Source organism: Mycobacterium sp. NPDC050041, assembly GCF_049541695.1.
Taxonomy (GTDB): Bacteria; Actinomycetota; Actinomycetes; order Mycobacteriales; family Mycobacteriaceae; genus Mycobacterium.
The window spans coordinates 220,194-275,213 of record NZ_JBMVDG010000001.1; the positions used below are offsets into that span (position 1 = coordinate 220,194).

At 70.2% G+C, this 55,020-nt stretch carries 57 protein-coding genes and 1 riboswitch (2 of these 58 running past the window's edge); of the genes, 22 read left to right on the top strand and 35 right to left on the bottom strand.

Features of this window, described 5'->3' with window-relative positions:
* The 3 genes in view from sodC to ACPCHZ_RS01235 are tightly spaced (at most 40 nt apart) and all read right to left on the bottom strand, a layout consistent with a single transcriptional unit that may run on beyond the window.
* Positions 1–5, bottom strand: the start of a protein-coding gene (gene sodC, locus ACPCHZ_RS01225) for a superoxide dismutase[Cu-Zn] (RefSeq protein ID WP_423483068.1). It extends 718 nt beyond the left edge of the window; 5 of the gene's 723 nt are visible here — the first part of the coding sequence; it begins with the start codon at positions 3–5; the stop codon falls past the left edge of the window.
* Positions 6–15: 10 nt separating this feature from the next.
* Positions 16–480, bottom strand: a complete 465-nt coding sequence (locus ACPCHZ_RS01230; RefSeq protein WP_423483069.1) for a LytR C-terminal domain-containing protein — start codon at positions 478–480, stop codon at positions 16–18.
* A gap of 40 nt (positions 481–520) precedes the next feature.
* Entirely contained in the window at positions 521–829 is a 309-nt protein-coding gene (locus ACPCHZ_RS01235; protein WP_364976888.1) for a DUF3263 domain-containing protein, read from the bottom strand.
* A 151-nt stretch (positions 830–980) separates the two neighbouring features.
* Here ACPCHZ_RS01235 and ACPCHZ_RS01240 point away from each other — a divergent pair, with 151 nt between their 5' ends.
* Genes ACPCHZ_RS01240 through ACPCHZ_RS01250 form a run of 3 tightly spaced genes read left to right on the top strand, consistent with a single transcriptional unit; the run spans position 981 to position 3,309 of the window.
* On the top strand, positions 981–1,574 hold the full coding sequence (locus ACPCHZ_RS01240) for a peptide deformylase (protein WP_364976890.1): 594 nt from the start codon (positions 981–983) through the stop codon (positions 1,572–1,574).
* A gap of 7 nt (positions 1,575–1,581) precedes the next feature.
* A complete protein-coding gene (locus ACPCHZ_RS01245) occupies positions 1,582–2,478 on the top strand; it encodes an N-acetylglutamate synthase, CG3035 family (protein ID WP_423483070.1) in 897 nt (298 codons plus the stop codon).
* A 27-nt stretch (positions 2,479–2,505) separates the two neighbouring features.
* Complete coding sequence (locus ACPCHZ_RS01250; RefSeq protein WP_423483071.1) at positions 2,506–3,309, top strand: exodeoxyribonuclease III; 804 nt, start codon at positions 2,506–2,508, stop codon at positions 3,307–3,309.
* Here ACPCHZ_RS01250 and ACPCHZ_RS01255 read toward each other — a convergent pair.
* Positions 3,306–6,047, bottom strand: coding sequence for a helix-turn-helix transcriptional regulator (locus ACPCHZ_RS01255; RefSeq protein ID WP_423483072.1), 2,742 nt, complete (start codon positions 6,045–6,047; stop codon positions 3,306–3,308). The genes ACPCHZ_RS01250 and ACPCHZ_RS01255 overlap by 4 nt on opposite strands.
* 216 nt (positions 6,048–6,263) lie before the next feature.
* Between ACPCHZ_RS01255 and thiC the strand changes: the two genes are divergently transcribed.
* The 6 genes from thiC to ACPCHZ_RS01285 all read left to right on the top strand — a co-directional run bounded on the left by thiC (position 6,264) and on the right by ACPCHZ_RS01285 (position 11,863).
* Positions 6,264–7,889 carry a phosphomethylpyrimidine synthase ThiC gene (gene thiC, locus ACPCHZ_RS01260; RefSeq protein WP_423483073.1) on the top strand — a complete coding sequence of 542 codons (1,626 nt, stop codon included), beginning with the start codon at positions 6,264–6,266 and terminating at the stop codon, positions 7,887–7,889.
* Positions 7,886–8,737: a bifunctional hydroxymethylpyrimidine kinase/phosphomethylpyrimidine kinase gene (gene thiD, locus ACPCHZ_RS01265; RefSeq protein ID WP_423483074.1), complete on the top strand. Its 852-nt coding sequence runs from the start codon at positions 7,886–7,888 to the stop codon at positions 8,735–8,737. The genes thiC and thiD overlap by 4 nt, the downstream gene beginning before the upstream one ends.
* On the top strand, positions 8,724–9,338 hold the full coding sequence (locus ACPCHZ_RS01270) for an alpha/beta family hydrolase (protein ID WP_423483075.1): 615 nt from the start codon (positions 8,724–8,726) through the stop codon (positions 9,336–9,338). Before thiD ends, ACPCHZ_RS01270 begins: the two co-directional genes overlap by 14 nt.
* Positions 9,339–9,376: 38 nt before the next feature.
* Positions 9,377–10,000 carry a septum formation family protein gene (locus ACPCHZ_RS01275; protein WP_423483076.1) on the top strand — a complete coding sequence of 208 codons (624 nt, stop codon included), beginning with the start codon at positions 9,377–9,379 and terminating at the stop codon, positions 9,998–10,000.
* A gap of 62 nt (positions 10,001–10,062) precedes the next feature.
* Positions 10,063–11,553, top strand: coding sequence for a flavin-containing monooxygenase (locus tag ACPCHZ_RS01280; RefSeq protein ID WP_423483077.1), 1,491 nt, complete (start codon positions 10,063–10,065; stop codon positions 11,551–11,553).
* A gap of 28 nt (positions 11,554–11,581) precedes the next feature.
* On the top strand, positions 11,582–11,863 hold the full coding sequence (locus ACPCHZ_RS01285; RefSeq protein WP_423483078.1) for a hypothetical protein: 282 nt from the start codon (positions 11,582–11,584) through the stop codon (positions 11,861–11,863).
* Here ACPCHZ_RS01285 and ACPCHZ_RS01290 read toward each other — a convergent pair.
* Positions 11,830–13,065 carry a TetR/AcrR family transcriptional regulator gene (locus tag ACPCHZ_RS01290; RefSeq protein ID WP_423483079.1) on the bottom strand — a complete coding sequence of 412 codons (1,236 nt, stop codon included), beginning with the start codon at positions 13,063–13,065 and terminating at the stop codon, positions 11,830–11,832. The two genes, ACPCHZ_RS01285 and ACPCHZ_RS01290, sit on opposite strands and share 34 nt — an antisense overlap.
* A 213-nt stretch (positions 13,066–13,278) precedes the next feature.
* On the opposite strand from ACPCHZ_RS01290, the gene ACPCHZ_RS01295 reads away from it, so the two are divergent.
* Together ACPCHZ_RS01295 and ACPCHZ_RS01300 are read left to right on the top strand one after the other, a co-directional pair.
* Entirely contained in the window at positions 13,279–13,617 is a 339-nt protein-coding gene (locus ACPCHZ_RS01295; RefSeq protein WP_423483080.1) for a hypothetical protein, read from the top strand.
* Positions 13,618–13,632: 15 nt separating this feature from the next.
* Positions 13,633–14,862, top strand: a complete 1,230-nt coding sequence (locus ACPCHZ_RS01300; protein ID WP_423483081.1) for an APC family permease — start codon at positions 13,633–13,635, stop codon at positions 14,860–14,862.
* Here ACPCHZ_RS01300 and ACPCHZ_RS01305 read toward each other — a convergent pair.
* Genes ACPCHZ_RS01305 through ACPCHZ_RS01320 form a run of 4 tightly spaced genes read right to left on the bottom strand, consistent with a single transcriptional unit; the run spans position 14,859 to position 18,756 of the window.
* A complete protein-coding gene (locus ACPCHZ_RS01305) occupies positions 14,859–15,527 on the bottom strand; it encodes a GntR family transcriptional regulator (protein WP_423483082.1) in 669 nt (222 codons plus the stop codon). The genes ACPCHZ_RS01300 and ACPCHZ_RS01305 overlap by 4 nt on opposite strands.
* A gap of 54 nt (positions 15,528–15,581) precedes the next feature.
* Entirely contained in the window at positions 15,582–16,565 is a 984-nt protein-coding gene (locus ACPCHZ_RS01310; protein ID WP_423483083.1) for a transketolase family protein, read from the bottom strand.
* Entirely contained in the window at positions 16,562–17,413 is an 852-nt protein-coding gene (locus ACPCHZ_RS01315) for a transketolase (protein ID WP_423483084.1), read from the bottom strand. Before ACPCHZ_RS01315 ends, ACPCHZ_RS01310 begins: the two co-directional genes overlap by 4 nt.
* Positions 17,413–18,756 carry an MFS transporter gene (locus ACPCHZ_RS01320; protein ID WP_423483085.1) on the bottom strand — a complete coding sequence of 448 codons (1,344 nt, stop codon included), beginning with the start codon at positions 18,754–18,756 and terminating at the stop codon, positions 17,413–17,415. The genes ACPCHZ_RS01315 and ACPCHZ_RS01320 overlap by 1 nt, the downstream gene beginning before the upstream one ends.
* 207 nt (positions 18,757–18,963) lie before the next feature.
* Here ACPCHZ_RS01320 and ACPCHZ_RS01325 point away from each other — a divergent pair, with 207 nt between their 5' ends.
* From ACPCHZ_RS01325 to ACPCHZ_RS01335, 3 genes are read left to right on the top strand one after another with little or no spacing between them, the layout of a single operon-like run.
* Positions 18,964–19,803: a sugar phosphate isomerase/epimerase family protein gene (locus tag ACPCHZ_RS01325; protein ID WP_423483086.1), complete on the top strand. Its 840-nt coding sequence runs from the start codon at positions 18,964–18,966 to the stop codon at positions 19,801–19,803.
* 8 nt (positions 19,804–19,811) lie between these two features.
* Positions 19,812–20,597, top strand: coding sequence for an SDR family NAD(P)-dependent oxidoreductase (locus ACPCHZ_RS01330; RefSeq protein ID WP_423483087.1), 786 nt, complete (start codon positions 19,812–19,814; stop codon positions 20,595–20,597).
* 43 nt (positions 20,598–20,640) lie between these two features.
* On the top strand, positions 20,641–21,954 hold the full coding sequence (locus tag ACPCHZ_RS01335) for a uracil-xanthine permease family protein (RefSeq protein WP_423483088.1): 1,314 nt from the start codon (positions 20,641–20,643) through the stop codon (positions 21,952–21,954).
* Position 21,955: 1 nt separating this feature from the next.
* Here ACPCHZ_RS01335 and ACPCHZ_RS01340 read toward each other — a convergent pair whose 3' ends face one another.
* The 9 genes from ACPCHZ_RS01340 to ACPCHZ_RS01380 all read right to left on the bottom strand — a co-directional run bounded on the left by ACPCHZ_RS01340 (position 21,956) and on the right by ACPCHZ_RS01380 (position 29,937).
* Positions 21,956–23,401 carry a M20/M25/M40 family metallo-hydrolase gene (locus ACPCHZ_RS01340; RefSeq protein ID WP_423483089.1) on the bottom strand — a complete coding sequence of 482 codons (1,446 nt, stop codon included), beginning with the start codon at positions 23,399–23,401 and terminating at the stop codon, positions 21,956–21,958.
* Complete coding sequence (locus ACPCHZ_RS01345) at positions 23,398–24,900, bottom strand: M28 family metallopeptidase (protein WP_423483090.1); 1,503 nt, start codon at positions 24,898–24,900, stop codon at positions 23,398–23,400. Before ACPCHZ_RS01345 ends, ACPCHZ_RS01340 begins: the two co-directional genes overlap by 4 nt.
* An 88-nt stretch (positions 24,901–24,988) precedes the next feature.
* Positions 24,989–25,279 (bottom strand): hypothetical protein, encoded by a 291-nt coding sequence (locus tag ACPCHZ_RS01350; RefSeq protein WP_364976934.1) that lies wholly within the window; start codon positions 25,277–25,279, stop codon positions 24,989–24,991.
* 10 nt (positions 25,280–25,289) lie between these two features.
* Positions 25,290–25,667, bottom strand: a complete 378-nt coding sequence (locus tag ACPCHZ_RS01355; protein ID WP_423483091.1) for a type VII secretion target — start codon at positions 25,665–25,667, stop codon at positions 25,290–25,292.
* 33 nt (positions 25,668–25,700) lie between these two features.
* Positions 25,701–26,465 carry an SGNH/GDSL hydrolase family protein gene (locus ACPCHZ_RS01360; protein WP_423483092.1) on the bottom strand — a complete coding sequence of 255 codons (765 nt, stop codon included), beginning with the start codon at positions 26,463–26,465 and terminating at the stop codon, positions 25,701–25,703.
* Positions 26,462–27,241 (bottom strand): thiazole synthase, encoded by a 780-nt coding sequence (locus ACPCHZ_RS01365; protein ID WP_423483776.1) that lies wholly within the window; start codon positions 27,239–27,241, stop codon positions 26,462–26,464. The genes ACPCHZ_RS01360 and ACPCHZ_RS01365 overlap by 4 nt, the downstream gene beginning before the upstream one ends.
* A gap of 4 nt (positions 27,242–27,245) precedes the next feature.
* Entirely contained in the window at positions 27,246–27,443 is a 198-nt protein-coding gene (gene thiS, locus ACPCHZ_RS01370; protein WP_264013607.1) for a sulfur carrier protein ThiS, read from the bottom strand.
* On the bottom strand, positions 27,440–28,450 hold the full coding sequence (gene thiO / locus ACPCHZ_RS01375; RefSeq protein ID WP_423483093.1) for a glycine oxidase ThiO: 1,011 nt from the start codon (positions 28,448–28,450) through the stop codon (positions 27,440–27,442). The genes thiS and thiO overlap by 4 nt, the downstream gene beginning before the upstream one ends.
* A riboswitch (TPP riboswitch) is annotated at positions 28,440–28,550 on the bottom strand. Its footprint overlaps the gene before it by 11 nt.
* Positions 28,551–28,554: 4 nt before the next feature.
* Positions 28,555–29,937, bottom strand: coding sequence for an FAD-dependent oxidoreductase (locus ACPCHZ_RS01380; protein WP_423483094.1), 1,383 nt, complete (start codon positions 29,935–29,937; stop codon positions 28,555–28,557).
* Positions 29,938–30,040: 103 nt separating this feature from the next.
* Between ACPCHZ_RS01380 and thiE the strand changes: the two genes are divergently transcribed.
* On the top strand, positions 30,041–30,712 hold the full coding sequence (gene thiE / locus ACPCHZ_RS01385; protein ID WP_423483095.1) for a thiamine phosphate synthase: 672 nt from the start codon (positions 30,041–30,043) through the stop codon (positions 30,710–30,712).
* Here the strand turns inward: thiE and ACPCHZ_RS01390 are convergent.
* Entirely contained in the window at positions 30,696–31,673 is a 978-nt protein-coding gene (locus tag ACPCHZ_RS01390; protein WP_423483096.1) for a hypothetical protein, read from the bottom strand. The two genes, thiE and ACPCHZ_RS01390, sit on opposite strands and share 17 nt — an antisense overlap.
* 534 nt (positions 31,674–32,207) lie before the next feature.
* On the bottom strand, positions 32,208–32,711 hold the full coding sequence (locus tag ACPCHZ_RS01395; RefSeq protein WP_423483097.1) for an NUDIX hydrolase: 504 nt from the start codon (positions 32,709–32,711) through the stop codon (positions 32,208–32,210).
* 134 nt (positions 32,712–32,845) lie between these two features.
* Here ACPCHZ_RS01395 and glnX point away from each other — a divergent pair, with 134 nt between their 5' ends.
* The 4 genes from glnX (at position 32,846) to ACPCHZ_RS01415 (ending at position 37,793) form a co-directional block, all read left to right on the top strand.
* Complete coding sequence (gene glnX, locus ACPCHZ_RS01400; protein WP_364976952.1) at positions 32,846–34,165, top strand: protein kinase G-activating protein GlnX; 1,320 nt, start codon at positions 32,846–32,848, stop codon at positions 34,163–34,165.
* A 65-nt stretch (positions 34,166–34,230) separates the two neighbouring features.
* Positions 34,231–35,190 (top strand): glutamate ABC transporter substrate-binding protein, encoded by a 960-nt coding sequence (locus tag ACPCHZ_RS01405; protein WP_423483098.1) that lies wholly within the window; start codon positions 34,231–34,233, stop codon positions 35,188–35,190.
* A complete protein-coding gene (locus ACPCHZ_RS01410) occupies positions 35,190–37,439 on the top strand; it encodes a serine/threonine-protein kinase PknG (protein ID WP_423483099.1) in 2,250 nt (749 codons plus the stop codon). The genes ACPCHZ_RS01405 and ACPCHZ_RS01410 overlap by 1 nt, the downstream gene beginning before the upstream one ends.
* Before the next feature lie 120 nt (positions 37,440–37,559).
* Positions 37,560–37,793 (top strand): hypothetical protein, encoded by a 234-nt coding sequence (locus ACPCHZ_RS01415; protein WP_423483100.1) that lies wholly within the window; start codon positions 37,560–37,562, stop codon positions 37,791–37,793.
* Between the two features lie 29 nt (positions 37,794–37,822).
* On the opposite strand, the gene ACPCHZ_RS01420 is transcribed toward ACPCHZ_RS01415, so the two are convergent.
* The 4 genes from ACPCHZ_RS01420 to fgd are packed head-to-tail and all read right to left on the bottom strand — an operon-like array spanning position 37,823 to position 43,093.
* Positions 37,823–39,022 (bottom strand): acetate kinase, encoded by a 1,200-nt coding sequence (locus tag ACPCHZ_RS01420; protein ID WP_423483101.1) that lies wholly within the window; start codon positions 39,020–39,022, stop codon positions 37,823–37,825.
* Positions 39,019–41,082 (bottom strand): phosphate acetyltransferase, encoded by a 2,064-nt coding sequence (gene pta, locus ACPCHZ_RS01425; RefSeq protein WP_423483777.1) that lies wholly within the window; start codon positions 41,080–41,082, stop codon positions 39,019–39,021. Before pta ends, ACPCHZ_RS01420 begins: the two co-directional genes overlap by 4 nt.
* Before the next feature lie 34 nt (positions 41,083–41,116).
* The gene (locus ACPCHZ_RS01430; protein WP_423483102.1) at positions 41,117–42,070 is read right to left on the bottom strand and encodes an endonuclease/exonuclease/phosphatase family protein; all 954 of its coding nucleotides are present in this window, start codon (positions 42,068–42,070) and stop codon (positions 41,117–41,119) included.
* A gap of 21 nt (positions 42,071–42,091) precedes the next feature.
* The gene (gene fgd, locus ACPCHZ_RS01435) at positions 42,092–43,093 is read right to left on the bottom strand and encodes a glucose-6-phosphate dehydrogenase (coenzyme-F420) (RefSeq protein ID WP_364978397.1); all 1,002 of its coding nucleotides are present in this window, start codon (positions 43,091–43,093) and stop codon (positions 42,092–42,094) included.
* A 56-nt stretch (positions 43,094–43,149) separates the two neighbouring features.
* Here fgd and ACPCHZ_RS01440 point away from each other — a divergent pair, with 56 nt between their 5' ends.
* The gene (locus ACPCHZ_RS01440) at positions 43,150–43,887 is read left to right on the top strand and encodes an MBL fold metallo-hydrolase (protein ID WP_423483103.1); all 738 of its coding nucleotides are present in this window, start codon (positions 43,150–43,152) and stop codon (positions 43,885–43,887) included.
* Positions 43,888–43,895: 8 nt separating this feature from the next.
* Here ACPCHZ_RS01440 and ACPCHZ_RS01445 read toward each other — a convergent pair whose 3' ends face one another.
* From ACPCHZ_RS01445 to ACPCHZ_RS01465, 5 genes are read right to left on the bottom strand one after another with little or no spacing between them, the layout of a single operon-like run.
* Positions 43,896–44,189, bottom strand: a complete 294-nt coding sequence (locus tag ACPCHZ_RS01445; RefSeq protein ID WP_423483104.1) for a hypothetical protein — start codon at positions 44,187–44,189, stop codon at positions 43,896–43,898.
* 37 nt (positions 44,190–44,226) lie between these two features.
* A complete protein-coding gene (locus ACPCHZ_RS01450; protein ID WP_423483105.1) occupies positions 44,227–45,573 on the bottom strand; it encodes an NtaA/DmoA family FMN-dependent monooxygenase in 1,347 nt (448 codons plus the stop codon).
* Entirely contained in the window at positions 45,570–46,688 is a 1,119-nt protein-coding gene (locus ACPCHZ_RS01455; RefSeq protein ID WP_423483106.1) for an LLM class flavin-dependent oxidoreductase, read from the bottom strand. Before ACPCHZ_RS01455 ends, ACPCHZ_RS01450 begins: the two co-directional genes overlap by 4 nt.
* A complete protein-coding gene (locus ACPCHZ_RS01460) occupies positions 46,685–47,791 on the bottom strand; it encodes an LLM class flavin-dependent oxidoreductase (RefSeq protein WP_423483107.1) in 1,107 nt (368 codons plus the stop codon). Before ACPCHZ_RS01460 ends, ACPCHZ_RS01455 begins: the two co-directional genes overlap by 4 nt.
* Positions 47,788–48,294 carry a GNAT family N-acetyltransferase gene (locus tag ACPCHZ_RS01465; RefSeq protein ID WP_423483108.1) on the bottom strand — a complete coding sequence of 169 codons (507 nt, stop codon included), beginning with the start codon at positions 48,292–48,294 and terminating at the stop codon, positions 47,788–47,790. Before ACPCHZ_RS01465 ends, ACPCHZ_RS01460 begins: the two co-directional genes overlap by 4 nt.
* A 145-nt stretch (positions 48,295–48,439) precedes the next feature.
* On the opposite strand from ACPCHZ_RS01465, the gene ACPCHZ_RS01470 reads away from it, so the two are divergent.
* The gene (locus tag ACPCHZ_RS01470) at positions 48,440–49,303 is read left to right on the top strand and encodes an SDR family oxidoreductase (RefSeq protein WP_364976976.1); all 864 of its coding nucleotides are present in this window, start codon (positions 48,440–48,442) and stop codon (positions 49,301–49,303) included.
* Here ACPCHZ_RS01470 and ACPCHZ_RS01475 read toward each other — a convergent pair.
* The 6 genes from ACPCHZ_RS01475 to ACPCHZ_RS01500 are packed head-to-tail and all read right to left on the bottom strand — an operon-like array spanning position 49,300 to position 53,480.
* Positions 49,300–49,686 carry a hypothetical protein gene (locus tag ACPCHZ_RS01475; protein WP_423483109.1) on the bottom strand — a complete coding sequence of 129 codons (387 nt, stop codon included), beginning with the start codon at positions 49,684–49,686 and terminating at the stop codon, positions 49,300–49,302. The two genes, ACPCHZ_RS01470 and ACPCHZ_RS01475, sit on opposite strands and share 4 nt — an antisense overlap.
* A 1-nt stretch (position 49,687) precedes the next feature.
* A complete protein-coding gene (locus tag ACPCHZ_RS01480) occupies positions 49,688–50,926 on the bottom strand; it encodes an O-succinylhomoserine sulfhydrylase (protein ID WP_423483110.1) in 1,239 nt (412 codons plus the stop codon).
* Positions 50,923–51,333 carry a rhodanese-like domain-containing protein gene (locus ACPCHZ_RS01485; protein WP_364976982.1) on the bottom strand — a complete coding sequence of 137 codons (411 nt, stop codon included), beginning with the start codon at positions 51,331–51,333 and terminating at the stop codon, positions 50,923–50,925. Before ACPCHZ_RS01485 ends, ACPCHZ_RS01480 begins: the two co-directional genes overlap by 4 nt.
* A gap of 19 nt (positions 51,334–51,352) precedes the next feature.
* Complete coding sequence (locus tag ACPCHZ_RS01490; RefSeq protein ID WP_423483111.1) at positions 51,353–51,823, bottom strand: lumazine-binding protein; 471 nt, start codon at positions 51,821–51,823, stop codon at positions 51,353–51,355.
* Entirely contained in the window at positions 51,823–53,115 is a 1,293-nt protein-coding gene (gene purT / locus ACPCHZ_RS01495) for a formate-dependent phosphoribosylglycinamide formyltransferase (RefSeq protein WP_423483112.1), read from the bottom strand. Before purT ends, ACPCHZ_RS01490 begins: the two co-directional genes overlap by 1 nt.
* 41 nt (positions 53,116–53,156) lie before the next feature.
* Positions 53,157–53,480: a UBP-type zinc finger domain-containing protein gene (locus tag ACPCHZ_RS01500; RefSeq protein WP_423483113.1), complete on the bottom strand. Its 324-nt coding sequence runs from the start codon at positions 53,478–53,480 to the stop codon at positions 53,157–53,159.
* Between the two features lie 54 nt (positions 53,481–53,534).
* Between ACPCHZ_RS01500 and ACPCHZ_RS01505 the strand changes: the two genes are divergently transcribed.
* On the top strand, positions 53,535–55,020 hold the 5' portion of the coding sequence (locus ACPCHZ_RS01505) for a Na+/H+ antiporter (RefSeq protein WP_423483114.1). Its footprint extends 107 nt past the window's final position; the window shows 1,486 of its 1,593 coding nt (coding positions 1–1,486); its start codon is at positions 53,535–53,537; its stop codon lies beyond the right edge, outside the window.

The following is a 55,020-nucleotide window of genomic DNA, read 5'->3' on the forward strand; positions in this document are numbered from 1 at the left end:
CGCATGGCCACGAGCCTAACCGGTGACCGCCACGATCACGCCTGGTGGTTGGTCGGCGAGGGCGGGCGAGCGCGGCTCGACCGGGGCCTCGAGGAGCTTCCCGACTTCGTCGGCGGCCTCGCGTTCGCCGGGTGCCTCGCCGAAGTACACCGTGGTGGCGGTGACGCCCTCCAGGGTGAGGTTGTCGGTGTCGGCGACATTCCAGTCGGCATCGCGAAGGCGAGTGGCCACGCCTTCGGCGGCGCCTGCCACGTCGGAGATGTTGTATACCCGGACCTCGGGGCGTGCGGCAGGCGCTTGAGACGACGCCGGGGCGGCGGAGGTGGTGGAGACGGCGGACGCCACGGGCGCGTCGTCGTCGCCGGAGTCGTCGCTCGAGCCCATCGCCTGGAAACCGACCAGCAGGAAGACCACACCGAGGAACAGCAGCACCATGACCATGGCCCGCAGCGGCAGCCCGGAACTCTCTCGCTGGTTCATCGCGCCCACTCTAACGAGTTGGGTTCAGCCGACCGACCGCTCAGGTGACTTCGAAGCCGAGTCTGCGCGCCGCGCGGGCCTTCTGCCTGCTGGCGCGCAGCCGGCGCAGGCGCTTGACCAGCATCGGGTCCGCCGCGAGCGCTTCGGGCCGGTCGACCAGCGCGTTGAGCACCTGGTAGTAGCGGGTCGCCGACATGGAGAACAGCTCCCGGATGGCGTCTTCCTTGCTGCCGGCGTACTTCCACCACTGACGCTCGAAGGCCAGGATGTCGTGCTCACGCCGGGAGAGTCCTTCGGGGAGATCAGAGTCATCGCCGGAAGGCTCAGTACGCGCCATAGCGCCGTCCATATTGCTCCTCGGACCTTTCCGACCTGAAAAGAATGACATCCCTGTAGTTCGCGCTCATTCAATCACGGGTTGCAGGGTTGCGACGTCATCAATGCGGGCGAGTCGGCTGGTGCGTCGTGCGGACATAGGCCGCCGACTTAAGCTCTCCCGCATGGCCGTCGTACCCATCCGCATAGTAGGAGACCCCGTCCTGCGCACCGCGACCACTCCCGTGCCCGTCGGCGCCGACGGTTCGTTGCCCGCGGACCTGGCGGATCTGATCACCGACCTCTACGACACGATGGACGCGGCGTACGGAGTCGGCCTGGCCGCCAACCAGATCGGCGTCTCCAAGCGGGTGTTCGTCTACGACTGCGCCGACTCGCGCGGCCGCACCACCCGTCGCCGCGGGGTAGTCGTCAACCCCGTGCTCGAGACCTCCGAGGTTCCCGAGACCATGCCCGACCCCGACGACGACGAAGAGGGCTGCCTCTCGGTGCCCGGCGAGCAGTTCCCCACCGGCCGGGCGGACTGGGCCCGCGTCACCGGACTCGACGCCGACGGAAACCCGATCACCCTCGAGGGCACCGACCTGTTCGCCCGGATGCTGCAGCACGAGACCGGACACCTCGACGGGTTCCTCTACCTCGACCGGCTCGTCGGTCGGCACGCGCGTGCGGCCAAACGCGCCGTCAAGTCCAACGGTTGGGGTGTCGAGGGCCTGAGCTGGCTGCCCGGCAAGGACCCCGACCCGTTCGGCCACTGAGCCGTCCGTGCCGGAACTCCCGCCCGTCGGCACCCGCGTCAGCCTGCGCCACCGGCTGCCGCCGGGCTCGTCGCCGCCGCTGACCGACGTGGTCGGCCACCTGGTCGCGGTCGGTTCGACGCTGCGGGTGCGCACCAAACGGGGTGACGAGGTGAGCGTCGCCGCCGCCGACGTGGTGGCGGTCAAGGCGCTCGCCGACGCACCCGTGCGCACCGCCGACATCCGCAATCTCGAACACGCCGCCGCCGCGGCGTGGCCGGGGCGGCGTCAGGTGTGGCTCGACGGGTGGTTGCTGCGCGAGGCGGGCGGCCACACCCACCGCGGCAACTCCGCAGTGCCGTTGCGGTCCGGCGCTGATCTGCGTGCACTGCCCGGCATCGTCGAGTGGTACGCCGGCCGCGGCTTGACGCCCTGGCTCTCGGTGCCCGACCGGTTGGTGCGGCTGCCTGCGGCGGCGCCCACCCACATCGAGTCGCTCGTGATGACGCGCGCGCTCCCGGCCGGCGGGCACCGCGCGGCGGTGAACCTGGCCGTGCGCCCTGATGACCGGTGGCTGCACACCTATCAGCGCGACGTGCCGGTGGATGTGTTGACCGCGGTGATCGAGGGTGAGCTGACGTTCGGGCGTCTCGACGACGCCGCCGTCGGGCGCGCCGCCGTCACCACTGCGCCGGACGGCACCCGCTGGGTCGGCATGTCGGCGGTGCGAGTGGCTGAGCACCGACGCCGCCGCGGCCACGCCCGGACGCTGTGCGAGGCGCTGCTCGACTGGGGAGCAGCCCGCGGTGCGACGCGCGCCTACGTCCAGGTCGTCGCCGACAACGCCGGCGCCGCTGCGCTCTACGAGTCGATGGGCTTCGTCACCCAGCACCGGCAGCGCTACGTCGACGCACGCGCGCTGTGACGGTGGAGCGCTCGTAGGCTGTCACCCATGCGGCTGGCCACCTGGAACGTCAACTCCATCCGCGCGCGCGTGGACCGCGTGACCGACTGGTTGTCGCGCGCCGACGTCGACGTGCTGGCGATGCAGGAGACCAAGTGCAACGACGAGCAGTTCCCGACGATGCCGTTCGCCGCCCTCGGCTACGAGGTGGTGCACTGCGGCTTCAGCCAGTGGAACGGGGTGGCGATCGCGTCGCGGGTCGGCATCGAGGACGTGGCCGTCGGGTTCGACGACCAGCCGACGTGGAGTGACAAACCCGACATAGCGGCTGCAGCGGAGGCGCGTGCGCTCGGCGCGACGTGCGGCGGTGTCCGGGTGTGGAGCCTCTACATCCCGAATGGCCGCTTCGTCGATTCACCGCACTACCGCTACAAGCTGGAATGGCTTGCAGCACTGCGCAAGACGTCGAACTCCTGGCTCACCGAGGATCCCCGCGCGCAGATCGCGCTGGTCGGCGACTGGAACATCGCGCCCACCGACGACGACGTGTGGAGTGTCGAGGCGTATCGCGACAGCACACACGTCACCCCGCCGGAGCGGGCGGCATTCGACGCGATCGTCGACACCGGGTTCACCGACGTGGTGCGGCCGTTCACGCCGGGCCCCGGCGTCTACACCTACTGGGACTACACCCGGTTGGCGTTCCAGAAGCGGCGCGGCATGCGCATCGACTTCGTCCTCGGCTCCCCGGCGTTCGCCGAACGGGTGAGCCATGCCGAGATAGTCCGCGAGGAGCGAAAAGGCAAGGGCGCCAGCGACCACGCTCCGGTGCTGGTGGAGCTCAGCGGCTAATCCGCCGCGTCGTGCAATGCCCGCCAGAGTCCCGCTCTGGACCGGATGCCCAGCTTGCGGTACACCCGGGACAGATGCAGCTCGATGGTCTTCGTACTGACGAAGAGCTCGGCGGCGATCTCCTTGTTGGTGCGGCCCGCGGCGGCGAGTTCGGCCGCGCGCAGCTCCGGCGCGGTCAGACCCGGACGCTGCCGGGGAGCGAGCTGAGCCACCTCCCACCGTGCCCGTTCGGCCCAGAACCGCAGACCCATCCGCTCGAAGGTGCGCAGCGCGCTCTGCAGGAGATCACCGGCTGCGGCGCGGTCGCGCAGCCGGTGCCGCAGGTGGCCGGCGAGCAACTGTGTACGGGCGAGTTCGAAGGGCATCGCCGCGCGCTCGTGCTCGCGCAGCGCGCGGTCTGCCACGACGGCGGCCGCCTCGATGTCGCCGCGTGCGGCGATCAGCATGCTGCGACACCGGCCGGCGACCGCACGCGTCCACGGCCGGCCGAGCCGGTCGCCGTTGCGCTCGAGCACGCCGATGATGCGGTCGGCCTCGTCGTACCGGCCGACGGCGATCATGGCCTCCACGGCATCGGGGAGGAACGGCGCGGTGACGATCTCCGTCGCCGCGGGCAGCACCCGCCACTGCGCCACCAGCGGATCCAGATGCCTAAGCGCCGCTTCATGATTGCCCAGAGACAACTCCAGTGATCCCAGCGCGGTGACCGCCCAGGTACTCAGCCGCCCGGAGTCGCATCGTCGGCCGACCGCCAACGCCTCCGCACCGTTGCGGCGGCAGACCTCGACCCGTCCCAGGTAGGCGTCCACCACCGTCCGCACCGTCAGCGCGATGAACATGGGCAGGTCCCCGCCGAGCGCGAGCGCACGCTCCATCGTCGCCTTGGCCGCCCGCTCGGCTGCCTCCATGTCCCCCCGCCAGGCGTGCGCCAGCACGAGGTTGAAGCCGATCAGGATGAGTTCGCTCTCCTCACCGCGATCGGTGCACCGCCGTGCGATCGCGGTCAGCATCGCCGCTGCCTCGTCCACCTGGTGCGACCACAGTTTCAGCAGCGCGTGCAGCGTCCGTGGCCGCACCGCCAGTGGCACATCGGCGGGATCGTCGACCTGCAGGGCGCGACTCATCGCCTCCTCGTCGAGGCCGTCGCCGGCCAGGAACCGCATCATCGCCCGCATCGTCGTGGCCTGGACGAGAAGATCCTCGCGCGGCAGCTGCTCGGCCAGTTCCACCGCCTGCTCCGCCCGGCGCAGTGCAGCGTCGGCCACTCCGGCGTTGTACTCGACGAAGGCCAGCATCACCAGCATCGGCACCTGGCGGTCCGGGACTGCGCCGGGTTGCTCGACGGCGTCGCGCAACAGTGCGGCGGCGTCGGCGGAACTGTTGTCGTACAACCGGACCAGCCCGAGCAGGTGTAACGCCTCGGCACGCAGCGGCCCGGGCGTCAGCCGATCGACGGTGTGCTGCAGCAGCGTTCGTGCCCGCGCTGCGCTGCCCGCCTCGAAGTGGTTCGCGGCCGCCGCGATGGTGCGTTCGGGGGTGTCGCCGCCGCGCCCGCGGGCCAGCTCGAGGAGTTCCGCCGCGGTGGCCGGTGCACCCCGCAGGCGCGCGGACTCGGCGGCGGTGTCCAGCCCGTGCAGGACGCGCTCGTCGGCAACCTCCACGGAAAGTGCGAGGTGCCGGGCGCCGAGCTCGGCGTCGTCGAGCGCGTCGGCGAGCCGACGGTGCATCATCCGGCGCATGACCGGAGCGGCCTCGGCGTACGCACCACGGGCCAGCAGTGGATGGGTGAAACGCAGGTGCTGGCCCGAGATCTCGATGACCCCGGCGCGCTCGGCGTCCTCCAGCAGCGCAACCACCTCGTGCAGCTCCGACCCGGTCACCGACGCCAGCGCCGCCATGGTGGGTGCGGGCAGACAGGACGCTGCCAGCAGCACCCACTTCGTCGAGTCGGCGAATCCGGCGATGCGGGACCTGACGAGGTCGGCGAGTGTGGCGGGCAGCTCACCCGCCGGACCACCGGTGCCACGGGCGAGTTCCATTGCGTAGAAGGGATTGCCGCCGGACTCCCGATGGATGCGCACCATCTCGCCGCGCGCCAGCGGGCGGGTGAGCCGGCCGGCGAGCGCCTCACGCAACGCCCCGAGGCTGAGCGGCCGGACGTCGAGCCGGTGCATCCGAGCGGGGTCGTGCAGCTCGAGTTCGGCCATCGCGCGCTCGCCTCTCACGTCGGCGCGCCCGGTGGCCACGAAGCCGATCCGCCCGGTGCACCGCCGCGCCACCGACGAGATGACCAGCCGGGACGGCGGGTCGAGCCACTGCAAGTCGTCGATGGCCACGAGCACGGGCGACATCTGCGCGAGCCGGTCGAGCGCCGAGCGGACCGCCGCGACCACTGCACGCTGACCGGTGACCGGATCACCCTCGGCAGACGGCGCGAGCACCCGGTCGATCGCGAGTCTCTGTGGGCGCGGCAGCTCGTCGAACACCGAATCGTCCAGCACGCGGAGCAGATCGGCCAGCGCCGCAAACGTCGCTGCGGATCCCGTCGAGTGCGCGCGGGTGCTCAGCACGCGGAACCCGACCTCGGTGGCGCGGACGACGCAGGCCTGCCAGAGCGTCGTCTTCCCGATGCCCGGTTCACCGATGAGGGCCAGCAGCGACGGCCCGTCGGCGGCCTCGGTCAGGAAGGTGCGGACGACGCCGAGCTCCGCCTCCCGACCGACCACTCGTCCCCCCACCCCGGAATCCTCTCAGCTCACGGCGACTCTCCGCTCGGCAAACGCCCGCCGGGCGCCGGATCGGCGGCACGACGTGCCCCCTTCCCCACGCTGGGGCCTTGCGCTACGTTGGGGACGCCATCAACACGGGAGCGCGCACCGAGCGTGCTGAGAGGACAGCTGGGGCTGTCGACCGTACGAACCTGACCGGGTAATGCCGGCGTAGGGAGACATGTCATGACCGACCGTTCTGTCGTTGCCGACGCTGCGATCACCACCGGCCCGATCACGGGCAGCAGCAAGGTCTACCGCGAGATCCCCGGCGTACCGGATTCGCGGGTGCCGTTCCGGCGGGTGCATCTGACCGCTGAGGGTGAAGGACACCTCGACCTGTACGACACCTCCGGCCCGTACACCGACCCTGCCGCCACGATCGACCTGCAGGCGGGCCTGCCTGCGCGACCCGGCGTGGTCGCCGACCGCGGCACCCAGCTGCAACGCGCGCGCGCCGGTGAGATCACCGCCGAGATGGCGTTCGTCGCCACGCGCGAAGGGATGCCCGCAGACCTGGTGCGCGACGAGGTGGCCCGCGGGCGCGCGGTGATCCCGGCGAACCACCGGCACCCCGAGTCGGAGCCGATGATCATCGGAAAAGCGTTCGCGGTGAAGGTGAATGCCAACATCGGCAACTCCGCTGTCACGTCGTCGATCGCCGAGGAGGTGGACAAGATGGTGTGGGCCACCCGCTGGGGCGCCGACACCATCATGGACCTCTCGACGGGCCGCGACATTCACCTCACCCGCGAGTGGATCCTGCGCAATTCGCCGGTCCCGGTCGGCACGGTGCCCATCTACCAGGCGCTGGAGAAGGTGAACGGGGATCCGACCGCGTTGACCTGGGAGTGCTACCGCGACACTGTGATCGAGCAGTGCGAACAGGGCGTCGACTACATGACGGTGCACGCGGGCGTGCTGCTGCGGCACGTTCCGCTGACCGTCGGGCGGGTGACCGGCATCGTCAGCCGCGGCGGGTCCATCATGGCGGCGTGGTGCCTGGCGCACCACCGGGAGTCGTTCCTGTACACCCACTTCGACGAACTCTGCGAGATTCTCGCGCGCTACGACGTCACCTTCTCACTGGGCGACGGACTGCGGCCGGGCTCGATCGCCGACGCCAACGACGCGGCCCAGTTCGCCGAACTCCGCACCCTCGGCGAACTGACGAAGATCGCGAAAGGCCATGGCGTGCAGGTGATGGTCGAAGGCCCGGGACATGTCCCGATGCACAAGATCGTGGAGAACGTGCGCCTCGAGGAGGAACTGTGCGACGAGGCGCCGTTCTACACACTGGGGCCGCTCACCACCGACATCGCCCCGGCCTACGACCACATCACCTCGGCGATCGGGGCGGCGATGATCGCGCAGGTCGGCACCGCGATGCTGTGCTACGTCACCCCCAAGGAACACCTCGGGCTGCCCGACCGCAAGGACGTCAAGGACGGCGTGATCGCCTACAAGATCGCCGCCCACGCCGCCGACCTGGCCAAGGGGCACCCCGGTGCGCAGGCCCGTGACGATGCGTTGAGCCGGGCACGCTTCGAGTTCCGGTGGCACGACCAGTTCGCGCTGTCCCTCGATCCGGACACCGCACGGGAGTTCCACGACGAGACGCTGCCCGCCGAGCCCGCCAAGACCGCACACTTCTGTTCGATGTGCGGCCCGAAGTTCTGCTCGATGCGCATCAGCGCCGACCTGTCGGAGGCCATCCGCGACGCCCACGAGCAGGGCATGGCCGACAAGTCCCGGGAGTTCGCCGACCGCGGCAACAGGGTGTACCTGCCTCTGGAAAACTCCGTGCCATGACGTTCCTGCCGCTCACCCCGCCCGGCGAGACACCGCTGAGGGTGATGACCATCGCCGGGTCGGACTCCGGCGGCGGCGCGGGCATCCAGGCCGACCTGCGCACGTTCGCCCTGCTCGGCGTGCACGGGCTGGTCGCCGTCACCGCCGTGACGGTGCAGAATTCATTGGGCGTCAAGGGCTTTCACGAGATCCCGCTGGACGTGGTGGCCGGTCAGATCGACGCGGTGGCGTCCGACATCGGCGTGCAGGCCGCGAAGACCGGCATGCTGGCGTCGTCGGCCATCATCGAGACGGTCGCGGACGCCTGGCGGGGGGTGACACCGGACGGCGCGGTGCCCCTGGTGGTCGACCCGGTGTGCGCGTCGATGCACGGTGACCCGCTGCTGCATCCCAGCGCTCTCGACGCGCTGCGCACCCAGCTGTTCCCGCTGGCGACGGTGGTCACGCCGAACCTGGACGAGGTACGCCTGCTCGTCGGTGTCGACGTGGGCGACGAGGAGAGCCAGCGCGAGGCCGCCCGCGCGCTGCACGCGCTGGGACCGCGGTGGGCGCTGGTCAAGGGCGGGCACCTGAGATCGTCGGCACACAGCCCCGATCTGCTCTACGACGGTGCCGACTTCTACGAATTCGACACCACCCGGATCGACACCGGACACGACCACGGCGCAGGCGACACCCTGGCGGCGGCGACCGCGGCTGCACTCGCGCACGGTCACGCGGTCCCGGACGCGGTGGCCTTCGGAAAGCGCTGGGTCACCGAATGTCTCCGCGCGGCATACCCGTTGGGCCACGGCCACGGACCGGTTTCGGCGCTCTTCCGGCTGCACGAGCCCGATGACGCTCGATGACATCGCCGGGGTGGCGCACCACCCCGACGTCGAGCCGGCCGGCGCGGTGGTGCTCACCCACGGCGCCGGCGGCAGCCGGGACGCGCCGTTGCTCACCCGGATCTGTGACGAGTGGGCCGCCCGGGGGTGGCTGGCCGTCCGCTACAACCTGCCCTACCGGCGGCGCAGGCCGAAGGGCCCGCCGTCGGGGTCCGCGGCCACCGACCAGGCGGGCGTCGCGGAGGCCGTCGAGACGGTCCGCGCGCTGACCGACGGCCCCGTCCTGGCGGGCGGGCACTCCTACGGCGGCCGCATGACGTCGATGGCGGTGGCCGACGGGCTCGCGGTCGCCGTCCTCACGCTGTTCTCCTATCCCCTGCACCCGCCCGGCAGGCCGGACCGCGCACGCACCGAGCACCTGCCGCGGATCACCGTGCCGACGGTGTTCACCCACGGAACGGCCGACCCGTTCGGCACTATCGACGAACTGCGACCCGCCGCGGCGCTCGTCGGCGCGGACACCGAAGTCGTCGAGATCACCGGCGCCCGCCACGACCTGGGTTCGAAGAAGCTCGACGTGCCCGCGCTCGCGGTGGACGCGGCACTTCGCCTACTGCGGTGACCTGGGCATCGGCTCGGGACTGACGATATCGTCGCCGGATGACCTCACCGCCGGGGCCGCCGCCACCGCCGTACGGACAGGGCCCCTACGGACAGGGCCCGTACGGCCCGCCGCCGGGTCAGCTCTATCCGCAGCAGGGCCAGCCCTATCCGCCGCCACCGCCGCAGCCGTACTCCACTCCCGCGGGCTATCCCCTGCCGCCTGCGCCTCCGAAACGGAAGAACCGAATGTGGCTCATCCTGGGTGTGGTGGGACTGGTGCTGCTGCTGCTCATCGCCGCGGCCATCGTCGTCGCCTATTTCCTCGTCGGCCGTGGCACCGTGACGGCGAACAACGTCGAGATCGGCGACTGCCTGGCCGACATGCCCGACGGCACCCGGGTGCTCACCGTGCGCACCGTCGACTGCGCAGAGTCGCACGAGGGTGAGGTGTTCGCGATGCTGACCATGCCCGACGGCGACTTCCCGGGACAGTCCTCCCTCGAGGAGTTCTCCGACAGCTGCGGCCCCGCGCTGGCCGCCTACGCGCCCACGGCGATCGAGGACCCCTCCGTCGGCGTGTACGTGCTCTACCCGACCGAGGAGACCTGGACCCAGGGCGACCGCGTGGTGACCTGCATCGCCACCGTCGACCCGCCGCGCGCCGGGTCGCTGAAGGGCTAGTCCGGTCCGGCGGCCCCGGTACCTCACGGCCACCTACCCGATACCTGGGGTACCGTTCACCCATGACTTCGGAGCACTTCGACGCGGTCATCGTGGGGGCCGGCTTCGGTGGAATCGGCGCCGCCATCCAGCTCAAGCGGATGGGCATCCACGATTTCGTCATCCTCGACCGGGAGGACGACCTGGGCGGCACGTGGTACGTCAACCACTACCCCGGCCTGGCCGTCGACGTCCCCACCACCACGTACAGCTACTACTTCGAGCCGAACCCGAACTGGTCGAGGCTGTTCTCCACGGGGCGGGAGATCAAGCAGTACGCCGACGACGTCGCCGACAAGTACGACGTGCGCCGACACATCCGGTTCAGCACGACCGTCGAGGGCGCCCGCTGGGACGAGGACGCCAAGGTCTGGCGCGTGACGATCGCCGGCGGGGACACCATGGCCGCCCGCTACCTGGTGACCGCCACGGGATTCCTGTCACAGCCGAAGCTGCCCGACATCCCGGGTATCAGCGACTTCGAGGGTCGCATCGTGCACACCGCCGACTGGGACGACGACTACGACGCCACCGGCGAGCGGGTCGCGATCATCGGCACCGGCGCCACCGCGGTGCAGCTCATTCCCGAACTGGCCGAGAAGGCCGCCGACCTGACCGTCTACCAGCGCACCCCGATCTGGGTGGCACCGAAGATCGACCTGCACTTCCCCGAACGGGCCAAACGGCTGTTCGCCAGGTTCCCGCTGTCGCAGCGGATCATCCGCGCGGTGACCGACAACATCTACGAGGCGATGATCACCATCGGCGTCGTGAACTACCGGGTGCCGCTGTTCCGCAGGCTCAACATCTCCGCGATGGACCTGTGCAAAATGAACCAGTTCTTCTGGATTCGGGACAAGGAACTGCGCCGCAGACTCACACCGGACTACGACATCGGATGCAAACGGCCGACGTTCTCCAACCGCTACCTGCGCACGTTCACCAAACCGCACGTGCACCTGCAGAGCGACGGCATCGAGCGGGTCGAGGCCGACGGCATCGTCAACGCCGACGGCACCCGCACCGCCGTCGACACCCTGGTGCTCGCGACGGGATTCGACCTGTGGGAGGCCAACTTCCCGGCCATCGAGGTGATCGGCCGTGACGGCCGCAACCTCGGGAAGTGGTGGCGCGAGACACGGTTCCAGGCCTACCAGGGCGTGTCGATGCCCTACTTCCCGAACTACCTCAGCCTCGCCAGCCCGTATGCCTTCCTCGGCCTGAACTTCTTCAACACGATGGAGTACCAGATGCGGCTGATGGAGCGGCTCTTCGGCGAGGTCCGGCGGCGCGGGGCCACCACGTTCGAGGTCACCGAGGCAGCCAACGACCACTACCTCGAGCGGATGACCGAGATGCTGGCCGGGTCGCTGTGGACCATCGGCAACTGCGCCTCCGCGCGGTCCTACTACTTCAATCCCAGCGGCGAGCCCTCGCTGCTGCGGCCGATGTCCACTCGCGAGGCGATCAGGGAAGCCTCGGAGTTCCCGCTCACCGACTACCAGATCGCCTGAGCCGTCCATCTTCTGAGAGGAATCGTCTGTGCCCAGAGGAACTGCGAACAAGCCGGATTCGCGTGCCGCCAGGCTGGCCGGCCTGGCCCTGGCCGGTACCGGGCTGGCGCACTTCGCCAGTCCGAAGATGTTCGAGCCGATCACCGTGGCGTCGTTCCCGAACAACACCCGCCGCCACGTCTACACCAACGGCGGTCTGGAGACTGCGATCGGCCTCGCGCTCGCCGCACGCCGCACCCGCAGGCTGGGCCTCGCGGGCCTGCTCGGCTACGCCGCCTACTTGGCCGGCAGCACCGTTCGCAGCCGGTAGCGACCGAGCAGCGTCAGGTCCATCAGCGTCGCCACCGTCGCCCGGGACTGCTCGGAGTCGCGGTAACCCATCAGCCGGCCCAGGTCGACCATCAGGGCCATCGCGGCGTAGACCGCGAAACGGGCCTGCCCCGTTGTCCATTCGGGCCGCAACGCGACCACGATGCCGACCCAGCCGTCGATGGTGGAGCGCTGCAGGTTGCGCAGGATCTCCTGATCGGCGGGCGCCATGTTGAGCCGTTCGGTGTAGTACACGTAGTCCAGTTCCGGGTGGGCGAACGACCGCTCGACATAGGCGTCGACGAGCCGGGCGAGCGCCACCTCCCGGTCCGGCACGGTGCCCAGCACCGTCGACACCTCGGCCGACAGCCGGTCGGCCGACCGCCGGAAGCCGGCCGCCAGGATGTCGCTCTTGCCGGAGAAGTAGCGGTAGATGCCCGACGCGGGCATGCCGACGGCCGAGGCGATGTCCTCCACGCTGGTGTCGCGGTAACCCTTCTCGTTGAACAGCCGCATCGACTCACTCAGCAGCGCCTCGTATTTCGAGGCCGGAGGCGCCACGGCGGCCGGTGAGTCATCGACGTCGTCGGCCACGTCGGGCAACTCCACCCCGGCCAGCGCCACGACGATGTCGGACATCAGCATCCGGACCTGGATACCGGGCAGCTTCGCGCCGTGGTCGACGATGCTGCCGATCACGCTGAGTACAGCGGTCGAGAGCGTCCACTTCTGCCGGGAGGTGAGGGCGGGCCGGATCGCGGTCAGCGGCTCCTGGATCCGCCGGTGCACCTCGCGCAGCTGGGTGTTGAGGGTCGCCTGGTCGTCGCCGCGGAGGTAGCGGGCCTCCCAGCGGTACAGCCCGCCGGATTCCCGGCTCGCGAGGGCGGTCTCGGAGAGGGCGACCGCCAGCGCGCGCAGCGTCTGAGTCGGGTCGTCGTCGCCGGCCGGGTCCACCGACATCACGCTGTCGACCAGCTGCTGGCCGAGGTTGAACACCGCGTCGCGAAACAACTCGTATTTGCTCGAATAATGCCGGTACAGCGCGGCCGCCGAGATGCCGACCCGCGAGGCGATCGCCTCCATGCTCACGCCGTGGTATCCCAGCTCGCTGAAGGCCTCGGCCGAGGCGCGGGCGATCTGGGCTTTCCGGTCCTTCGGCCGACGCCGGACACCGTCGACACGGCGGGACGGGGTGCGCGCCATGGCGAACACGATATCCGACGCCCACCACACATAGCCGCCGAGTTCAGGGCGTCTTTCTTACGGAACTGGACGGCGCAGTAAGAATGGTGGTTAACATAGTGGACGGCACAGGCCCGGTCGGGGGGCCGATGCGCGACGTGTTCGATCCCTTCCTGTCGTGGGAGTCGTCCGGTCCCCCCGGGCGACCGTCCACTGCATGAGAAGGGGAGACAGTTGACTCATCGGGCCTGGTACATCGGTATCGCCGGCGCCGTCCTGCTGGCGATCGGACTGTTTGCGCTGCGGTTTCCGGTCCTGCTCGACGGCTACGACCAGTGGGGCTGGCAGGTCGAGTGCGGAAACGGGTTCACTGCCGACCTGACGCAGGCCGGCGCCGCGGGGCAGGACTTCGTCGACCAGTGCGACTCGGCGCTGCTGGCGCGCCGGTCGTGGACGATCACGCTGGTCCTGATCGGGTTGACCGCGCTGCTCGCCGTCCTCGTCGCCGCGATCCGGACGCCGGAGCACGAGTCACTGGTTCCCGGGCGCGAGGTGCCTGACCGTACGGCCTGACCTACGATCGCTGCCGTGAGCGCACCGGACGACGCGGCGCTGCGACGTCGGCTCGGCACGGGTGATGCCGTCGTCATCGGCCTCGGTTCGATGGTGGGGGCGGGCATCTTCGCGGCGCTCGGGCCCGCTGCCGCGGCGGCAGGGGCCGGACTGCTGATCGGCCTCGCGATCGCCGCCGTCGTCGCCTATTGCAATGCGACGTCGTCGGCGCGGCTGGCGGCCCGCCATCCGCAATCCGGGGGCACCTACGTCTACGGCCGTGAGCGGCTCGGCCCGTTCTGGGGCCATCTCGCCGGCTGGAGTTTCGTGGTCGGAAAGACCGCGTCGTGCGCGGCGATGGCGCTGACCGTCGGCTATTACGTGTGGCCCGGCGCCGCGCACGCGGTCGCGGTGGCCGCGGTCGTGATGCTCACCGTGGTGAACTACGCCGGCGTCCAGAAATCGGCGCTGCTCACCCGCATCATCGTCGCCGTCGTGCTGGCGGTGCTTGCCGCGGTGGTCGTCGCGGTGCTCAGCGGAGCCGACGGTGCGCCGCGGGCGCCCGGGGTCGACGTCACCGTCGGTGGCGTCCTGCAGGCGGCGGGGCTGCTGTTCTTCGCGTTCGCCGGATATGCGCGGATCGCCACGCTCGGCGAGGAGGTGCGCGATCCGGCCCGCACCATCCCGCGCGCGATCCCCATCGCACTCGGCATCGCGCTGGCCGTCTACGCGGCGGTCGCCGCGGCGGTGCTCACCGGTGTCGGTCCGGCGGCGCTGGCCGCTGCGAGTGCGCCGCTGGCCGAGGCGGTGCGCGACGCGGGTGCGCCGTGGCTGGAGCCCGTCGTGCGGGTGGGCGCGGCGCTCGCCGCGCTGGGCTCGCTACTGGCGCTGATCCTGGGGGTGTCGCGGACCACGCTGGCGATGGCGCGCGACCGGCATCTACCGCACGCCCTGGCCGCGGTGCATCCGACGTTCGGCGGTCCGCATCGTGCCGAGGTCGCGGTCGGCACGGTGGTGGCGGTGCTGGCCGGGGTGGTGGACCTGCGCGGCGCGATCGGCTTCTCGTCCTTCGCGGTGCTGGTGTACTACGCGATCGCCAACGCCGCGGCGCTGACACTCGGGCACCGCGTGATCCCGATCCTGGGCCTGGCCGGGTGCATCGTGCTGGCGTTCGCGCTGCCGTTGCCCTCGGTCATCACCGGTGTGGCGGTGGTCGGGCTGGGGGCGACGGTCTACGGGGTGCGCACGCTCATCCGCAGGAGCTAGACCGCACCGTCGACGAGAACCGTTGCCGCGCCGTCCATGTGGTCGCGCACCGTGGCGGCCGCGCGCTGCCCGTCGCCTGACTCGATGGCGTCGACGATCTCGAAGTGCCGCTTGGTGTCCATGTTCTTCAGCGCCCGGTCCACACCGGCGAACATGATCGACATGCGGATGCTGCCCTCCAACGACTGCCACTGGTGCAGCAGCGTCTCGTTACCCGCGAGGTGACACATCGTGCGGTGGAACCGAAGATCGGCCTCGATGCGGTCCTCGAGATTCGATGCGGCCCAACGGTCCATGTCGTCGACGGCCTTGCGCAGTTCGGCGACCGCAGTGGTGCGGTCCGGCAGTTCGGCGAGGCACCGTGCCGCCAGCGACTCCAGCGCCGCCCGGACGGCGAAGATGTCGCGGATCTCCTTGGTGTCGAGGTGACGCACCGACAGCCGGCCCCTGGCGCCCGCGGAGATCAGCCCCTCCTGCTGCAGCTGCCGCATCGCCTCGCGCAGGGTGCCGCGGCTGATCTGCAGCGCCTCGGAGAGTTCGGTCTCCACCAGGTGGGTGCCGGGCGTCAGCTGGCCGGTGGTGATCGCACGGCGCAACGCCGTCAGTGCCTGCTGACGCAGGCTGGTCTTCTCCAGCCGCAGAAACGACGGGGCGTCCACCGACACGGGAGCTCCCTTCCGGTCGACACAATTGTCGACATTTGGTTGTCGACAGTGATCCTACAGCCGGTCGAGCACCGAGGCGACGATGCGGCGGGTGGACAGGCCGTAGCGGTCGTGCAGCGTCGGCAGCGCCCCGGCGGCGAGGAATTCGTCGGGCAGCGCGATCGGCATGACAGTGCGGTGCACGCCGCGGCGCACCGCCTCGGCCGCCACCGTCTCGAACAGCCCACCGATCACCGTGTGGTTCTCCAGCGTCACCGCCAGCCGGTCCGAATCGATCTCGCGCAGCACGGTTTCGGCGTCGAACGGCTTGATGGTCGGCGTGTGCACCACCGCCACGTCGACGTTGTGGCCGGCGAGTTCCTCGGCGGCGAGCAGCGCCCGCATGGTCATCAGCCCGCTGGACACGAACACGACGTCGGCGCCAGGGCGCACCACCTTGGCCCGGCCGAGTTCGAAGGTGTAGTCGTACTCGTCGAGCACCGTCGGCACCTGACCGCGCAGCAGGCGCAGGTAGGTCGGGCCGTCGTGCTCGGCCAACTGGGGCACCGCCTGGGCGATGTCGACCGAGTCGCAGGGGTCCACGATGGTCAGCCCCGGCACGCCACGGAAGATCGCCATGTCCTCGGTGGCCTGGTGCGACGGGCCGTAACCCGTTGTCAGACCGGGAAGCCCGCCGATGATGTTGACGTTGAGCCCGGGTTCGGCGATGTCGAGGCAGATGAAGTCGTAGGCCCGCCGCGCCGCGAACACCGAATACGTGGACGCGAACGGGATCAGGCCCGTCTCGGCCATCCCCGCGGCGGCGCCGAACAGGAGTTGCTCGGCCATCCCCATCTGGAAGTACCGGTCGGGGAAGGCCTTGGCGAAGATGTGCATGTCGGTGTACTTGCCGAGGTCGGCGGTCAGTCCGACGATGCGCTCGTCGGCCCTCGCCGCCTCGACCAGCGCATGGCCGAACGGCGCAGGCGTCGTACGTTGTCCGGGATCGGCGAACGAGGCGATCATCGCCGACGTCCGCAGGGGGGCGACCGATGTCATGCGTCTACTCCAGCCTTCTCCTGATGGCCGGCGGTGAGCTGCTCACGGCAGACCTGCCACTCGTCGGCGTCGATGCGCATGAAGTGCGCCTTCTCCCGGTTCTCCAGCAGCGGGACGCCGCTGCCCACCCGGGTGTCACAGAGCAGGACAGCCGGGGTGCCGACGGGGGTTGCCCGCGCGGCGATCTCGTCGAACGCGGCCAGCAGCGCGTCGACGTCGTTGCCGTCGACCCGCTGGGCGAACCAGCCGCAGGCCGCCCACTTGTCGGCGACGGGCTCGGTGCGCAGCACGCCCGCGGTGGGTCCATCGGCCTGCAGTGCGTTGATGTCGACCATTGCGATGAGATTGCCCAGCTGGTGGTGCGCGGCGCCCATGGCCGCCTCCCACGTCGAGCCCTCGTCGAGTTCGCCGTCGGACAGGAAGTTGAACACCCGCGCCGGCGAGCCCTGGTGCCGCAGCCCGAGCGCCATCCCGACGGCCACGGTGAGGCCGTGTCCGAGCGATCCGCCGGAGATCTCCATTCCCGGGGTGTAGCTGGCCATCCCGGACATCGGTAGCCGGGAGTCGTCGCACCCGTAGGAGTCGAGCTCGGCGGCGTCGATGATCCCGGCCTCGGCGAGTGCGGCATACAGGCCGATGGCGTAGTGCCCGGTGGACAGCAGAAACCTGTCGCGGCCTTCCCATCTCGGGTCGTCGGGGCGGTAGGACAGCTGATCGGCGTACACACAGGCGAGCATGTCGGCGGCACCGAGCGCCTGCCCGACGTAGCCCTGGCCCTGTGCCTCACCCATGTCCAGCACGTGGTGGCGCATCCGGTAGGCGGCGTCGCGCACTTCGTCGTTGCGCATCAGGCGGCCACCACATGCGGGTCGGCGGTCTCGGCCGCGGCCTTGTCGGCCAGCATCCGTTCACGGGGACCCCACGTCTCCCGGGTGAGGATCGCAGCGACGAGGCCGATCGCCATGTAGCCGCTGAACAGCAGCGCCGGGCCCCACCACCCGTAGGCCTCGAAAAGCAGCGTGGTGATGAAGGGCGTGAAGCCCGAGGCGATCGCCGAGATCTGGTACGCCAGTGACGCACCCGAGGAGCGGGTGTTCGCATTGAACAGTTCCGGGAACCATCCGCCCTGGGCGCCTGCGAGCGCGTTCTGGAACACGCCGTAGGCGATGACGAACGTCGCGATGATGAGGATGAACACGCCGGTGTTGACGGTGACGAACATCAGCACTCCGAACGGGATGCCCAGTGCGCACACCCAGAGGTAGAGCGGACGCCGTCCGATCCTGTCGGTGAGCTTGGCCCAGGCGAAGGTGGCGAAGATGCCGATCGCCGCCGCGATGCACAACGCGCCGATGGTCTGGGAGCGCGTCGCCAGCTCTGCGCCCTTGAGGTAGGACAGCATGTAGGTGATGGACACGGCGTAGCCTGCGGTCTCGGCGATGCGAAGGCCGATGCCGCGCAGGATGTTTCGCCAGTCCTTCTTGACGACCTCGACGACCGGCGACTTGACGATGTCGCCGTGGGCCTTGACGTCCTCGAATACCGGGGACTCCGGCACCTTGGCCCGGATGATCAGGCCGACGATGACGAGGATGATGCTCGCGAGGAAGGGCACCCGCCACGCCCAGTCACCGCCGAGGTGAATGCTGACGAAGAACACCAGGTTCGCGATGAGCAGACCGACCGGGAAGCCGGCCTGCACGATGCCGGTGTAGCGGCCCTTCTTCCTCCACGGGGCGTGCTCGTAGCTCATCAGGATGGCGCCGCCCCACTCGGCGCCGAACGCCAGGCCCTGGATGATGCGCACGCTCACCAGCAGGATGGGTGCGAGCACACCGACGGCGGCGTAGGTCGGCAGCAGGCCGATCGCGAAGGTGGCAAGGCCCATCAGGATCAGCGACGCGACCAGGACCGGCTTGCGGCCGACCTTGTCGCCGAGGTGGCCGCCGATGATGCCGCCGAGTGGCCGGGCGACGAAGCCGACGCCGAGGGTCGCGAACGACAGCAGGGTGCCCGCCAGCGGGCTGGAGTTCGGGAAGAACGCCGTGCCGAAGTACAGCGCGGCGGCCGTGCCGAAACCGATGAAGTCGTAGGTCTCGATCACGGCGCCGACACCGGAGCCGATCGCGACCCGTTTGGCGTCGCGAGTGCCGTGCACCGGCCCCCGCATCGAGAGAGCGTCGTCGCTCATGAGCAGATCCTTTCCCAGCACCTATACCCGTTCCCGGGTGATCTCCACGTCACTGTCGACGGTCAACAGTGCGCTACGTCACTCAGTGTGAGGGTGCACACATCGCATTGTCAACAGTCAACACCAGTCTGCCGTCAGTAGTTGACTGTTAACAGTCGACGCCATAGTGTGGCTGCCATCACGTTCGCTCGACGCTGGGAAACCGCCATGCACGCCGCCTTCAAGCCGGACCGCCGGCTGGGTTGCTCCACGATCAGCTTTCGGCATCTCGACCTTGAGATGGCGCTGACCTGGATCCACCGGCTCGGCTTCCGGGGCATCGACCTGGGCGCCCTCCCCGGGGTCTGCGACCACGTGCCCTACCGGCTGGACGCCACGGCGGTCGCCTCGGTGACCGCGACCGTGCGCAGCAGCCGTCTGCAGGTGCGCTCGATCAACGGCGACATCGGCGACCTCAACGTGCCCCTCGACGAGGCGGGCAGGCGCAGCCGCGGCGCCCACCTCGACGCACTTCTGAGCCTGACCGCAGGCACCGGCGCCCGGGCCCTGGTGCTGCCGTGCGGCGCACTCGACCGCAACCCGCGGCGCTCACTCGACGACGACCTGGACCTGGTCGCCGCCGAGCTGATCGCCGCAGGCCACCGCGCGGCGCAGCACGGCGTCGAACTGTGGACCGAATCGCTGCACTTCCATCGGCTGTGCTCGGACATGACGCGCGCGCAGGCACTCTTCGACAGGCTGACCGGCAGCCCGGTGGGCATCGTGATGGACTTCAGCCACATCGTGGCCTCCGGCGGGGATCCGCTCGACTTCGTCGACCGGTTCGCAGGCCGCATCTCCCATGTGCACATCCGCGATGCGGTGCCCGGCAACATCAACGTCTCCGTCGGCCGCGGCGACGTCGACTTCCCAGGCGGGCTCAAGGCCCTCGCCGACACCGGATACGCCGGCCACTTCGCACTCGAACTCGAGACGCGGGACATCACCGATGACGAACGGCCGGCGGCCACCGCCGCAGCCGCGCAATACATTTCCGACCTGATCTGAGGAGAGACATGACAACACCGACCAACCGCACCCAGCGCACCGCCGTCATCACCGGCGCGACGTCCGAGCGCGGCATCGGCATGGCCGTCGCGCAGCGCTATGCCCGGGAAGGGTGGGCGGTGGTGATCCTCGACCTCGACGGCGAGAAGTCGGCCAAGGTGGCCGCCGACATCGGCAACCAGTTCGCGGTGCCGGCATTCGGCTGCGCCGTCGACGTGACGTCGGAGGAATCCGTCACCGCAGCGCAGGCCGCCGTCGCGGCCGAGGTCGCCGACGGCAACCTGCCACCCGTCGGGGCGCTGGCCAACATCGCCGGCATCACCTCGCCGGTGCCGTTCCTGGAGACCACGCTGGATCTGTGGAACAAGGTGATGGCCGTCAACGCCACCGGCACCTACCTCGTCACCAAGGCGTTCCTGCCCGCGATGATCGAGCAGGGCTGGGGCCGCATCGTCAACATGTCCTCGGTGTCAGCGCAGCGTGGCGGCGGCGTCTTCGGCAAGGTGCCGTACTCGTCGGCCAAGGCCGCGATCCTCGGCTTCACCAAGGCGCTGGCCCGTGAGGTCGCCGACACCGGCGTGACCGTCAACGCCGTCACCCCCGGTGCGGTCGACACCAACATCCGCGTCGGCTCCACCGACGAGCAGGAGGCGAAGTTGGCCCGCGACATCCCCGTCGGGCGGACCGCCACCACCGACGAGGTCGCCGCCTGCATCACGTTCCTGTCCTCCGAGGACGCCGCCTACCTGACCGGCAGCACGATGGACATCAACGGCGGCAGCCACATCCACTGACTCGGGCGGCGGGCCGCTGCCCTGCCGGGCAATATAGGCACCCATGACCGCACCGGGAAGCCGATGGACCTGGACTCGCGTCGAGTCCCGCGCCGACAGCGACTTCGTCGTCGCTCCCGACGAACGGCTGGACTGGGCCCGCACCGTGGGCCTCGGGGCGCAGCATGTGGTGGCGATGTTCGGGGCCACGTTCCTGGTGCCGGTGCTCACCGGGTTCCCGCCGGCCACCACGCTGCTGTTCTCCGGAATCGGCACCATTCTCTTCCTGATCATCACCGGCAACCGGCTGCCGAGCTATCTCGGTTCGAGTTTCTCGGTGATCGCCCCGGTGACGGGCGCGGTCGCCGCGCAGGGCACGGGCAGCGCCCTGGGCGGACTGGTCGCGGTGGGTGTCCTGCTGATCGTCATCGGCGCCGTCGTCCACGTCGTCGGCACGCGGTGGCTCGACCTGATCCTGCCGCCCGTGGTGACCGGTGCGATCGTCGCCCTGATCGGGCTGAACCTGGCACCGGCGGCGAAGGACAACTTCGAAAAAGGTCCGCTGGTCGGCGTCGTCACCCTGGTGCTGCTGGTGGCGGTGCTCGCGTTCTTCCGCGGCATCGTCGGCCGGCTGGCGATCTTCCTGGCGGTGGTGGCCGGCTACCTGCTGGCGCTGGCGCTCGGTGACCTCGACCCGGACAAGAAGGCCGCCATCGCCTCGGCCGCGTGGATCGGGCTGCCGGAGTTCCAGACGCCGTCGTTCACCTGGTCGGTGCTCCCGCTCTTCCTGCCCGCGGCCATCGCACTGGCAGCCGAGAACATCGGGCACGTCAAGTCGGTCGGCCAGATGACCGGTACCGACGCCGATCCGCTGATCGGCCGCGCCCTGATGGCCGACGGTGTGGCCACCACCCTGGCCGGCGCAGGCGGCGGATCGGCCACCACCACCTACGCCGAGAACATCGGCGTGATGGCGGCGACCCGGGTGTTCTCGACCGCCGCCTACTGGGTGGCGGCCGTGGTGGCGATCGCACTCGCGTTGTGCCCCAAGGTGGGAGCGGTGATCGCGGCGACACCCGACGGTGTGCTCGGTGGGGCCACCGTGGTGCTCTACGGCCTCGTCGGCATCATCGGCGTGCGGATCTGGCTGACCAACGACGTCGACTTCGCCAAACCGGTCAACCAGTTGACCGCGGCCATCCCGCTGATCATCGGCATCGCCGACTTCAGTTGGCAGGCAGGCAGCTTGACGTTCACCGGAATCGCTCTCGGCTCCATCGCCGCGCTGCTGGTGTATCACGGCATGCGGCTGCTGGGCATGGTGCGCGGTGTCCGCGACGACGACCGCGACCCGGATCCGACATCGCCGGTCGGCTAGCTCACCGAAGGTTGCGGTCGCGCTTGTCGCGCGCCGGCACACCGTTGGCGCCGTCGGTGGATCGGGCGTAGGCGCCCACCGCGTAGGCCACCGCGGGACCCATCACCGACAGGGCGTGCCGGTCGACGTTGGTGACGGTGTCGCGCGGGGTGTGGTAGTTCGGGTCGAATGCGACGTCGGCCTGACCGCCCCAGAGCCGGGCCTGCACAGCGGTCTTGCGCTGCGCCGCGCCTGTGGTGATGCCGCCGATCGGCACCCCGGCGGTGACGAAGGGGTGGTAGTCGGTGCGGTCGCCGATCGGCATGTCGGCCGGCCGGACGCCGGCGAGGTTGAGGTATCCCGCCAGCGTGCGTTCGATGCCCGCAGAGCCTTCCGGCGTCGCACCGGCCGGTCCGGCCGAGGCGGACTGGTCACCGTCGTAGGTGAAGTAGCCGGGGTTCGGCGAGCCGAGCATGTCGAAGTTGAGGTACAGCGCGATGTCGTTGAGCTGGTCGCGATCCAGGCCGCGCACGTAGGCCTGTGAACCGGCGAGGCCGATCTCCTCGGAACCCCAGAACGCGAATCGCACGGCGTTGCGCACATCGGGTGAGGCACCGAGTTGCAGCGCGGTCTCCAGCACCGCCGCCACCCCGGAGCCGTCGTCGTTGATGCCGGGCCCGCCCGCGACGCTGTCGAGGTGCGCGCCTGCCAGCACGACGTTGGCGGTGTCACCGGTCTTCGTCTGCGCCACCACGTTCCGTGACTTGATCAGCACCGGCTCCCCGTCGAGCACCAATCGCACCGGCGCGGAGGTGCGGCGCAGCGCCGCACTGGCATCGGCGTCGATGACGCCGACCGGGATCTCGAGGTCGCGGTAGTAGCCGGGGGTGAACAACCCGGGCGGCGCGGTGTTCTGACGGGCACTGACCACCAGCAGGCCGATGGCGCCGCCGGCCACGGCGGCGTCGTGCTTGGCGACCACCGAACACCCGGTGTCGTCGACCACGGCGATGGCACCGTTCACGTCGACACCGCGGTAGTCCGCACGGGTGCATCCGGCGGGTGTCGCGGGCCGCAACGTCTCGGCGTTCAGTCCGCCGGGGCGGGTGGTCACCAGCAGCGATGTCTGCTGCACCGGGTGATCGCGGCCGGCGGCCGTGACGCGGGGCTTCCCGCCCCTGGTCGAGCCGTAGCGTTCGAACTCGGGCGTCTGGACGTCGAACCCCTTGTCCCGCAGGAGCTTTGCGACGTAGTCGACGCTGGCGTCGTAACCGGGTCTGCCCTCGGCGCGATTGCCGCCGTGCTGGTCCGCGATGGCCTGCAACGCGTCGAGGTGGGCAGCCATCGCGTCGATGCCGACCCGGCCCGCCAGGTCGGCGGCGAGGTCGGTGGGCGGCGGCGCCGACGAGGAGCACGCCGCCAGCAGCGCCGTCACCGCGATCGCGGCGACTGCCCGCGCGAGCATCATGCGTCGGACAGCGGATGGCGGGTGCGGTCGTCGCGGAGCGGAACTCCGTTGCGGCCGCGCTGATCCTGGGCGTACAACCCCACCGAGTACGGCACTGCACCGCCGTTGATCTCCATCGAGGTGCGGTCGATGTGTTCGAGGGTGTCGGTCTTCTTGTGGTAGTTCGGGTCGAACGGCTGGTCGGCCTCGCCGCCCCACAGGTCCGCCTGCTCTTTGGTCATCTTGGTCTCCGCGCCCGAGAAGGTGCCGCCGGCGGGGATGCCCGCAGCGGTGAACCCGTCGTAGTCGGACCGGCCGTCGAAGAAGATGTCCTGCGCCTTCTTGTCGGTGCCCTGGTAGTAGGCGACCAGCGCGCGCTCGATGCCGGCCGAACCCTCCGGCACCCGCGGCACGCCGGCGCGCGGATCGGGCCGCGAGGACTGGTCCCCGTCGTAGGTGAAGTACCCGGGGTTGGGCGAGCCGACCATGTCGAAGTTGAGATAGAGCGCGATGTCCTTGAGCCCCTCCTGGTCGAGCGACTTGACGTACTCGGTGGAACCGATCAGGCCGAGTTCCTCGGCACCCCAGAAGGCGAAGCGCACGGCATTGCGGACATCGGGCGAACTGCCGAGCTGCAGCGCGGTTTCCAGCACGGCGGCCACTCCCGAGCCGTTGTCGTTGATGCCCGGACCTTCGGGCACGCTGTCGAGGTGCGCGCCGGCCATCACCACGTCGGCGGTGGAACCGGTCTTGGTCTGCGCGATCACGTTGCGGGTGCGCTCGGTGCGCACACCCGCCTTCAACCGCAGGGTGGTCTCACCGGGGTTGTCGCGCAGCTGCTTGCCGTCGGCCTTGCCGACGCTGACGACGGGGATCTTCACGTCGGTCGTCTCACCGAGCGTGCCGCCCATCTGGTCGCCGTCCTCGTTGTCGGCGACGACGAGCGCGACCGCACCGCGTTGCGCCGCGGCGGTCTGCTTGTCACCGAACGGGCATGTGCCGCGGTCGACCAGCACGACGGCACCGCGCACCGGCAATCCGTCGTAGTCCTCGGCCGTGCACCCCGGTGAGTCCTCCACACGGGCCGCCACCAGCGGTCCCGTCACCCCCGGGGCCGGCGTGCCGATGGTGAATTCGAGCGGGCGGGCGGGCACGCTCCGGCCGCTGACGCGCAGTTCGGGTTCCTCGGCGAACGGGAGTTTCACCTCGAATTCGTCCGACTGGACGTCGAACCCCTTCTCGCGCAACGCATTGGCGACGTAGTCGACGCTGGCGGCATAACCCGGCGTGCCCAGTGCCCGATTTCCGCCGTGGTCGTTCGCGATCTGTTGGAGCCTGTCCAGGTGGCCCATCATCGCGTCGACGGTCACCCGCGAGCGCAACTGGTCGGCGAATTCCGTCGCGTTCGGCGACGACTCCTGCGTCGCCGGCGCCGACTCCGGTTCGGAATCGCGGCCGCAACCGGCCAATGCCGCGGTGACCACCAGCACGGTCAGCACGGCCGATGTTCTGCGCCCCATGGCACACACGTTAGCCGCTCGGCTGGAGTGCCCGGGCAAACCCGTTGACCGAGTGGCCGTCACGCGTCGCGACGGCTCGGGGCCGGGGTCAGCTGAAGAATCCGGACACCTGGGTCTCGGTGTCTCTCATCCGGCCGTGCGCCGCCTCCACGGCCAGTACCAGGCGCTTCAGCGCCGCGGACTCCTCCACGGACTCCTTCTGCCACTCGCGTTGGCGCTGCTCCCAGGATTCTTCGCCGGAGCCGGTCCACTGGTCGCCCGCGATCTGGTCGACCAGGGCGCCCTCCTCGCCGGTCAACTCCTCGAGCTTGGCGGCTTCGGCATTGAGGTCGTCGACGGCCTGCTGGGCTTCGCTGAAGTTCAGGACGATCTCGGTCATCGGGGTCCTCTCAGATGCCCATCTGGCGGGACAGGCCGCCGGCCGCGCCGGCGTCGGTCTGGTCGTACTGGGCGGCGGCCTGGATGAGCGCGTCGGCGATCTCCATCTCTTCGCGCCGGGTGTCGGACGCCTCCTGCACGTAGCTCTCCAGCGCCTTCTGCACCGCGGTACCGGCCTGGCCGGTCCACGCCCCGGTGAACGTCGAGGAGATCCGCACGACGTTGGCCACATGCTCGGCACGCTGATCAGCGAACTCCTGCATCTTGGCAGCCTGCTCGCGCAGGACGTTCGGGTCGACGCCCAGCGGTGAACTCATCGTCACTTCCTCGGGTTCCTCGGTGGCTTCGGCCGCCGTCGTACGGCCGTCGACAACCATCGTCGCATGCACCCGGCATCCGCGGATGCACGAATTCGGGGGCCGTCAGCGCAGAACGTCGAGCACCAGATCGGCGACGGCGCGCATCCCCGCGGCGTTGGGGTGCAGCGGCGCCGGACGGCCGGGCAGCGGCAATCCTGGGCGGGTCGTCCACGGCTGTGCCGACCACGCGTGATGGCCACGGCTGGCCTCGGCGGCCCGCACCCAGCGGCAGCCCGTCGCCGTCGCGGCCTCGCCGGTCAACCGCTCGAGCGTGTCGGCGACCCGCCGGCCCAGCGCCGCGTCGACGCCTGCCAGCGGCGGTGCGGGTGAGCCCGCCGGCGGCAGCAGCGTCAGATAGTCGACGAACAGCACGGTCGCGCGCGGCGAACGCTCGCGGACCGCCTGTCCGACCCGCTGCAGCGAATCGGCGACCAGCACCAGGGCGCGGTCGCGCGCCGTCGGGTCGAGCAGGTCGCGGATCCGCGCGCCCAGCAGCGGCACCGAGCGGGTGAAACGCGGCAGTGCGGCGACGGTGAGCAGTGGTACGTAGCCGGCGTCGTTGCCGCCGATCGTGACGGTGACCAGCCGCTCGTCCCCGTCGAGCGCCTCGATCTGCGGCGGCTCGCCGTTCTGCCGCTCGTCGAGCACATGGGCGGTGGTGGCGCCGGAGTAGGTGACGTCGACCAGGTCGAGATCGAGCGCCGCGGCCACCAGGTGGGCATAGTTGCGTGCAGACCGGCCGGCCCGGAACGGCGCACCGTCGGCCGACGGGCGGATCCCGGGTCCGGCCGCCATCGAACTGCCGAGCGCGACGTAACGGCCGTTCACAGCGATGGGCTCGACGCCTGCGCCCAGAACCGCTTGGGGATCCGGCCGGCCTGCCGGGCGAGGCGCCCTGCGGTGACGGCGGCGGCCATCGCCGCGGCCATCACCGGGGGGTCGGCGGCGCGGGTGACGGCGGTCGCCAGCAGCACGGCGTCGCAGCCCAGTTCCATCGCCATGGCCGCGTCACTGGCGGTGCCGATTCCCGCGTCGAGGATCACCGGGACGCCTGCCTGCTCGACGATCATCGCGATGTTGTGCGGGTTGGCGATCCCCAAACCGGTGCCGATCGGCGAACCCAGCGGCATCACGGCCGCGCAGCCGGTGTCCTCCAGCCGCCGCGCCAGCACCGGATCGTCGTTCGTGTAGGGCAGCACCGTGAATCCGTCGTCGACGAGTTGTTCTGCGGCCCGGACCAATTCGATGGCATCGGGCAGCAGGGTGCGCTCGTCGGCGATCACCTCGAGCTTCACCCATTCGGTGCCGAGCGCCTCGCGCGCCAGCTGTGCGGTGAGCACCGCCTCTGCCGCGCCGCGGCAGCCCGCGGTGTTCGGCAGCGGCGTGATGCCCAGCCGGTTCAGCAGGTCGAGGACCCCGGTGCCGGCCTCGGCGTCCACCCGCCGCATCGCGACCGTGGTCAGCTCGGTGCCCGACGCGACGAGCGCCTGCTCGAGCACCGCGAGGTTGGCCGCGCCGCCGGTGCCCAGGATCAGCCGCGAGCCGAACTCCCGCCCGGCGATGGTCAGCTTTCCCGAATCCCCGGTCGCGTTGCTCCTGCCCACCGGATCAGCCACCCTGCACCGCCGTCACCACGTCGACCCTGGCGCCGTCGGCGAGCGGGGTCTCCCACTCCGAACGCGGCAGCACCGACCAGTCCACCGCCACCGCGATGCCCTTGTCCGGGAAGCCCATCCGATCGAGCAGGTCGGCCACCGTGGGCCGGCCGTCCAGGTCGACGTCCTCGTTGTTCACCGTGACTCTCATGCCCTCACCTCTGCCATGACGTTCAGTTCGGCCGCGACGCGCTCCGTGGTCCACGGCGCGAGCAGGAACCCGCTGCGGCCGTGACCCGCCGCCACCATGGTGCGCTCATCGAGCCGCTCCACGATCGGCACCCCGTCGGGTGTCATCGGCCGCAGCCCCGCCGCACACTCGGCGAGCTCGTACTCCCCCAGCGCCGGCATCACCGCACACGCGTCGTCGAGCAGTTCACGCACCCCGGCGACGGCAGGCGCGGTGTCGCGACCGTGCTCGTACTGGGTGGCGCCGACCACCACACCGTCGGCCCGCGGCACCAGATAGACCGGCCGTCCGTGCACCCGGGCACGAATCACCCGCTGCGGCACCGGCATACATCCGCGTCGCCATCTCAGCCGCAGCACCTCACCTTTGACCGGCCGGATCGGCAGCCCGGGCCAGAGTGCGGGTGCGTCGATGCCGTTGGCGATCACCCGGATATCGGCGTCGACGTCGGACAGCTGGTCGACCGGGCCTTCCCACCGGACACCGAGCCGCTCGCAGTGCGCAGCCAGGGCGTCGACAACCATCCGGTTGTCCACCGCCAGTTCGGTTTTCGCGATGAAGCCGTGCCGGATGCCCTGCGCCAGCATCGGTTCGATGTCGCGCGCGGACGTGGTCGTCGCCACGGGGTGACCCTGCTCCGCCAGGAACTGACCCACGGTCCGCAGATCGGCGGCGTCGGCCCGGTCGACGGCGACCACCAGCGATTCGCGTGCCGTCACCACGCCGTCGGGCATCCCGTCGAGGAAGCCCTCGTGCCACATCCGCAGCGACTCCAGGCCGATCCGCAGCAACTGCTCCTCGCCCGGCCAGCCCTCGCTGTGCGGGGCCAACATGCCACCGGCGACCCAGGACGCACCGTGCGCGTCGGCCCGGTGCACCGTCACCTGCCAGCCGTCGAGCGCGGCCCGGCGGGCCACGGCGAGTCCGATGACGCCGCCGCCGATGACGGCGAGCGATCTCTGAGGCATTTCTGCTCCCTTCGCCGGCATGATCCGGATCAGGTCCGACGGTAAGGGCGGCGCGCGCCCACTCTCAGTCCCCGGTGCCGGGACTCCCGTGTCGAGCCCCCAGACTACCCGGCGCTGACCTCCGCGACCCGAACGCGCCGCGTCTGTGCCGATGGCCGCCGCCGGGGCGCCAGCACCCGCAGCGCAACCTTCGGGCGCATCAGCGCCTGCGGCGGGTCGAGGAAGCCGACCACCCGCAGGAACTGCGCGGCGACCTCCGGGTCGTACTCCGCGACGTTCTGCAACCGCTCGACGTACCTGCCGGTCAGCCTCATCGACAGCGGCAGGCGGCCCTCTATCCCGGGGAGCCGCAGATCGGAACCGACCGCGAACTGCCAGGCCACGCCGATCGGTTTGGCCGCGGCCCGGAAGTAGCGGCGGGCGAGATCGTGGTCGCCGTCCTGCAGGCACTCCCGCAGCGCCAGCGCCTGCAGCGCGGCGACCGTCATTCCCTGGCCGTAGATCGGGTTGAAGCTGCACAGCGCGTCACCGAGGACCACCAGGCCGGCGGGGAAGCGCCGCATCCGGTCGTAGCGGCGCCACCGGCTCTCGGGGTAGCGGAAGCGGCACACGTCGGTCAGCGGCTCGGCGGCCCGGACGGCGGACAAGATGTGGTCGGGCACCAGGCCGGTCGCGAAGTCGACCATCTCGGACAGCTCACCGGGCGGCTCATGGCCCGCCATGCCGAACACGGTGAACATCCACGCGTCGTGCTCGTAGCCGAACAGCGCCATCCCGGTCGGACGATCGGGCGTCGGGCTCACCAGGGCGAGCATCTCCCGCAGGGTCCCCGGCGGGATTCTGAGGAGTTGGCTGGAGTACACCAGCCGCACGGCGACGCTGTCCTCTACCGGCCGCCCGTATCCGAGGCTCTCGAGGAACGCCGGCGTGCGCGCCCCGCGGCCGGAGGCGTCGACCACCAGATCGGCCGACAGGATGGCCTCGGAGCCGGAGTCATGAGCGCGGACCCGTACGCCGGTCACCCGGTCGCCCTCCCGGGACGAGGTGAACCCCTCGATGTCGTGACCGTCGAGCACAGTCACGTTGGCCCTCGCGTGCAGGCGCTGCCGCACCAGGCCTTCGAGCAGCGGCCGGCTGGGCACGAACAGCGGCGGAACGCCCGGAAGTGCTCCGCTGCGGATGCCCTCGTGGCCCGCGAGGTGCGAGTACACCCTGGTCATGTCCCGATAGTCGAGTGCGGGCACCTCCGCGGCGACGAGGTCGGCGGTGAACCCGGGGAACAGCTCATCGAGGGCGGCCCTGCCCCGCGCGAGCAGGGCGTGCGCATGCCGTCCCTGCGGCACCCCGCGGCGGTTGGCGCTGACCTGCGGCAGCGCGTCCCGTTCCACCACGGTGACGGCGTCATACATATCAGCGAGCACCCGGGCGGCCAGCAGCCCGCCCATGCTCGCGCCGAGCACTACGGCGTGTTCGCCGATTCTGTTCATGTCGCCACCTAATTTTCGGGGTTTGACCTGCTCATGGATGATCTCCCCGGGTCCGGCGGCCGCCTAGAGTAGTCCGCTACCTGCCTTCGGCTAGCGTCGCGATGTGCTCACTCCGCGCGAACGTCTGGCCGCCGCCTCGCTGTATCTGTGCACCGACGCCCGCCGCGAGCGGGGCGATCTCGCCGAGTTCGCCGACGCCGCGCTGTCGGGCGGGGTGGATCTCATCCAGCTGCGCGACAAGGGATCGCCCGGTGAGCAGCGGTTCGGCCCGCTGGAGGCGCGCCAGGAGATCGAGGCGCTCGCGGTGCTGGGCGAGGCGGCCCGACGGCACGGCGCCCTGCTGATGGTCAACGATCGCGCCGACGTCGCGCGGGCGGCAGGCGCCGACGGCCTGCATCTCGGACAGGACGACCTGCCGCTGCTGCTGGCCCGCGACATCCTGCGGCCGGGTCCGGTGGTGGGCCGGTCCACCCACGATCTCGCGCAGGCCCGGGCGGCGGTCGCCGAGCAGGTGGACTACTTCTGCGTCGGCCCGTGCTGGCCGACACCCACCAAGCCGGGGCGGCCGGCCCCCGGACTCGACCTGGTCCGCGAGGTGGCGCAGCTGCGGCCGGCCAAACCGTGGTTCGCGATCGGCGGCATCGACGAGCAGCGGCTACCCGAGGTGTTGGCCGCAGGCGCTCAGCGCATCGTCGTGGTGCGGGCGATCACCGCCGCCGAGGACCCGCAGGCGGCGGCGCGGCGATTGAAGGCGGCGCTCACGACTGGTCGTTGACCAAGGCCTCCCGGGGTGCCACCTCAGGGCATTGCCACCCGCCGGCTCGGTCGTTCGCCGCCGTCTTCGCGATACCGAGGTTCTTGGTCATCGATATGCGATTAGTCGGGCCGGCCGCGATCATGAGCGCATATCCGTGGTTCACCCGCCAGCCCGCAGGAACGAGCACCCAGGTGTCACCCCGCACAATCAGCGCGCGGAAGCACTCGTAACGGTAGGTGGTCGCGGCGCCGACGTCCTCCTTCGGCAGCTTGGCCTCCGCCACCAAATCGTCAGGCGCTGCCAGGCGCTCCGCAGTGTCGAGGACGACACTCGTCTCGCGACTCCACAAACGGCTCGCGATTGCCGCCGCGTCGTCCTCGCCGCGGGAACTCGCATACATGTTCGTGAGCCAGAACAGCGCCAAGACCACTGCGGCGGCGGCCGCGAACATGCTCGCCCGTTTTGTGGCCGCGAATGTATGGGCGCCATCACGATGCTTGGACGACGCCATCAGCCGCAACCCGGTGATGAGCAAGGCGCTGCCGAAGCCGAGTCCCACCGGAGTCAGCGCGAGGACATCGTCGAGTTCGTAACTGGCGACGGTCATACCAACGACGCCGCGCACGATCCCCACCACGCCGAGGATCATCGCCGCAACTGCGATGCTCTGAACGAGGCGCGTGCGGCGACCAGAATTCACGAGCTGGCCGAGGAACTGCCCGAGCCACATGGTCGCGACCGATACGAACAACAACGCGATGATAGGCAGGAACAGCGGTCGCACACTGCTGAGTACGTAATCGCTGGTGGTGAATCCGAGTGCATTCGACTCGATGCCGAAGTAATCGAAGTACCTGTTGAGGTAGTGGTAGCCGAAGTAAAAGCAGAGCGCAGTGATCACAGTGGTTGGCGCGACGAACAACCCGACCAATCCGATCCATTTCTGGACTGGAGGTGTCGTCTCCTCGCCCGCGGTCATGGAACCGGCTCGTCGATCACGGCGTCCTCCGACGGCGCGACATCACTTGTGGATTGCGGCGATGTCGTCGACGGGTCGGTGGTCTCGGGCGGGCATTCCTCCGACTCGGGGACCACGAAGCCCCCCGAGGGGCCCGAACACATCCTCCCCTCCGGGGGCCCGCCGATACCGGGGGGCAGATCCACCTCAGGCGGAACGTCGGGCACAGCATCGTCGACCGGGGCGGTTCCACCTAGGGGCGGCCGCGGCGTCCACACCGGTGGCCCCGAGCCAGGGGCCGAAGCCGGCTTCGTCACAGTGACCGTGACGGCTCGTGGGGGTTCAGGTAGGGGCGATGGCCCAGCGGAGCAGCCCACGACTGAGACCGCGCACGCAGTCAGGCAGGTAGCCGCGGCCGCGCGAGGTCGCTTCGACGAAATGTTTCTTGTTTGGCACGACATGATTCGAATCCCTTCCCCGGATTCGAAGCTCGCACGACGACCTCAATACGTCACGAGTAGTCGGGTACGCATGTTCGCGGGAATTTGGGCTGCGCTACTGCTGCCCGTTGACCAGCAGCGGAATCGACGCCGTCACCGACCGCAGGCGCTCCCAGCTGGCGGCGAAACCGGGGTGCAGCGGCAGCGCCGCCACCTCCTCCTCGGCCACCCAGCGCAGTTCGGCGCTCTCCCGGTTGGGCACGGTGTCGAGCAGTTCCGGCGCGTCGGCGATCACGGTGGTGTAGCTCCAGGCCGCGCCGCCGACGCCGGCCACCTCGGCGGTGACGACGGTGGTACGCACGGTGAGTTGGTCGGTGGTGAGGCCGGCCTCTTCGTGCGCCTCCCGTACCGCGGCCTGTTCGGCCGTCTCGTGACTGTCCCGCGCGCCCCCGGGCAGACCCCAGGTGCCGCCCTGATGGCTCCACACCGCGCGGTGCTGCAGCAGCACGGCGGGCGTCCCGTCCGGCCCGGGCGCGCGCAGCAGCAACCCGGCCGCGCCGTGTCTGCCCCAGAAGCGGCCGTTGTCGGAGAACACCCAACCGTCACCGTCGCCGCGCATCCGTACAGGATAGGACTGCCCGACCGAAGACGGCCGTCCCCGATCGGGCGCGCGTCCTCCCCCGACCTCTTAGGATTCTTTTATAGAGTTGGCCGAGTCGTGGAAGCAGCCGGATAGATGAGGACCGCACACAGGTGACTGTGGAGTTGGCGCACCCGTCAACCGAGCCGCTGGCGTCACGGTCCCCGACGACGCCGGCGCATCCGCGATGGTGGTTCCTGTGGACCACTCCCGGCCGCATCCTGACGATCGGAATGGTGCTCTCCGCGCTGGCCATCGCCTGCGCCTTCGCCACGTCGACCAGTATCAACGACCGCCAGCAGGCGCTCACCACGGTGCTCGACCACACCGAGCCGTTGTCGTTCGCCGCGGGCCAGCTCTACACCCGCCTCTCGGTCGCCGACGCCGCCGCGGCCACCGCGTTCATCGCCGGCACCGAACCCCGCGACGTGCGGCAGCGCTACGAGCAGGCGATCACCGACGCCGCCGTCGCCCTCACCCGCGCCTCGAGCGGGTTGACCGACGAGCCGCTGGTGCAGCTGCTCGGCCGGATCAACGCGCGACTGGCCGTCTACACCGGGCTCGTCGAGACCGCCCGCACCAACAACCGGGCGGGCAACCCGGTGGGCTCGTCCTACCTGTCCGAGGCGTCGTCGCTGATGCAGACGCAGATCCTGCCCGACGCGCAGCGGCTCTATCAGGAGACCTCGGCGCGGGTGGACGAGGAGACCACGGCCTCGACCCGGATCCCGAATCCGGTGATCCTGGTGGTGCTGGCGACGCTGCTGTTCGGCGCGTTCGCCAACCGCTGGCTGGCCCGCCGGACCCGGCGCCGGGTCAACATTGGTTTCGTCGCCGGCGGTCTGGCGGTGCTGATTATGGTGGTGTGGGTGGGAACGGCGCTCGCGATCTCCACCGCGGACAGCCGCAGCGCGAAGGGCGCCGGGGCGGAATCGCTGCGGACCATCACGACCCTGGCCATCACCGCCCAGCAGGCGCGCGCCGACGAGACGCTGGCGCTGATCCGGCGCGGCGACGAGAACGTCCGCAAGCAGTCCTACTACCAGCGCATCGACATGATGCAGCAGGAACTGTCCGACTACCTCGCCCGCGACAACACCATCGACACCACCGATCTGGCCGACGCCGAGAGCCTGCTGACCCGGTGGCGCGCCGCCGACGACCGGATCAACTCCTACATCGCGGTCGGCAATTACCAGGCCGCGACACAGGTGGCGCTCGGCACCGGCGAGGACGATTCCACCCCGGCGTTCGACAAGCTCAACGACGCGTTGAACAAGGGCATCGAGGAGAGCCGCGGCCAGTTGCGCAGCGACATCATGAACGCCCGCCGCGTGCTGTCGGGCGCCACCGCGGGCGCCGCGGTGCTCAGTGTGATCGCGGCGATCGCGGTGGCGCTGGGGCTGTGGCCACGACTCAGTGAGTACCGCTGATGAGCGCTTGCGCGAAGAAGAGACGGCCGCTGATGAGCGCTTGCGCGAAGAAGAGACAGCCGCTGATGAGGATCCTGCTCGCCCTGATCGCCGTCGCCGCGATGCTGACCGGGTGCGCACAGGCGACGTCCTCGACACCCGCGCCTGGGGTGACCCTGGCGCCGCCCACTCCCGCGGGCATGCAGGAGCTGCCGCCGGAGCCGGTGCGGCTGCCCACGACCGCGGACGACGACTGCAACCGCAGGGCGAGCCTGCGCCCGTTCGGGGACCGCGACGAGGCCGACGCGGCGGTCCGCTACATCCGGGACCGGGGCCGGCTGATCGTGGGACTCGACATCGGCAGCAATCTGTTCTCCTTCCGCGATCCCATCACCGGGGAGATCACCGGCTTCGACGTCGACATCGCCGGCGAGATCGCCCGCGACATCTTCGGCTCACCCGCGCAGGTCGAGTACCGCATCATGTCGTCGGCCGACCGCATCGCGGCGCTGCAGAACAACCAGGTCGACGTGGTGGTCAAGACGATGACCATCACCTGTGAGCGCAAGAAGCTGGTCAACTTCTCCACCGTCTACCTGACCGCCAACCAGCGGATCCTGGCCCCGCGCAGTTCGGCCATCTCGCAGGCGTCCGACCTGTCGGGCAAGCGGGTGTGCGTGGTCAAGGGCACCACGTCGCTGCGGCGGATCCAGCAGATCAGCCCGTCACCGATCATCGTCTCCGTGGTGACGTGGGCGGACTGCCTGGTGGCGCTGCAGCAGCGACAGGTCGACGCCGTCAGCACCGACGACGCGATCCTCGCGGGGCTGGTGGCCCAGGATCCCTACCTGCACATCGTCGGGCCGAGCATGAACGAGGAGCCCTACGGCATCGGCATCAACCTGGAGAACACCGGACTGGTGCGCTTCGTCAACGGCACCTTGGAGCGGGTGCGCCGCGACGGGACGTGGAACACGCTGTACCGCAAGTGGTTGACGGTGCTCGGCCCGGCGCCTGCTCCCCCGGTGGCAAGGTACGTCGACTGATGCCCGCCGTGGAGGAGGACGAAGGCCCGGGCACCCAACCTGCGTCGCTCGACGATCTCGACATGGACTCCGTGGCGACGCTGCGGCCGATGGCGACACAAGCGGTGTTCCGCCCGCAGTTCGACGACACGGACAGCATCTCGGTGCGCACCGAGGACACCGAAGGCCACGATCATCCGACGACCGTGACGCGCACGCTCTCACCGATCCGGCGGCTCGGCGGTGGGCTGGTGGAGATGCCGCGGGTGCCCGCAAAGGATCCGCTCGACGCGTTGATGGTCAACCCGGTGGTGGCCGAGTCGAAGAGGTTCTGCTGGAACTGCGGGCGCCCGGTGGGCAGGTCGTCGAAGGACGGCAAGGCGCGCTCGGAGGGCTCCTGCCCGCACTGCGGTAGCCCGTATTCGTTTCTGCCGCAGCTCAACCCCGGCGACATCGTCGCCGAGCAGTACGAGATCAAGGGCTGTATCGCGCACGGCGGGCTGGGCTGGGTGTACCTGGCGTTCGACAAGAACGTGAATGACCGGCCTGTGGTGCTGAAGGGCCTGGTGCACACCGGCGACGCCGAGGCCCAGGCCATCGCGATGGCCGAGCGGCAGTTCCTGGCCGAGGTGACCCATCCCGGCATCGTAAAGATCTACAACTTCGTCGAGCACAACGACAAGCACGGCAATCCGGTCGGCTACATCGTGATGGAGTACGTCGGCGGAACGTCGCTCAAGCAGGCCAAGGGATCCGGTCTTCCGGTGGCGCAGTCGATCGGCTACATGCTCGAGATCCTGCCTGCGCTGGGCTATCTGCATTCGATCGGCCTGACCTACAACGACCTCAAGCCCGAGAACATCATGCTCACCGAGGACCAGCTGAAGCTGATCGACCTCGGTGCGGTGTCGACGATCAACTCGTTCGGATACCTGTACGGCACGCCGGGATACCAGGCACCGGAGATCGTGCGCACCGGTCCGACGGTGCAGACCGACATCTACACCGTCGGGCGGACGCTCGCGGCGCTGACGCTGGACCTACGCACCCGCAAGGGTCGCTACGTCGACGGTCTGCCCGACGACGATCCGATTCTCGTGCAATACGATTCGTTCGGCCGGTTGCTGCGGAGGGCGATCGACCCGGACCCGCGCCGCCGGTTCGGATCGTCCGAAGAGATGTCGGCGCAGCTTCTCGGCGTCCTACGCGAGGTGGTGGCGCTCGACACGGGATCGCCGAGACCTGGTCTGTCGACGGTCTTCTCGCCGACTCGCTCGACGTTCGGGATCGACCTGTTGGTGGCGCACACCGACGTCTATGTCGACGGTCAGGTGCATTCGGAGAAGCTCACCGCACAGGAGATCGTGAAGGCGCTGCCGGTGCCACTGGTCGACCCTGCCGACGTCGGGGCGGCGGTGCTGTCGGCGAGCGTGCTCAGCCAGCCGGTGCAGACGCTCGATCAACTTCGCGCGGCGCGGCACGGTGCGCTGGACTCGGAGGGCATCGACCTGGCCGAATCGGTTGAGCTGCCGCTGATGGAGGCGCGCGCACTGCTCGACCTGGGTGACGTCGCGAAGGCCAACCGCAAGCTCGACGACCTCGCCGAGCGGGTGGGCTGGCGATGGCGGCTGGTGTGGTTCAGGGCGGTCGCCGAACTCCTGTCGGCCGACTACGAGTCGGCCATGAAGCACTTCACCGAGGTGCTGGACACCCAGCCCGGTGAGCTGGCGCCGAAACTGGCACTCGCAGCGACGGCCGAACTCGCGGGCGGCGCCGAGGAGCAGCGGTTCTACGACACGGTGTGGGGCACCGACAACGGGGTCATCTCGGCCGGTTTCGGGCTGGCACGCGCGAATTCGGTCGCGGGCAACCGCGATGCGGCCGTCCGGACGTTGGACGAGGTGCCCGCCACCTCGAGGCATTTCACCACCGCCCGGCTGACGAGCGCGGTGACACTGCTGTCCGGACGGTCAGCGGCCGAGATCACCGAACAGCAGATCCGCGATGCCGCGCGGCGCGTTGAGGCGTTGCCCGACACCGAGCCACGGGTGCTGCAGATCCGGGCGCTGGTGCTGGGCACCGCCATGGACTGGCTGGCCGACAACACCGCTAGCACCAACCACATCCTCGGCTTCCCGTTCACCGAGCACGGCCTGCAGCTGGGCGTGGAAGCGTCACTGCGCAGTCTCGCCAGGGTGGCCCCCACCCAGGCGCACCGCTACGCGCTGGTGGACCTGGCGAACAGCGTCCGGCCGATGAGCACCTTCTGACCCCACCGCACGGTCACCGGCATCATGCCGGGGTATGAGTCCGCGCCCGTCCAGGGTCGGACCCCAAGATCGAACTGCGGGGCGATGCGTGCGGCACCCCGCAGTTCATAGCGTTGCATCATGACAACGGCAGACCTGGGCGCACGCCCACCGATCGGTTCCCTCGCCGGTTTCCATGCCGGCACCACACCACTGATGCGCTCCCGGCCTCGTCGGAAGCCGTTCGCGGCCATCGCCGGTGCGCTCGCGCACTACCTGTCCGGCCTGACCGCACAGCCGAAGCAGCAGCGGCCGGCGCGACGGGAGAGCTTCATGGAGCAAGCGGCCATGTCGCGCGAGATGCACCGGCTCTGAAGGCCCGACGTCTCGGCGCAGCACCGCCGCTATCCGTCGACGACCTGGACGCACGCCCGCGCGATCGCCAGTTCCTCGTTGGTCGGCACGACGAGCACCGTGGTGGGCGACGTGTCGGCGGAGATGCGGCGGGCGGCCTTTGCGGGGCTCGCGTTGAGGTGCTCGTCGAGTTCCACCCCCAGCGGCGCCAGCCCCGAGAGGGCGTCGCGCCGGACGGCGGCATCGTTCTCGCCGACACCGGCGGTGAAGCTGATGACGTCGGTGGTGCCCAGCAGTGCCAGGTAGGCGCCGATGTACTTGCGCAAGCGGTGGATGTAGACGTCGTAGGCCAATTGCGCCTGCTCGTCGCCGGATTCGATGCGCTCGTGCAGCACCCGGAAGTCCACCTCGCCACCGAGACCGCGCACGCCGGCGCGCTTGTTGAGCATGGTCTCGATGTCCTCGACGCTCATGCCCGCGGTCCGCCACAGGTACATGACGACGCCTGGATCGATGTCCCCGGACCGGGTGCCCATCACCAGCCCTTCCATCGGCGTCAATCCCATGGACGTGTCCACCGGGCGTCCGCCGACGATCGCCGACGCCGATGCGCCGTTGCCCAGGTGGAGCACGATCTGGTTGAGCGAAGCGAGCGGCGTCCCGAGGTAGGCGGCCGCCTGCTCACTGACGTACTGATGTGACGTGCCGTGGAAGCCGTAGCGCCGGATGTGCCACTGCTCGGCGATCTCCCGGTCTATCGCATAGGTCGCCGCCGCAGGCGGCAGGTCGTGGAAGAACGCAGTGTCGAACACCGCGACGTGCGGCAGGTCGGGCAACGCCTTGCGGGCGACGTTGATGCCGAGCACCGCGGGCGGGTTGTGCAGCGGCGCAAGCGGTGCCAATTCCTCGAGCTCGGCGACCAGTCCGTCGTCGATGAGGGTGGGCCGGTAGAGGTCGGGGCCGCCGTGCACCACGCGGTGCCCGACCGCGATCAGCCCCATCGACCCGAGTTGCGCTCCGGCCTCGTCGAACAGCTCGAACGCGGTGCGCAGCGCGGCGTCGTGGTCGGCCACCGGATCCTCGCGGCTGACCTCGCGCTCGCCGACGGTCAGGCTCGCCGACGACGACTGCTCACCGATCCGCTCGACGATGCCGTCGGCCAGTGAAGCTCCGGAATCAGGCTGTATCAGCTGGAATTTCACCGAGGACGACCCGGAGTTCAGCACCAGGACGGTGCGCTCGGCGCTCACTTGCCCTGCGCCTGGATCGCCGTGATGGCCACGGTGTTGACGATGTCCTCCACGAGCGCCCCCCTGGACAGATCGTTGACCGGTTTCTTCAGGCCTTGCAGCACCGGGCCGATGGCGATCGCGCCCGCGCTGCGCTGCACCGCCTTGTAGGTGTTGTTGCCGGTGTTGAGGTCCGGGAAGATCAGCACCGTCGCCCGGCCGGCGACCGGCGAGTCGGGCATCTTCGTCTCGGCCACCGACGGTTCGACGGCGGCGTCGTACTGGATCGGACCGTCGACCAGCAGGTCCGGCTCCCGTTGCCGCACGAATTCGGTTGCTGCGCGGACCTTGTCGACGTCGGCGCCGGTGCCCGACGTGCCTGTGGAGTAGGACAGCATGGCCACCCGGGGGTCGATCCCGAACTGCGCGGCGGTGCGCGCCGAGGAGATCGCGATGTCGGCGAGCTGCTCGGACGTCGGGTCCGGCACGATCGCGCAGTCGCCGTAGGCCAGCACCCGGTCGGCGAGGCACATCAGGAAGATGCTGGACACGGTGGACACGTCGGGCAGGGTCTTGATGATCTCGAACGACGGACGCACGGTGTGTGCGGTGGTGTGCCGGGCACCCGACACCATGCCGTCGACCATGTCGTTGTGCACCAGCATGGTGCCGAAGTAGGAGACGTCGTGGATCGTCTCGCGAGCCTGCTCGACCGTGACGCCCTTGTGTTTGCGCAGTTCGGCGTACTGCTCGGCGAACCGGTCACAGAGGTCGCTGGTCTGCGGGTCGAGCACCGTGGCCGCCGACAGGTCGACACCCAGTTCCGCTGCGCGCGATCGCACCTGGGTCTCCTCGCCGAGGATCGTCAGGTCGGCGACCCCGCGCTGCAGCAGTCGCCCGGCGGCCCTGAGGATGCGATCGTCGTCGCCCTCTGGCAGCACGATGTGCCTGCGGTCCGAACGTGCCTGGTCGAGCAGCTGGTAGGTGAACATCTGCGGCGTCGTCACCGTCGGCACCGAGATCGACAGCTGTGCAATCAGATCGGCGGTGTCGACGTGGCTGTCCATCAGCGTCAGCGCGGTGTCGATCTTGCGCTGCGAGGACGCGGTGACCCGGCCGCGGGTGGCGGCGACCCGGCTGGCCGTCTCAAACGTGCCGTAGGGGGTGGCGATGATCGGCAGCCGCAACCCGAGCCCGGACACCAGGTCGGAGATCGACGGGTGCAGCTCCAGCCCGCCGTTGAGGATGATGCCCGAGAGCGACGGGAAGCCCTCGGCGGCATGGGCGCTGACCACGGCGAGCACCACGTCGGAGCGGTCGCCCGGCGTGACCACGGCGACGCCTTCGGTGAGCCGCTCGAGCACGTGTTCGGCGGTCATGCCCGCGACGAGCACGTCCATCGCCTCGCGGTGCAGCAGGGCCTCGTCGCCGAGGATCAGCGTGCCGTCGACGGCGACCTGCAGTTCGGACACCGACGGCGCGACCAGCAACGGCTCCTCGGGCAGCACGTACGCAGGCGGTCCGACGCTGCGCAGCGCATCGGCGACCGCCGCCAACTGGTCGGGGTCGCAGCGGTTGGCCACCACCGCGGCGGTCAGTGCGTGCTGGCCGGCGATCTCGTCGAGGCAGACCTCGACCACCTGGGCCACCTGGGCGGGACTGCGGTCCCTGGCTTTGACCGCGAGCACCACCGGGGCGCCGAGGTTCGCCGCGATCCGCGCGTTGACACTGAGCTCGCTGGGGGCGGCCACGTCGGTGTAGTCGCTGCCGACCACGAGCACCGCGTCGCACTGGTCGGCCACCCGGTGGTAGCGGTCGACGATCTCGCCGATCGCGGCGTCGGGGTCCTCGTGCAGCTGCTGATAGCTCACCCCGACACAGTCCTCGTAGGACAGCCCGGCGGTGGTGTGCGCCAGCAGCAGTTCCAGGATGTAGTCGCGCTCCGACTCGTCTGAAATGCGGGCGATCGGCCGGAACACACCCACCTTGGCGACGGTCGCCGCCAGGCGGTGCAGGATGCCGAGCGCGATGGTCGACTTCCCGGTGTCGCCTTCCGGCGATGCGACGTAGATGGCGGACACTCGGGGTTCTCGGGCCTCGGGCACGAGTCAAAGCCTACGGATCGAGCGGGAGCTCCACACCCACCAGCAGGCCGAGGTGGTCCGAGCCCGGGAGGCCGACGGTGCGGGCCGAGGCGGCGATGCAGTTGCGCACCAGCACATGGTCGATGCCGAGCACCGGTGGGATGCGGCGCTGGCCGGGGAACGTGCGGCCCAGACCGGCGCCGGCCTGTTCGGTCGCGGTGCGGTAGCCCTCGTCGAGCAGCCGGCGGAACGGCGCCATGTCCATCGTCGCGTTCAGGTCGCCCGCCACGATGACCGCGCCCGGCCCGGCCTGGCCGCCTAGATCACGCAGCGTCGTCGGCAGCCGGGCCAGATCACGCCGCCAGTCCTCGATCGGCATCGGCCACGGCGCGGGCAGGTGGATCGCCACCGCGGTCGGGTCGGTGACCACCCCTGGCACCGTGATGCGCACCCGCAGCGTCGACAGCGTGTAGTCCTCGACGAAGCCGGAGTCGGTGATCGGGTGGCGGCTCCACACGCCGATGCCGCCCGCCATCGGATGCGGGTCGAGCATGCGGTGCGGGAAGGCGCGGTCCAGACCGGCCCGCGACAGCCCGGTCGCCGCCTCCTGCGTCATCTCCTCGACGACCAGCACATCGGCGGACGCGTCTGCCGCTGACGCGAGGGCACGCGGATCCGCCCGTCCCATGCCCAGATTGGCCGTCAGCACGCGCAGCTGAGTGGACGGTTCGGCGGCGCGTTCGGGGCCGAGGTAGCGGGGCAGCATGACGACCAGCAACGCCACCGAGAGCAGTGCCGCCAGGCCTGCGAACACCCAGCGCCTGCCGATGCCCAGCAGCACCACGGCGACGGGCGCGGCGAGCATCAGGTACGGCGCCGCCGACGCGACGATGAGCACGGCGTGCCCGTCGATCGGCACGTACCGGCCTGCCAGGCCGAGCGCCGCCGTGCCCAGGGCCAGCACGCCGAGGACGGTCAGGAGCATCCGCATCCGCGGCGCGGCGGATCAGCCCAGCCGGCGCAGGCGTGGCTCGAGATCGCGCTGGAACAGCTCCAGGAAGCGCCTCTGGTCATGCCCTGGCGCGTGGAAGACCAGGTGGTTGAGCCCCCAGTCCACGTAGTCCTTGACCTTCTCGACGGCCTCGTCGGGATCCGAGGCGACGATCCAGCGCTTGGCGACCTGCTCGATCGGCAGCTCGTCGGCGGCCTTCTCCATCTCGATCGGGTCGTCGATGCTGTGCTTCTGCTCCGCGGTCAGCGACAGCGGAGCCCAGAAGCGGGTGTTCTCCAGCGCGAGTTCGGGATCGGTGTCGTAGGAGATCTTGATCTCGATCATCCGGTCGATGTCGTCGGAGTCGCGTTCGGCCTTCTCCGCCCCCTCCTTGACCGCGGGGATGAGCTTGTCCTTGTACAGCTCCTCGCCCTTGCCCGAGGTGCAGATGAAGCCGTCGCCCGCGCGGCCGGCGTACTTGGCCACCACCGGGCCGCCGGCGGCGATGTACACCGGGACCCCGCCCTCGGGCACGTCGTAGATCGAGGCGCCCTTGGTGCGGTAGTACTCGCCGTCGAAGTCGACGCGGTCACCGAGCCACAGCTCGCGCATCAGCTTCACCGACTCGCGCAGCCGCGCGAAACGTTCCTTGAACTCCGGCCACTCGCCCTCGTAGCCGGTGGCGATCTCGTTGAGTGCCTCACCGGTGCCGACGCCGAGGAAGATGCGGTCCGGGTACAGGCACGCCATCGTGGCGAACGCCTGCGCGATCACCGCCGGGTTGTAGCGGAACGTCGGCGTCAGCACCGAGGTACCCAGTTGCAGTGTCTTGGTGCGCTCACCGACGGCGGTCATCCACGCCAGGGAGAACGGCGCGTGGCCGCCCTCGTGCCGCCACGGCTGGAAGTGGTCGCTGACCGTGGCGCTGTCCATGCCGTGCGCCTCGGCAGCCACCGCCAGTTCGACGAGCTCGCGCGGCGCGAACTGCTCCGCCGACGCCTTGTAGCCCAGTTTCAGTCCATGTTTGGTTTCAGCCACGCGTTCGTTTCTACTCTCTTGCCTACACTCGCGGGATGGCGGCGGCTCTGACGCAGATCACCGAGCACGTGCACTTCGCCCACACCGAGCTGGTGAACTGGACACTGGTGACCGGTTCGGGCGGTGTGCTGGTGATCGACGCCGGCTTCCCGGGGCAGCGCGACGAGGTGCTGCAGTCGGTGCGCGACGCCGGATTCGGCGACGACGACATCCGGGCGTTCCTGCTGACCCACGCCCACGTCGACCACTTCGGATCGGCCATCGGGCTGGCGAAAGACCGTGGCATCCCGGTGTTCTGCCATGCCGACGAGGTGGGCCACGCCAGGCGGGACTACCTCGAACAGGTCGCACCGGTCGACGTCGCGCGGCACATCTGGCAGCCGCGGTGGCTTGCTTGGACGGTGGCGATCACCCGGAAAGGCGGCATGGTGCACGACGGCATCCCGACCGCCCAGGCCCTGACCGACGAAAACGCGGCGGGACTACCGGGCGCACCGCGGGCAGTCCCGACACCAGGCCACACCGGCGGTCACTGTTCCTTCGTGGTGGACGGCGTGCTCGTCAGCGGCGACGCGCTGGTGACCGGCCACCCGTTGCTGCGCCACGACCGGCCCCAGTTGCTGCCCGATGTGTTCAATCACGACCAGGACGGCTGTGTGCGCAGCCTGGCCGCGCTGGGCCTGCTCGACACCGAGGTGCTGCTGCCCGGCCACGGCCCGGTGTGGCGCGGTCCGATCAGCGACCTGGTCGAGCAGGCCCGCCCGTCCCGTTGACTTTGCGCTCAGGGCGCGAGCAGCACGTAGCCGAGCAGGAACAGCGCCGTCAGGCAGATCCCGCACGCGACGACGATCGCCGGCATCAGGATCATCTGGTCGAGTTCCTCGGGCTCGAGCGCGTCGCCGTGCACCGGGCCGAAGAACAGCCGGCCGAAGCGGGTGGTCCGGAACCGCCGCAGCATCCGGCCGAGCGCGCTGCGATCGGCCCGGCGGCCGACGAACGACCGCAGCAAGAGACCGCCGACCAGCAGGAACATCGCCGCCGCCAGCATCAGCCATCCCACGGCCGCCTGAGACACCCTTGACCACCCCCACGGGTCTCGCGTGCCATACAGCCTATCCGCCGGCAGGCAGCCCCAGGTGCTCGCGCAGTGTGTGTCCGCTGTACTTCGTCCGGAACGCCCCACGCTCCTGCAGGAGCGGCACCACCCGGTCGACGAACTCGTCGAGCCCGTGCGGCGTCAGATGGGGCACCAGGATGAACCCGTCGCACGCGTCGGACTGCACGTGCAGGTCGATCTCGTCGGCCACCTCGGCCGGTGTCCCGACGAACTGCTGCCGGTTGGTGACGGCGATGACCAGTTCGCGGATGGAGAGCTTCTCGGCCTCCGCGCGCTCACGCCAGGCGGCCGCCATCGCCTTCGGGTCGGCGTGCCGCACCCGGCCCTGGGTCAATGTGGGGTCGTCAGCGGGTTCCACGTCGGGCAGCGGGCCGTCGGGGTCGTGGTCCGACAGGTCGCGCTGCCACACCTGCTCCAGCATGGCGATCGCCGTCGGCCCGCTGACCTGTTGCAGGCGGATGTGGCGCGCCCGCTCGGCGGCTTCGGCGGCCGTGTCCCCCAGCACGAAGGTGGCCGCCGGGAACACTTTGAGCCGGTCGGGGTCCCGGCCCGCGGCGACCGCCCGAGCCTTGACGTCGGCGTAGTAGCGCTGCCCCGGTTCCAGTGCGGAGTGCAGGGTGAACAGCGCGTCGGCGTGCTGCGCACCGAATTCACGGCCGTCGGCGGAATCGCCGGCCTGCAGGAGCAGCGGCTCCCCCTGCGGGCCCGCGGGCAGCGTCGCGACACCGCGTACGTCGAACTGCGTTCCTCGGTAGCTGACGTCGCGGATCGCTGCCGGGTCGACGTAGACGCCGGCATCCCGGTCGGCGACCACCGCGCCGGGCGCCCAGCTCCGCCAGAACTCGCGGGCCACCGAGATGAACTCGGCGGCGCGGCGATAGCGGTCGGCATGGTCGAGATAGCCGCCGCGACGGAAGTTCTCGCCGGTGAACGCATCCGACGACGTCACCATGTTCCAGCCGGCCCGGCCGTCGGAGAGGTGATCGAGCGACGCGAATTGCCGTGCCACCTCGAAGGGTTCGTTGAAGGTGGTGTTGATGGTGCCGACCAGGCCGAGGCGTTCGGTGACACCGGCGAGCGCCGCGAGCACGGTGAAGGTGTCCGGCCTGCCGAGCACGTCGAGGTCGTGGATGAGGCCGCGATGTTCGCGCAGGCGCAGCCCCTCGGCCAGGAAGAAGAAGTCGAACTTCCCGCGTTCGGCGGTGCGGGCCAGGTGCACGAACGAGTCGAACTCGATCTGACTGCCCGAGTCGGGATCGGTCCACACCGTGGTGTTGTTGACGCCCGGAAAATGCGCGGCCAGGTGAATGGGCTTGCGGTGCTTGCCGTTACGAACGTTCATCCGCTCAGTCCCCAGCGCTTGGCGAGCAACTCGTGAGAGCGCAGCCGGTCGTCGTGGCGGTGGGTGACCGACGTGATCACCAGCTCGTCGGCGGCGGTGACCCGCTGCAGCGCCGCCAGTCGGTCGGCCACCTCGTCGGCGTCGCCGACGAACTGCGTGGCGATCCGATCGGCGACCACGGCGCGCTGCTCGTCGGTGAGCTGTGTGCACCGCGCGGAATCGGGATACGGCACGGCGCCGTCGCCTGCGCGGATCGAGTAGACCCAGTGCCCGTAGCCGGCCGCCAGCCGGTGCGCGGTCTCGGAGTCGTCGGCGACCAGCACGTCGGCCGACACCACCACGTAGGGTTCGGCCAGCCACGCCGACGGGGTGAACGCGTCACGGTAGGCGTCGACCGCCTCCAGCGCCGTCGCGGGCGTGATGTGGTAGCTGGCCACGAACGGCAGTCCGCGCGCGCCTGCCACCTGGGCACTCTCGCCCTTGCTGCTGCCGAACACCCATGGCGTCAGGCCCGCCCCCTCGCCGGGGATCGCGTGGGCCTCGACGTCGCCGACGCGGTAGCTGCCCGCGAGCATCGCCAGGATGTCGTCGACCTGCTCGGCGAAGTCGGGGGACTCCGCGCCCGGTTGCTGCAACGCCGCCATCCGGGCGGTGAAGCGCGGCTTGGTCAGCAGCGCGCGCGGGTCGAACGGCGGGGGCACCACCACCCCGTCGACGTCGAGCCAGTCGCGGCGCGGGGCCGGCTTCTCCGCGGCGGGCTGCTTGCCCGCATCGCGGCGGCGCTGGCCCGAGCGGCCCAGCCCGAGATCGATGCGGCCGGGGTGGAAGGCGTCGAGCGTGCCGAAGCTCTCCGCCACCGCGATCGCGGTGGTCTGGCCCACCTGGACGGCTGCCGAGCCGACCCGGATCCGGTCGGTGGCCGCGGCGATCTGGCCGATCAGCACGGCGGGCGACGAGCTGGCCACCGCCACGAAGTGGTGCTCGGCGACCCAGAACCGCCGGAAGCCCCACTGCTCGGCGTGCCGGGCCAGGTCGACGGTGTTGCGCAGGGCGGTCGCCGCGTCGCCGCCCTCGGGGATCGGCGACAGGTCGAGCACGGACAGTGGGACGGTCATGATGCCCGCACCGCGGCGTATCGGTTGTCGGCCACCGGCAGCGCGAGCCGCGAGCGCAGCGTCTCGTCGGGATAGCCGGTGCGGAAGCGGCCCGCCCGCTGCAGGCGGGGCACCACCTCGTCGACGATGCCGGGCAGGTCGGTGGCGTGCACCGCCGGGCGCAGCCGGACGCCGTCGACCCCGAGGTCGTGCCAGGCCAGCAGCAGGTCCGTCAGCTCGTCTGCGCTGCCGCCGAAAATGGCAGCGTCGGAACGGAAGTCGGTCTCGCCGGTGAGTGAGACGACGAGGTCGGCGTACACCTTGAGGTCGGTTCCGCCCGCGGCCGTGACCTCGTCGAGCAGGGCGGGCACCGCTGCCTCGTCGGCGGGTGTGACGAACACCAGATCGGCACTGCGCGCCGCGAATTCGTACACCCGCGGCGCATGGGCCAGCACCGCGACCACGGGTTGTCCCTGCGGTGGCCGCGGCGTGATCGACGGGCCCTTCACCGAGAAGTGCGGACCGGTGAAGTCGATGTAGTGCAGCTTGTCCCGGTCGACGAAGCGGCCGGACGCGACGTCACGGATGACGGCGTCGTCCTCCCACGAGTCCCACAGCCTGCGGACCACCTCCACCGCGTCGGCGGCCTCGTCGAACAGTCCGTCGACGAAACCCGGGTCGTCGGCGCCGGCCCAGGACCGCCTGCCGAACAGCGCCGCCTCGTGCGCGGTGACGCTGACCCTCGGCTGCCATCCGGCCCTGCCGTGCGAGACGACGTCGAGGGTGGCGATGGCCTTGGAGATGTGGAACGGCTCGGTGTGGGTGACCGTCGCGACGGGGATCAGGCCGATGTGGTGGGTCGCCGCGGCGATGCGCGCGGCCACCAGCACGGCGTCGGCCCGGCCGGCGTGCCGGTGCGGGTCGATGCGCTGCCCTCGCCCCGGCTGGGGCATCAGGGAGTCGTCGACGGTGAGGAAGTCGAGCAGACCGCGCTCGGCGGTGGCGGCAAGTCCGGCCCAGTACCGGCCGCCGAGCACCGACGGCAGGTCCGGCGTGTGCCGCCAGGCCTGCGGATTCCAGCCGTAGCCGTCCAGCGCGACCCCGAGGTGCAGGTGATTGGTCATGGCAGTGCTTTCTCGAACGCGACGGGATAGACCTCGCCCTCGGCGGGTAGCGGCTCGGCCAGCCGGGTGTAGCCGGCCGCGAGGTACAGCGCCTCCGCCTCGGGCTGCCGGTCACCGGTGGTGAGGTACACCCGGCGGTAGCCCGCGGTGGCGATCTCGGACTCGAGGGCCGCAAGCAGGGCCCGGGCGTGACCGCGTCTGCGGTGCCCGCTGTCGGTCCAGATCCGCTTGAGTTCGGCGGTGGGCAACCCGTCCACCACACCGAAGCGGCGGAACGCTCCACCCGTCACCGGGACCCCGTCGGCCAGCCCCACCAGCATCGCGCCGTCGGGCGGCGCGAACTCCGCGGCCGGGTAGGACCGCAGCCAGCGGGCCACCGCGTCGGGCGTGCCGCCGTAGCGTTCGGCGTACTCCGTCGCGAGCTCCGCGAGCAGCGGCGCGGCCAGCGGATCGTCCTGATCCACGGCCACGAAGCGCAGTGGCGGCACTGTCGACACGGTCATCACCTCACTGTCCAACGCGCGGCGGCGGCGCGCATTCCACGGCCGCACATCTACTCACCGTGAGCGAAAATCCCCGCAGACGAGCGCGAAATCAGGCCGCCCACCCACTTCCGATCAAAACTTGACACGTGTAAAGTTCGTCGCCATGGACAACATCCGGGGCAAGACCATCGCGATCACCGGCGCCGCCCGCGGTATCGGTTATGCCACCGCCGAGGCGCTGCTCAAGCGCGGCGCCCGCGTGGTGATCGGCGACCGTGACGTGGCACTGCAGGAATCCTCGGTGGCCAAGCTGACCAATCTCGGCCAGGTGTCGGGCTACCCGCTCGACGTCACCGACCGTGAGTCGTTCGCGACGTTCCTGGACAAGGCGCGTACCGACGGCGGCGGCCACATCGACGTGCTGATCAACAACGCGGGCGTGATGCCGATCGGGCCGTTCCTCGAGCAGTCGGAGCAGTCGATCCGGTCGTCGATCGAGGTCAACCTCTACGGCGTGATCGCCGGGTGCCAGCTGGCGCTGCCGGACATGATCTCGCGGCGCCGCGGCCACATCATCAACATCGCCTCGCTGTCCGGTGTGATCCCGGTGCCCGGTCAGGTCGTCTACGTCGGCGCCAAGTTCGGCGTCGTCGGCCTCTCGGCGGCGCTGGCCGACGAGATGGCCCCGCACGGCGTGCACGTCTCGGTGGTCATGCCGCCGTTCACCAACACCGACCTCATTTCGGGCACCCGTGAGACCATCGGCACCAAACCCGTTGAGCCCGAGGATATCGCGGCCGCGATCGTCAAGACGCTGGACAAGCCCAAGACCCACGTGGCGGTGCCGCCATTCCTGCGGTTCACCGCCCAGGCCGCCCAGTTGCTCGGCCCGCGTGGCCGCCGGTGGATGAACCGGAAACTGGGCCTGGACAACGTGTTCCTGGAGTTCGACACCACCAAGCGGCAGAGCTACGAGCAGCGCGCGCAGGCCGCACAGGGCGTGGTGGAGGGACCGGGCACGAATTAGTCGAATGCCGGCGCCGGGTCGCCGTGGCGGAACTCTTCGACGGCCTCGATGTTCTCCAGCAGTGATTCGGCGGTGAACACGTAGTCGACCGATTCGGCGTCCGCGCCCACGAAGATCACGTGCCACGTGTCCTCGTCGTCGGCGCCGAGCCAGACCCTCGTCACGGATTCGACGGTGTCGCCGGGGATCTCGACTCCGGACGGCGGGAAGAACCACGTCGCGATGTCCTCGGTGGAGTTCTCCACGTCGAACTCCCAGCCCCGGTCGGTGAGCACCTCGTCGACGCTCTCGAGGCTGAGCGGGTCGCCGCCGACCCGCCGTTCGTCGCGGACGGCCCGGCGTTTGCGCCTGCGCGCCTTCTTCGCCTCCGACCGCCGGGACACGTCAGCCCAGCGCCCGGTCCAGGTCCGCGATCAGGTCTTCGGTGCCCTCGAGGCCGACGGAGACGCGCACCACCCCGTCGCCGAGGCCGATGGCCGCCCGGCCCTCCGGGCCCATCGCCCGGTGGGTGGTGGTGGCCGGGTGCGTGATCAGCGACTTCGCATCGCCCAGATTGTTGGAGATGTCGATCAGCGCCAACTTGTCGAGCACCTCGAACGCGCGGTCCTTGGCGCGGCCCTCGGGCGCGTCGAGTGCGAAGGTGACCACCGTGCCGCCCCCGGTCATCTGCCGCTTGGCCAGGTCGTACTGCGGGTGCGACTCCAGGAACGGATAGCGCACCCACGACACCGACGAGTTCTGCTCGAGGAACTCCGCGATGCGGTGCGCGGACCGGTTCGAATAGTCCACCCGCACCGCGAGCGTCTCCAGGCCCTTGAGCAGCGTCCACGCGTTGAACGCGCTGATCGCCGGGCCGGTGTGGCGCATCAGCTTCTGCACCGGGCCGTCGATGTACTCCTTGTCGCCCAGGATCGCCCCGCCAAGCACCCGGCCCTGACCGTCGATGTGCTTGGTGCCCGAGTAAACCACCACGTCGACGCCGAGCGGGAACCCCTGCTGCAGAAGCGGTGTCGCGAAGACGTTGTCCAGCACCACTTTCGCACCGGCGGCGTGTGCCAGCTCGGACACCGCGGCGATGTCGACCAGCGACTGCATCGGGTTGGACGGCGTCTCGAAGAACACCGCCTGGGTGGGCACCGAGAGCGCCTCCTCCCACTGCGCGAGGTCGTCACCGTCGACGAACACCGTCTCGATGCCCCAGCGCGGCAGAATCTCGCTGCACACCACGAAGCACGAGCCGAACAGGCTGCGCGCCGCCACCAACCGGTCACCGGCGCCGAGCAGCGCGCCCAGCGAGGTGAACACCGCCGCCATCCCGGTCGCCGTCGCGAAACACGCGGGCGCGTCCTCGATCAGACGCAGCCGCTCCTCGAACATCGAGATGGTGGGGTTGCCGTAGCGCGAGTACACGTACCGGTCGATCTCACCGGTGAACGCCTTCTCCGCCGCCGCGGCGCTGTCATAGACGTAGCCCGACGTGAGGTACAGCGCCTCGGACGTCTCGTCGAAGCCCGACCGCAGCAGGCCGCCGCGCACCCCGAGGGTGGCCTGGCTGACACCGTCGGGCAGCGGCGTGGGGATCCGGACGGACGGGACTGCGTCCTCGGAGTCGGCCTGGCTCACGACTGGACCCAGGGCAGGCCGACGGCCTTCCAGCCGGTGCTCCCGCGCCGGCGATGCTCGTCCAGATTGCCCTCGAAGCCGTCGAGCACGTTGTACGACGGGCCGATGCCGGCCTCGGTGGCCGCTTCGGCGGCGCCGATGGACCGGTTGCCCGACCGGCACAGGAACACCACCGGCCGCTCGCCGGAGACCCCGGCCGACCGGAGGTCGGTGACGAAGTCCTCGTTGTGCGAACCGTCGACCCGGTTCCACTCGATGAAGATCACGTCGCGCTGCAGCGATGACAGATCGGGCACGCCGACGAACTTCCACTCCGCGTCGGTGCGACAGTCCACCAGCACCGCGTCGGGGTTGTCGTTCAGGACCTTCCACGCCTCCTCAGGCGTGATGTCTCCGGCGTAGCTCACGGCCGCGAGTCTCCCATACCTAGCTGGGACCGGTCGAACAGACCTTCCACGTGCCGTCCTGCCGCGCGAAGGTGGTCGGGACCCCGGTCTTGGTGTCCGGAGCCTTCTCGAAGTAGTAGGTCACCGTGGCGGTCGCGCGGTCCCCGTCGACGGCCACACCGGTGACGTCGTCGACGAAGCGGGCACCCTTCTTGTCCTTCGAGTCACGGTGCCGGGCAAGGAATTCGGTCTCATCGCCATGCTGGGCGGCGCAGGTGTTGTCACGGAAGTCGGGATAGGCCTCCCGCTGCAGGGCGTCGTTCTGCGCGACGGCCGCGCGAGCGACCTGCTGCTCGGCGGTCAGTTCCCCGTCGCCCTCGAACAGGTTGACCAGCCCGATTGTGATCACCACGAGGACAATGATTGCCAGTGCCCCCAGGAACGGCGCGACCGTCGGCCGGTCCCGGTCGGGTTCGCCGTCCGCTCCGGAAGGGTCGGTGGGCTCGGCCATCACCAGAGCTTGCGCAGCGCGGCGCCCACCCGGCGGGCCCGGTCCCGCGCGATGATCACGTCGGGTGCGGTGGCCAGCGCGACGCCCAACCTGCGGCGGTCCTCGGTCTCGTCGGGGCGGCCGAACAGCCGCACGTCGCTCTCCTGGGTCTCCAGCGCCTCGGAGAGAACGGCGGTGACGTCGGCGGCGGCGGGTTCGGTCACCGGCGCCTCCGCGCCGCCGTAGCGGATCTCCGCGGCGCCCGGTGAGATCATGATCGTGTCGACGGCCAGGCCGAGGATCGCCCGCGCGTGCAGCTCGAACACCGACAGCCGTTGCGAGCGCAGTGTCACCAGGCCGGTGTCGTGCGGGCGGGTCCGGACATCGGAGAAGTACACCTCGTCGCCGCGGACCAGCAGCTCCACCGCGAAGACACCGCGTCCGCCCAGCGAGTTGACGATCCGGGCCGCGATCGACTTGGCCGCGTCCAGCGCGGCGGGGTTCATCTGCTGGGGCTGCCAGACCTCGAGCACCTCGTCGCCGTCGCCCTGGCGGTGCCCGATCGGCTCGCAGAACGTCAGTGCCGGCCCGGTGGGCCCGGTGGTGCGCACGGTGAGCAGCGTGACCTCGTAATCCACCTCGACCACGGTCTCGGCCATCACCCGGCTGTGCGCGATGCGGCCCGCGGCGATGGCCCGCTGCCACGCCGGCTCGACGTCCTCGGGGCGCAGCAGCACCGACTGACCGTCGCGCAGCACCCCCGACACCGGCTTGACCACCAGCGGGAAGCCCGCGTGCTCGGCCACCGCGCCGAGTTCCTCGGCCGAACCGGCGAACCAGAACGGCGCGGTGGGCAGGCCCAATTCGTCGGAGGCCAGCCGGCGCATGCCCTCCCGGTCCAGCGCCAGCCGGGTGCTGCGCGGGGTGGGGAAGACCTCGACGTCGTCGCGTTCGGCGACCGCCAGCAGCGCGTCGGTGGCGATGACGCCGGACTCGGCGACCACGTAGCGCGGGTTCTCCCGGCGGATCAGCGCGGTGAGTTCCTCGGCGTCGTTCATCTTGACCACCGCCGAGCGGTCGGCCACGCCGTGCGCCGCGGCATAGTGCCGGTCGACGGCGATCACGACGGCGCCCAGCCGCTGGAACGCCAGCGCCTGCTCGCGGCTGAGCTCGCCGGACCCCAGCAGCATCACGGTGGCGCGGTGGTCCGCGGGCTCGGCGGCGGTGGCCTGCTGCGACGACGCCTCAGGCGCGACGCCTTCCACCGGCGTGACGGGCTCGCTTGTCGATTCGCCTTCGAGTGATTCAGTCATCGCTCGTCAAGCCTGCCAGATCGGCTCGCGGCGCGACGGGCTCAGCCCAGACACGAGTCGACGTAACACCACCGCCAGCTCTCCCCCGGCTCGGCCGAACGCATCACCGGATGGCCGGTGGCGCGGAAGTGCTCGGTGGCGTGCTGGTGCGGGCTGGAGTCGCAGCAGCCGACGTGGCCACAGGTCACGCACACCCGCAGGTGCGCCCACAGCGTCTCGCCGAGCGCCGCGCAGCCCTGGCAGCGGCCCGACGCCGGCGGCACGTGTGCGGAGTCGTCGTCGGCCAGGTGCTCGCACAGCGTCGTGGAGCGCGAGCCCGGGCGTGCGGTGTGTCCGCGGTCGCGGGATCGTGATCTCCTCAACATGTTCTGCCAAGCATGCTGGACAACGATACGGACGCACTACCCGGAGGTCGCGACGTGAATGCCGTGCTGCTGGCGGTGCTGGTGATGTCGCTGCTGCTGGCCGCGGTGGCCCGCCGCCTGGACGTGTCGGCGCCGCTGGCGCTCGTGGTGGCGGGCCTCGGCGTCGGCCTGATCCCCGGCCTGCCCGACATCCAGCTCGACCCCGAGCTGGTGCTGTTCGTGATCCTGCCGCCGCTGCTGTGGTCGGCGGGGTTGGAGAGCAGTTCCGTGGCGCTGCGCAGGAACGTCCGGCCGATCGGCCTGCTGGCCGTCGGGCTGCCGCTGGCGACCACGTTCGCGGTCGGCTTCGTCGCCTTCCACACCGTTCCCGAGCTGACCGTGGCGGCCGCACTGACCCTCGGCGCGATCGTGGCGCCGCCCGACGCGGTGTCGGCCACCGCGGTGGGCCGGCGCCTCGGGTTGCCCCGGCAGACCATGACGCTGCTGGGCGGCGAGAGCCTGCTCAACGACGCCACCGCGCTGACGGCGTACAAGGTGGCCCTCGGTGCGGCGGTCGGCACGGCGGTGAGCTGGCGCGACGGGCTCGGCACCTTCGCACTCGCCGCTGTGGGCGGTGTGCTGGTCGGGGGGCTGCTCGGAGTGCTGATCGTCGCCATCCGCGCCAGGCTGAGCGATCCGGTGGTGGAGAGCGCCATCGGTCTGATGGCGCCGTTCGCGATCTACCTGCTCGCCGAGGAGGCGCACGGCTCCGGGGTGATCGCGGTGGTGGTGGCCGCCCTGATCTCCGGGCAGCGCTCCGTGCGCGCGAGCTACGCGACCCGGTTGCAGGACGACGCGGTGTGGCGCGCCGTGCAGCTGGTGCTGGAGTCCTTCGCGTTCCTGCTGATCGGGCTGCAGCTGCCGAAGGTCGTCGGCGAGCTGACCGGGATCTCCGCCCGCACACTGGTGGTCGCCTCGGCGGCCGTGTTCGGGACGGTGCTGGTGGTGCGGCTGGTGTGGGTCTTCCTGTTCGCCTACCTGCCGCGGTGGGTGTCGCCGCATGTCCGGCACAGCGAGCCTGCGCCCCCGCCGGCGCAGGTGTTCGTCGTCGCGTGGGCCGGGATGCGCGGGGTGGTGTCGCTGGCCGCCGCCTTCGGCGTCCCGATGACCACGCTGTCGGGGGCGGAGTTCCCCGGCCGCCCGCAGCTGGTGTTCCTCACCTTCGTCGTGGTCGTCGGCACGCTGCTGCTGCACGGCCTGACGCTGCCGTGGCTGATCCGGGTGCTCGGAGTGCAGGGCGACGAAGCGCAGCGGGACGCGCTGGCGGCAGCCGCCGCCCAGTCCAAGGCGGCCCAGGCGGCTGCCGACCGGCTCGACGAGCTGATGGCCGAACAGGAGCCCGGCTCGGATGTGCACGAACGCGCCGCCGAGGTGCTGCGGGGGTGGAACAACCGCAGGGCGAATTCGGCGTGGGAGCGGCTGGGCCGCGACGAGGAGGACATCGGCGAGAGCCCGGCGTCGGCCTTCCGGCGGCTGCGGCTGGAGATGCTCGCGGCCGAGC

Excerpts from the sequence above, each read along its gene's own strand:
- ACPCHZ_RS01230 (WP_423483069.1), bottom strand. The coding sequence starts at position 480 with ATGAACCAGCGAGAGAGTTCCGGGCTGCCGCTGCGGGCCATGGTCATG.
- ACPCHZ_RS01235 (WP_364976888.1), bottom strand. The coding sequence starts at position 829 with ATGGACGGCGCTATGGCGCGTACTGAGCCTTCCGGCGATGACTCTGAT.
- ACPCHZ_RS01240 (WP_364976890.1), top strand. The coding sequence starts at position 981 with ATGGCCGTCGTACCCATCCGCATAGTAGGAGACCCCGTCCTGCGCACC.
- ACPCHZ_RS01250 (WP_423483071.1), top strand. The coding sequence starts at position 2,506 with ATGCGGCTGGCCACCTGGAACGTCAACTCCATCCGCGCGCGCGTGGAC.
- thiC (WP_423483073.1), top strand. The coding sequence starts at position 6,264 with ATGACCGACCGTTCTGTCGTTGCCGACGCTGCGATCACCACCGGCCCG.
- thiD (WP_423483074.1), top strand. The coding sequence starts at position 7,886 with ATGACGTTCCTGCCGCTCACCCCGCCCGGCGAGACACCGCTGAGGGTG.
- ACPCHZ_RS01270 (WP_423483075.1), top strand. The coding sequence starts at position 8,724 with ATGACGCTCGATGACATCGCCGGGGTGGCGCACCACCCCGACGTCGAG.
- ACPCHZ_RS01275 (WP_423483076.1), top strand. The coding sequence starts at position 9,377 with ATGACCTCACCGCCGGGGCCGCCGCCACCGCCGTACGGACAGGGCCCC.
- ACPCHZ_RS01280 (WP_423483077.1), top strand. The coding sequence starts at position 10,063 with ATGACTTCGGAGCACTTCGACGCGGTCATCGTGGGGGCCGGCTTCGGT.
- ACPCHZ_RS01290 (WP_423483079.1), bottom strand. The coding sequence starts at position 13,065 with ATGGCGCGCACCCCGTCCCGCCGTGTCGACGGTGTCCGGCGTCGGCCG.
- ACPCHZ_RS01310 (WP_423483083.1), bottom strand. The coding sequence starts at position 16,565 with ATGACATCGGTCGCCCCCCTGCGGACGTCGGCGATGATCGCCTCGTTC.
- ACPCHZ_RS01315 (WP_423483084.1), bottom strand. The coding sequence starts at position 17,413 with ATGCGCAACGACGAAGTGCGCGACGCCGCCTACCGGATGCGCCACCAC.
- ACPCHZ_RS01320 (WP_423483085.1), bottom strand. The coding sequence starts at position 18,756 with ATGAGCGACGACGCTCTCTCGATGCGGGGGCCGGTGCACGGCACTCGC.
- ACPCHZ_RS01325 (WP_423483086.1), top strand. The coding sequence starts at position 18,964 with ATGCACGCCGCCTTCAAGCCGGACCGCCGGCTGGGTTGCTCCACGATC.
- ACPCHZ_RS01330 (WP_423483087.1), top strand. The coding sequence starts at position 19,812 with ATGACAACACCGACCAACCGCACCCAGCGCACCGCCGTCATCACCGGC.
- ACPCHZ_RS01335 (WP_423483088.1), top strand. The coding sequence starts at position 20,641 with ATGACCGCACCGGGAAGCCGATGGACCTGGACTCGCGTCGAGTCCCGC.
- ACPCHZ_RS01340 (WP_423483089.1), bottom strand. The coding sequence starts at position 23,401 with ATGATGCTCGCGCGGGCAGTCGCCGCGATCGCGGTGACGGCGCTGCTG.
- ACPCHZ_RS01345 (WP_423483090.1), bottom strand. The coding sequence starts at position 24,900 with ATGGGGCGCAGAACATCGGCCGTGCTGACCGTGCTGGTGGTCACCGCG.
- ACPCHZ_RS01350 (WP_364976934.1), bottom strand. The coding sequence starts at position 25,279 with ATGACCGAGATCGTCCTGAACTTCAGCGAAGCCCAGCAGGCCGTCGAC.
- thiS (WP_264013607.1), bottom strand. The coding sequence starts at position 27,443 with ATGAGAGTCACGGTGAACAACGAGGACGTCGACCTGGACGGCCGGCCC.
- thiO (WP_423483093.1), bottom strand. The coding sequence starts at position 28,450 with ATGCCTCAGAGATCGCTCGCCGTCATCGGCGGCGGCGTCATCGGACTC.
- ACPCHZ_RS01380 (WP_423483094.1), bottom strand. The coding sequence starts at position 29,937 with ATGAACAGAATCGGCGAACACGCCGTAGTGCTCGGCGCGAGCATGGGC.
- ACPCHZ_RS01390 (WP_423483096.1), bottom strand. The coding sequence starts at position 31,673 with ATGACCGCGGGCGAGGAGACGACACCTCCAGTCCAGAAATGGATCGGA.
- ACPCHZ_RS01395 (WP_423483097.1), bottom strand. The coding sequence starts at position 32,711 with ATGCGCGGCGACGGTGACGGTTGGGTGTTCTCCGACAACGGCCGCTTC.
- ACPCHZ_RS01405 (WP_423483098.1), top strand. The coding sequence starts at position 34,231 with ATGAGGATCCTGCTCGCCCTGATCGCCGTCGCCGCGATGCTGACCGGG.
- ACPCHZ_RS01410 (WP_423483099.1), top strand. The coding sequence starts at position 35,190 with ATGCCCGCCGTGGAGGAGGACGAAGGCCCGGGCACCCAACCTGCGTCG.
- ACPCHZ_RS01415 (WP_423483100.1), top strand. The coding sequence starts at position 37,560 with ATGACAACGGCAGACCTGGGCGCACGCCCACCGATCGGTTCCCTCGCC.
- ACPCHZ_RS01430 (WP_423483102.1), bottom strand. The coding sequence starts at position 42,070 with ATGCTCCTGACCGTCCTCGGCGTGCTGGCCCTGGGCACGGCGGCGCTC.
- ACPCHZ_RS01440 (WP_423483103.1), top strand. The coding sequence starts at position 43,150 with ATGGCGGCGGCTCTGACGCAGATCACCGAGCACGTGCACTTCGCCCAC.
- ACPCHZ_RS01450 (WP_423483105.1), bottom strand. The coding sequence starts at position 45,573 with ATGAACGTTCGTAACGGCAAGCACCGCAAGCCCATTCACCTGGCCGCG.
- ACPCHZ_RS01455 (WP_423483106.1), bottom strand. The coding sequence starts at position 46,688 with ATGACCGTCCCACTGTCCGTGCTCGACCTGTCGCCGATCCCCGAGGGC.
- ACPCHZ_RS01460 (WP_423483107.1), bottom strand. The coding sequence starts at position 47,791 with ATGACCAATCACCTGCACCTCGGGGTCGCGCTGGACGGCTACGGCTGG.
- ACPCHZ_RS01465 (WP_423483108.1), bottom strand. The coding sequence starts at position 48,294 with ATGACCGTGTCGACAGTGCCGCCACTGCGCTTCGTGGCCGTGGATCAG.
- ACPCHZ_RS01470 (WP_364976976.1), top strand. The coding sequence starts at position 48,440 with ATGGACAACATCCGGGGCAAGACCATCGCGATCACCGGCGCCGCCCGC.
- ACPCHZ_RS01490 (WP_423483111.1), bottom strand. The coding sequence starts at position 51,823 with ATGGCCGAGCCCACCGACCCTTCCGGAGCGGACGGCGAACCCGACCGG.
- purT (WP_423483112.1), bottom strand. The coding sequence starts at position 53,115 with ATGACTGAATCACTCGAAGGCGAATCGACAAGCGAGCCCGTCACGCCG.
- ACPCHZ_RS01500 (WP_423483113.1), bottom strand. The coding sequence starts at position 53,480 with ATGTTGAGGAGATCACGATCCCGCGACCGCGGACACACCGCACGCCCG.